Raw genomic sequence first — 56,218 nt, 5'->3', positions numbered from 1 at the left:
CCTGAAGTCGGACAGCCAGGTCTACATCCTCAACAAGGCCACGACGTACTACCTCGCGGGTCTCGCGGTGGCCGTCGGCTTCCGGATGAACCTCTTCAACATCGGCGTCGACGGGCAGTACCGCCTCGCCGCCTTCTTCGCCGCGGCGCTCGGCGGCGCGCTGACCCTGCCCGGCGCGCTCCAGATCCCGCTGATCATCCTCACCGCGATGATCGTCGGCGCCATGTGGGCCGGCATCGCCGGTCTGCTCAAGGTCACCCGGGGCGTCAGCGAGGTCGTCTCGACCATCATGCTGAACTCCATCGCGACCGCGGTCATCGGCTACCTGCTCCAGCAGAACCGCCTCGGCCACCTCGACGAGGCCGGCACCAAGATCTCCACCAAGCCGCTCCCGGAGTCCTCGCACTTCTTCGAGTTCCCGACGACGCCGACGCCCGTCTGGGGCTTCATCGTCGTCGCCGTCGCGGCCGGCATCGCGTACTGGTTCACGCTCTCCCGTACCCGCTTCGGCTTCGACCTGCGCACCGTCGGCCAGTCCGGCTCCGCCGCCGAGGCCAGCGGCGTCAACGTCCGCCGCATGGTCATCACCTCGATGCTCATCTCGGGCGCCGTCGCCGGTCTCATCGGCATGCCGACGCTGCTCAACGACAGCCACGAGTTCAGCGGCGACTTCCCCATCGGCATCGGCTTCACCGGCATCGCCATCGCCCTCCTCGGCCGCAACCACCCCGTCGGCATCGCGCTCGGCGCACTGCTCTGGGGCTTCCTGGAGCGCGGTACCGGAAAGCTGGAGTTCGAGGGGTACGACAAGGAGATCGTCGGCGTGATCCAGGGCGTCATCGTCCTGTGCGTCGTCATCGCGTACGAAGTCGTCCGCCGCTACGGACTCAAGCGCCAGCAGAGCAAGGTCGGCGCGGAACTCGCCGCACAGGCCGCCCGTAACTCCGACCAGCAGGAGGTGTCGGCGTGACCGCCACGGCGACTTCCACCCCGCCCCCGGCGGCCCCCAAGGTCTCCGGCGGCAAGAGCGGGCGTTCCCGCTTCTCCTTCCCCGTCATCCTGCTGATCGTCGCGGGCGTCCTGCTCGCGCTGTCCGCCGTGCGCGCCATCACCGGCGCCCAGGACGTCACCTCGGCGGGCCAGATCAGCGCCGCGCTCGCCATGGCCGTGCCGATCGGCCTCGCCGGTCTCGGCGGTCTGTGGTCCGAACGTGCCGGCGTGGTCAACATCGGCCTCGAAGGCATGATGATCCTCGGCACCTTCTTCGGTGCCTGGGCCGGCTGGCAGACCAGCCCCTGGCTGGGCGTCCTCGCCGGTGTCGTCGGCGGCATGCTCGGCGGCCTGCTGCACGCGGTCGCGACCATCACCTTCGGCGTCGACCACATCATCTCCGGCATCGCGATCAACATCCTGGCGCTCGGCTTCACCACCTACTTCGCCAAGCTGTGGTTCAACAGCGGCGAGGCGGCGGCCAAGGGCGGCTCTCCGAAGCAGTCCCCGCCGGCCGACGAGATCACCTCGGTGACGATCCCCGGCCTCTCCGACGGACTGCACTCCATCGAGAAGCACCACTGGTTCTTCGTCTCCGACCTGGCCGGCATCCTCGGCGGCCTCGTCACCAACCTCTCGCTGCTGACGATCCTGGCCGTCGTCCTGTTCATCGGGACCTTCTTCGTCCTGTGGAAGACCGCGTTCGGGCTGCGCCTGCGCTCCTGCGGCGAGAACCCGGTCGCCGCCGAATCGCTGGGCGTCAACGTCTACACGTACAAGTACATCGCGGTGATCGTCTCCGGTGGGCTCGCCGGGCTCGGCGGCGCCTTCCTCTCCCTGGTCACCTCGCACATCTACAACGAGGGCCAGACCGGCGGACGCGGTTACATCGGTCTCGCCGCGATGATCTTCGGCAACTGGCGCCCGGGCGGACTCGCCATGGGTGCGGGCCTGTTCGGCTTCGCCGACGCGCTCCAGCTGCGCAACGGCGGCGAGTCCGTGCACGCGCTGCTCCTGCTGCTGTTCGTCGTGCTCGTCGGCCTCGCCGTGTGGAAGCTGTACCGCAAGAGCTACGTGCAGGGCGTCGTCAGCGCGGTCATCGCGGCCGGCGTCCTGGTCTGGTACCTCGGTACGGACAGCGTGCCCACCGAGTTCGTCAGCGCCACGCCGTACATCGTCACGCTGCTCGTCCTCTCGCTCTCCGCGCAGCGGCTGCGGATGCCGAAGGCGGACGGCATGCGCTACCGCAAGGGCCAGGGCAAGTGACGCCCCCGCCCTTCACCGAGGCCGACTGGGAGGCCCTGCGGGCCGCGGCCCGGGACGCCATGTCCCGGGCGTACGCCCCGTACTCCGGCTACCCGGTCGGCGTCGCCGCCCGCGTGGACGACGGCCGTACGATCACCGGCTGCAACGTCGAGAACGCCTCGTACGGGATCGGGCTGTGCGCCGAGTGCGGTCTGGTCTCCCAGCTGCACGCCACGGGCGGCGGCCGGCTGACCCACTTCACCTGTGTGGACGGGGCCGGCGAGAGCCTGGTCCCGTGCGGCCGGTGCCGGCAGCTGCTGTACGAGTTCGGCGGCCCGGAGCTGATCCTGGAGACCCCGGACGGCTTCCGCACCCTGGACGAGATGCTGCCCCAGGCGTTCGGCCCGTCGCACCTCGGCTGACCGTTCCCCGCCTGGTGGGGCCGCACAACGGGCCCACCCGGCGCCTCTTTTCCCCTCTATGCGCGTAGAGTCAACAGGGCTCACGCGCACCGTACGTACCGGCCGGAAGGACGCCAGACCATGGACGCCATCTCCGTCATCCGCACCAAGCGGGACCGAGGCGAGCTGACCCCCGAGCAGATCGACTGGGTCATCGACGCGTACACCCGCGGCGAGGTCGCCGACGAGCAGATGTCCGCGCTGGCCATGGCGATCCTGCTGAACGGCATGAACCGTACGGAGATCGCCCGCTGGACCGCCGCGATGATCGCCTCCGGCGAGCGGATGAACTTCGACAGCCTCTCCCGCCCCACCACGGACAAGCACTCCACCGGTGGCGTCGGCGACAAGATCACCCTGCCGCTCGCCCCGCTGGTCGCCGCCTGCGGCGCGGCCGTCCCCCAGCTCAGCGGCCGGGGCCTCGGCCACACCGGCGGCACCCTCGACAAGCTGGAGTCCGTCCCCGGCTGGCGCGCCCACCTCTCCAACGCCGAGATGCTGGACGTCCTCGACACCACCGGCGCGGTCATCTGCGCGGCGGGCGACGGCCTCGCCCCCGCCGACAAGAAGCTGTACGCGCTGCGCGACGTCACCGGCACGGTCGAGGCGATCCCGCTCATCGCCAGCTCGATCATGTCCAAGAAGATCGCCGAGGGCACGGGCGCCCTGGTCCTCGACGTCAAGGTCGGCTCCGGCGCCTTCATGAAGACCCTGGACGACGCCCGCGAGCTGGCCTCCACGATGGTCGCCCTCGGCACCGACAGCGGTGTCCGCACGGTCGCCCTCCTCACCGACATGTCCACCCCGCTGGGCCTCACCGCCGGCAACGCCCTGGAGGTCCGCGAGTCCGTCGAGGTCCTGGCCGGCGGCGGCCCGAAGGACGTCGTCGACCTCACGCTGGCCCTCGCCCGCGAGATGCTGGACGCGGCGGGCCTCAAGGACGCCGACCCGGAGAAGGCCCTCCGGGACGGCTCCGCGATGGACGTCTGGCGCCGCATGATCTCCGCCCAGGGCGGCGACCCCGACGCCGCGCTCCCGGTCGCCCGCGAGCAGCACGTCATCAAGGCGTCGTCCTCCGGCATCCTGACCCGCCTGGACGCCTACGACATCGGCGTCGCCGCCTGGCGCCTCGGCGCGGGCCGCGCCCGCAAGGAGGACCCGGTCCAGGCCGGCGCGGGCATCGAGCTGCACGCCAAGCCCGGCGACGAGATCACCGACGGCCAGCCGCTGCTGACGCTGCACACGGACACCCCGGAGAAGTTCGACTACGCCCTCAAGGCGCTCCCGGACGCGTACGACATCGAGCCCGCGGGCACGGCGTACACGGCGACCCCGGTGGTGCGGGAACGTATCGCCTGACCTGGGCCTTCCTCGGGTCTGTCTGACATTCCCGCCTGCCGCGCGACGACGCGAATGGTCGGACAGGCCCTCGTACGGGTGAACGGGACCGGTGGACTGCCACCGGTCCCGTTCGGCATGCCGGCCCCGGTGCGCACCGGGAAGAGAGGGCGGCCCACGCGGTGAGTTCCGGCGCGGTCCCGGGTCTGTCAGTGTATGGAAGCCCCGCCCCCGGCCGCGCTCGTCGTCTCCGGACACATCACGCGCGACGCCGTCCCACGCCTGTGCGCCGACCTGGAAGCCCTCCTGGCCGCGACGCCGGACGCCACCACGGTGCACTGCGACCTGAGCGGCGTTGTCCGCCCGGACCTGACGACGGTGGAGGCGATCGCCCGCCTCTCCCTGGCAGCCCGCAGAACGGGCCGCCGCACCCTGCGCCTGCACGGCACCCCGCCGGAACTGCGGGCACTGCTGGACCTGGTGGGGCTGGGGGATTCGGTGGGGGACTTCAGCGACCCTCCACCGCGTAGTCGCAGACCACCGAGGTGATGTGGTGCTGGGTGCCCTTGCGGGCGGACGGTGTGCCCGACGGCGACGGCATCGGCGACTCCCTCGCCGACCGCATAGCCTCCGCGCAGTCGAACCCGGGCTGCGGCCCCGGATCGGCCGCCGACGACGGCGGGGGTACCGGTGCCGGGCCCGACGTGGCCGCCGGTTCGCCGAGCCACTGCGAGGCCCCCCACCCCGCGCCCGCGAGCACCACCCACCCCACGGCAAGCCCCCACCCCACGCGCCGCCTCACACCGCATCCGCCTCCAGCCGGTCCGGCAGGCCGAACAGCGGGAACCACCGAGGCGTGTCCAGGAAGCAGTGCAGGCCCGTGATCGTGCCGTCCTCGATCTCGATGACCTGGACCGCCCAGGGCACGAAGCCCGGGCCCTCCGGGTCCGGCTTGTAGTGGGCGAAGGCGGGGCTGCCGTTGGCCGAGGTCGCGAGCAGGCGGGAGCCGGCGCAGCCCGCGCCCAGGGACGTCATGAACCCGGTGATGTCCTCGTGGCCCCGGAGCCACAGGTCGAACGGCGGCATCGTCATCACCGCGTCCTCGTGGAGGAGGGCGGTCAGCGCCTTCATGTCGTAGCCCTCGAACGCCGCCACGTACCGTTCGAGCAGGGCCGTCTGCCTCTCGTCCAGCGGGTCCGCCGCTTCGGCGGCCACGGACTCGTGGTCGGTCAGGGTCGCCCGGGCCCGCTGAAGGGCACTGTTGACCGAGGCGACCGAGGTGCCGAGCAGCTCCGCGACCTCAGCCGCCTTCCACGCCAGCACCTCGCGCAGGATGAGCACCGCGCGCTGCTTCGGCGGCAGGTGCTGGAGCGCCGCGACGAACGCGAGGCGCACCGACTCGCGCGCCACCGCCGCCTCCGCCGGATCGTCGGTCGTCGGGATGATCCGGCCGTCCGGCATCGGCTCCAGCCAGGTGTTCTCCGGCAGCGGGTTGAGCGCGGCCTGGGCGAGCGGCGTCGGCCCCGTCAGATCCACCGGCCGGGCCCGCCGCTTGCCCGCGTTCAGCATGTCCAGGCAGACGTTGGTCGCGATGCGGTACAGCCAGGACCGCAGCGAGGACCGGCCCTCGAACTTGTCGTAGCTGCGCCAGGCCCGTACCAGCGTGTCCTGGACCGCGTCCTCCGCCTCGAACGCCGAGCCGAGCATCCGGTAGCAGTACCCGGTCAGCTCGACCCGGTGCCCTTCCAGACGGCTGTCGATGTCGCCCGACGCGCCGGTCCCGGCGCCGGGACCCGCTGCCGCCGCTGTCAGTTCACTCATCGCCGATCCACCCTGTCGTGCCGTGACACCGCTCACTTCATCCGGTGCTCAGGAAGCTACAGCGGGGCACTGACAACGGGGGCCGAGCGGCAGCCGTCAGGTCCCCGGCTTGCGGCCGTACACGTAGACGTCGTCGCCGTTCTTCAACAGGTTCCAGTATGACTTCGCGTCCGCGGTGCGCATGTTGACGCAGCCGTGCGACCCCGGGGGATTCCACATCTTCACGCCCACCGCGTGGAAGGCCTGGCCGCCGTCGAAGAACTGCGAGTACGGCATGGCCACGTGGTAGATCGACGACACGTGGTTCTTGTGGCGCCAGTAGATCTTCTTGGCACCCGTCCGCGTCTCGTACTTGTCCCGGCCCGTCCGCACCGGCACCGGCCCGAACTTCAGCTTCTTGCCGTCCTGGATCCAGCTGATCTGCCGCGTCAGGTCGACGCAGGCGATGCGCCCCTTGTTGGTCGGGCACTTCCCGGCCTTGTTCGGGTTCTTGCCGGCCGCCTTCTGCGCGGTGAGCGTCTGCATCGTGCGCCAGGTGACCGGTCCCGCGTAGCCGATGGCCGGAGTGACGCCGTACGTGCTCTGGAACGACCGGATCTTCTTGCAGTCGGCCGCCGACTGCTTGCCGTCCACCTTCAGGTGCAGGTACTTCTCGACCTGCTTCTGGTTCGGACCCGTGGACGTCGTGCAGGACGCCGCCTGCGCGGTGCCGCCCGTACCGAGGACGAACGCCGGTACCGCGGTCAGCCCCGCGACGGACAGGACGAGCCCCCTCCGCACCCGTACGCCCGTGATGCCCCGTATGTTCCGCATGTTCTTCCTGACTCCCATGTACGCCAACTCCCCTTCGCGCGCACTGCGGTGATTCCGCCTGCTAGACGCGCGAAGGGGAGCGGCTGGTTGTGCGCCGAATGTCTCAGTTCTGTACGGGCGCCACGGCGGCGGGCCGCAGCCGTTCGGCGCGGGCGGCCCGCGTCCCGTACAGCGTGACGGACACGACTCCGAGGACCGCGAGCAGCCCCAGCGCGACCGTGCCCGCCCAGCCGCCGGCGTGGAAGGCCACCGCGCCGAGCGTGCCGCCCGCGCTGGAGCCGAGGTAGTACGCCGACTGGTAGAGCGCCGACGCCTGGGCGCGGCCCGTCGTCGCCGTGCGGCTCACCGAGGAGGAGGCGACCGCGTGCCCGGCGAAGAAGCCGGCCGTGATCAGCACCAGGCCGAGGAGCACGGCGGCCAGCCGGTCGCCCAGGGAGAGCAGCAGACCCGCGGCCGTGGTGGAGACGGCGAGGTACAGCGCGCCCCGCCGCCCCAGCCGGGCGACCAGCCGTCCGGCGGCGGCGGAGGAGACCGTACCGACCAGGTACACCAGGAAGACCGAGCCCACGATGCCCTGCGGCAGGCTGAACGGGGCCTCCACGAGCCGGTATCCGATGACCGTGTACACGGCGCCGAACACCGTCATGAACAGCGCGCCGATCGCGTACAGCCGCCGCAGCAGCGGATTGGCGAGGTGTGCGCCGACGGTCCGCGCGAGGGCCTTCGGGTTCAGCGTGCCCGGGGTGAAGTGCCGGGCGCGCGGCATCATGAAGTGGAAGACGACCGCGCAGGCCACGGCCAGCAGCCCGACCGAGCCGAGCGCCGCCCGCCAGCCCCACAGCTGCGCGATCCAGCCGGTGAGGATGCGGCCGCTCATCCCGCCGATGCTGTTCCCGGCCACGAACAGCCCGATCGCGGCGACGAGCGCCTTGGGCCGCACCTCCTCCGCCAGATACGCCATCGCGGAGGCGGGCAGCCCGGCGAGCGCGGCGCCCTGCACGGCGCGCAGCGCGATCAGCGTGCCCAGCGAGGGCGCGAACGGAACGAACAGCCCGACCGTCACCGCGATCACCAGCGAGGCGGTCATCATCTGCCGCCGCCCGAACCGCTCGGACAGCGCGCTCAGCGGCAGCACGCACAGCGCCAGCGCGCCGGTCGCGGCGGACACCGTCCAGCTCGCCTGCCCCGCCGTCGCGCCGAAGGACGCGGAGACGGCGGGCAGCAGCGCCTGCGTGGAGTAGAGGAGCGCGAAGGTCGCGACACCGGCGGCGAAGAGGGCGAAGCTCATCCGGCGGTAGCCGGGGCGCCCGGGTTCGAGCCGGTCGGCGGTGTCGGCGACGGGGGACGACTGGGTCGAGGCGGCCACGGTGAGGGTGGACGCCCCGGTACTGGCAGGAGGCATGCCAGGAACGTATGCCGCAGGAGATTCATGCGTCCAATGCACAAACAGCGAATAATCAATCCCATGGTGCATCAACGCAGCTCACAGCCCCGGCTGTCACCGAGCAGTTACGAAGAAGACATCCGCGCGGTTCTCGCACCGCGCCTCGCGTACTTCGAGGCGGTCGCCCGCCACGAGCACGTCACACGCGCCGCCCAGGAACTGGGCGTCCCGCAGTCCACCCTCTCCCGCGCGATGGTGCGCCTGGAGGACGACCTGGGCGTCGCCCTGTTCGCGCGCAAGGGCCGCACGGTCTCCCTGACCCCGGCCGGCCGCACCTTCCTCGGCTCGGCCGAGCGCGCCCTCGCGGAGGTGGAGAGGGCCGCCGACTCGGTGCGCGCCGACGCCGACCCCACCGCCGGCAAGGTGGCCTTCGGCTTCCTCCACACGATGGGCTCCGAAACCGTCCCCGCCCTCATCCGCGCCTTCCGGGCCGACCACCCCCGGGTCCGGTTCCAACTCGTCCAGAACTACGGCGAGGCCATGATCGAACGCCTCCGCGCCGGCGGACTCGACCTCTGCCTCACCTCCCCGGTCCCGGACGCCCCCGACCTGGTCACCCGCCGCCTGGACGAACAACGCCTCCGCCTGGTCGTCCCCGAGGACCACCCCCTCGCCACCCGCCGCCGCATCCGCCTCGCCGAAGCCGCCGACGAAACCTTCGTCACCCTCGAACCCGGCTACGGCCTCCGCCGCATCACGGACGACCTCTGCGCGGAGGCGGGCTTCGCCCCCCGCGTCGCCTTCGAGGGCGAGGAGGCCGAGACACTCCGGGGCCTGGTCGCGGCGGGCCTGGGCGTGGCCCTCCTCCCACCCCCCGCGGTGGCCCGCCCGGGCGTGGTGGAGCTGTCGGTGACGGCCCCGAGGGCGGTCCGCGAGATCGGGGTGGCCTGGCTGGACGGCCACCCGGACACGGCCCCGGTGGCGGCGTTCAAACGGTTCCTGCTGGGGCGGCGGGGGAGTTTGCTGCCGGGGTGAGGGGACGCCGCGTGCGCCGTTCCTCGGGAGGTGGGGGGCGATCCCTGCGCGGTGGCGGGGAACAGGGCGACCCTCGCGGCCCGGTGCCGGGCCGGCAGGGAACATCGCCGCGCGTGCGGGGAGCAGACGCCAACGACATGGTCGCCGAGCGATCCCTGGGGACCATCCCCGCGCGTACGGGGAGCAGCCGTAGAGCTGATCCCCGGGCGTCACCACCTCGGGACCATCCCCGCGCGTGCGGGGAGCAGTCCCCGACGTGGGCGCGTAGGGCGTCTGCACGGGGACCATCCCCGCGCGTACGGGGAGCAGATTGACGGCCGCCGGTTCGGTGAGCTGTCGGAGGGACCATCCCCGCGCGTACGGGGAGCAGGACAGCAGTTCGTCGGGCGGCGGCTTCGGCGAGGGACCATCCCCGCGCGTACGGGGAGCAGTCATCGGTCTCCGCGTGCTGGACCGGTTCGCCGGGACCATCCCCGCGCGTACGGGGAGCAGCCGCTCATGGCGTACTCGTCGGCCACGCACCTGGGACCATCCCCGCGCGTACGGGGAGCAGGGAGCCGGGGGCGATGCCGAGGAGCTGAGCGTGGGACCATCCCTGCGCGTACGGGGAGCAGAGGCCCGCAGACGGCCGTACAGAGCTTCGCGCGGGACCATCCCCGCGCGTACGGGGAGCAGGAGCGCGCAGCGAGAACGGCCGGACGGCGGATGGGACCATCCCCGCGCGTACGGGGAGCAGTGGGGGGTGCCGGGGACCGGGCGGTCGGCCGGGGGACCATCCCCGCGCGTACGGGGAGCAGTTGCACCTGATCCTCGGCATGCGGGCGGAGGAGGGACCATCCCCGCGCGTACGGGGAGCAGCTCTCGGGCTTGCGTCCCCGTCCAGCGAAATAGGGGACCATCCCCGCGCGTACGGGGAGCAGTACTGACTCAGGCAAGTGCCCGAATCCGGCAAGGGACCATCCCCGCGCGTACGGGGAGCAGTTGCCTTCGTTCTCGACGGACAGCCAGTCGCGGGGACCATCCCCGCGCGTACGGGGAGCAGCGACGTCGCCGACCGTCTCACCCACCCCGCGAGGGACCATCCCCGCGCGTACGGGGAGCAGGTGCAGATCCTCGGGACCGGGCAGCTGCTGGAGGGACCATCCCCGCGCGTACGGGGAGCAGGTGAGCTGGCCGTTCTGGCCGCCGCCTGTCCAGGGACCATCCCCGCGCGTACGGGGAGCAGCGGGATGCCTTGCCCGCTATGGACCTTGACGCGGGACCATCCCCGCGCGTACGGGGAGCAGCCGAAGTTCCACTCGACGTAGATGATCGCCGCGGGACCATCCCCGCGCGTACGGGGAGCAGTACAGCCCGCCGTCGGACCCCAGCTCAATTGCGGGACCATCCCCGCGCGTACGGGGAGCAGACTCCGTGACCTGCGACGTTACTCGGCGAGGATGGCGTTTCTGACCACTTTCGCGGAATCCGGCATAACCACCCTAAATTGCCCATTGGTTAACCAAGTTGTTCAAGTCGAGAGGGGATCTTAGGCGTTGTCCGCCGCTGACATGGGCTCTTCGTGTCAACTGCCCCTTAATCTCTGCACTTTTCATCGTATGAACATCTCGACTGGACCTCCTCCTGTATCCATGACCCATGACCGCCGCAAGCCACTCCACCCCCCACCCCGGCCTCCGCGCCAGGCTCACCGCCCCCGCCCGCACCGTGTGGGCCAAGCACGACCGGGGCACCGACGGGTGGTTGCCCTTGTGGCGGCACATGGAGGACAGCGCAGCGGTCGCCGGGTTGCTCTGGGACACGTGGTTGCCGGCCAACGTTCGGGCGCTCGTCAGCTCGGAGCTCCCGGAAGGGCTGGGCGACGGGCGGCGGCTCGCCGTCTGGCTCGCAGGGGTTCACGACATCGGGAAGGCCACGCCCGCCTTCGCCTGCCAGGTCGATCCGCTCGCCGACCGCATGCGGGACGCCGGGTTGCAGATGCGCTCCGCCAAGGCCCTCGGCCCGGACCGGAGGATCGCCCCGCACGGGCTGGCCGGCCAGGCGCTGCTGGGGGAGTGGTTGCGGGAGCGGCACGGCTGGGCCAGGAAGCAGGTCGGGCAACTGGCCGTCGTCGTCGGCGGGCACCACGGCGTGCCCCCGGAGCCCGGGCAGATCACCGCGCTGCAGAGGCACGGGCACCTCTTACGCAGCCCGGGCCCAAGTCGCGCCGCCTGGCAGCGCGTACAGGACGAACTGCTCGACGCGTGTGCCGACGAGTACCGCGTACGGGACCGGCTGGCCGCCTGGCGGGACGTGCGGTTGCCCCAGACCGCACAGGTGCTGCTCACCTCCCTCGTGATCGTCGCCGACTGGATCGCCAGCAACGCCGACCTCTTTCCGTACTTCCCGCAGGACGCCGCCCGTAGTGGCGAGGAGCGCGTGGCCGCCGCCTGGCGCGGACTGGATCTGCCCGCCCCCTGGTCCCCGCCGGACCCCACCGAGGACGCCCAGCAGCTCATCGGCTCCCGCTTCGGACTGCCGGAGGGAGCGAAGGCCCGCCCCGTGCAGGAAGCCGCCATCGAGCTGGCCCGCTCCATGGGCGGGCCGGGGCTGATGGTGATCGAGGCGCCCATGGGTGAGGGCAAGACCGAAGCCGCGCTCGCCGTCACCGAGATCTTCGCCGCCCGCTCCGGGGCCGGCGGAGTCTTCTTCGCCCTTCCCACCATGGCCACCGGCAACGCCATGTTCCCCCGCCTCCTGGAGTGGCTGGAACGGCTCCCGTCCACCCGGGACGCCGAACACACCGTGCTCCTCGCGCACTCCAAAGCCGCGTTGAACGAGCGCTTCGCCGACCTCATGCGCGACAGCCGCCAGCAGATCGTCGCCGTCGATCTCGACGCCGAGGAGACGCGGCACGCCGCACCCGCAGGGCTCGTCGCGCACACCTGGCTGCGCGGCCGCAAGAAGGCCATGCTGGCGTCGTTCGTCGCCGGAACCATCGACCAGCTCCTCTTCGCCGGTCTCAAGAGCCGTCACCTGGCGATGCGTCACCTCGCCGTGGCCGGCAAGGTCGTCGTCATCGACGAGGCGCACGCGTACGACACGTACATGAGTGTCTACCTGGACCGGGTAGTGGCCTGGCTCGGTGCGTACGGGGTGCCCGTGGTGATCCTGTCCGCGACCCTTCCCGCCCGCAGACGGCGCGAACTCGTCGAGGCGTACGCGGGAACGGACGGTACGCCGGAGGCGTTCGCGGACGTGGCCGAGGCCACGGCCTACCCGTTGCTGACCGCCGTGACACCCGGGGGTTCGCCGGTCATGCGCGGCCCCGGTGCCTCCGGCCGTGGCACGGACGTCGTACTGGAACCGTTCGACGACGGAATGGACGCCCTCGTCGGGCGTCTCGCCCACGAACTGGACGGAGGTGGCTGCGCCCTCGTCGTGCGCAACACCGTCACCCGTGTCCTGGAGACCGCGAAGGCGCTCCGGGCCACGTTCGGCGACGAGAACGTGACGGTGGCGCACTCGCGCTTCATCGATGTCGACCGGGCCGCCAAGGACGCCGGTCTCCTCAAGCGCTTCGGGCCACCCGGCGCCGCGCAGGGCCGTCCGGCCGGTCCGCACATCGTCGTGGCCAGCCAGGTCGCGGAGCAGTCCCTCGACGTGGACTTCGACCTGCTGGTCACCGATCTCTGCCCGGTCGACCTCCTGCTCCAGCGCATGGGCCGCCTGCACCGGCACCGACGGGGCGAGGGCCAGCGGGACCGCCCCGAGCGGCTCCGACGCGCACGCTGCCTGGTCACCGGCGCTGACTGGCAGGCCGAGGTGCCCGTGCCCGTGCGAGGGTCGGTCGCCGTGTACGGGGCGTACGCACTGCTGCGATCGGCGGCGGTGCTCCTGCCGCACTTCGAGCAGGGTGCAGGACGTCCCGTACGGCTGCCCGACGACATCTGCCCGCTCGTCCAGGGCGCGTACGCGGACGACGCCGGGGTGCCCACCGGCTGGGCGGACGCGATGGCCGACGCCCTTTGGCATCGCGAGCGGCACCTTGCCGATCAGGCCGAGCGTGCGGCCGTGTTCCGGCTGGGGAAGGTGGGTGCGCCGGGCCGACCGCTGTTCGGATGGGTCGCCGCCGGGGTGGGTGACACCGACGACAGCCCGGCCGGGCGCGCCCAGGTCCGTGACACCAGGGACGGCCTGGAGGTCCTGGTGGTGCAGCGGCGGGCCGACGGGTCGCTGACCACCGTTCCCTGGCTCGGACCGGACCGGAACGGTAAACCCCTCGGGAGCCTGGAACTCCCGCTGGACCAGGTGCCGACCCGGCAGGCGGCGCGTGCGGCGGCGAGTTGCGGGCTGAGGCTGCCGACGCAGTTCTCGTACGCCGACGTCATGGAGCGGGCCATCGCCGAACTGGAGGAACTGTACGTACCCGCTTGGCAGGTGAAGGACAGCCACTGGCTCTCCGGCCAGCTGATTCTCGCGCTCGACGAGGATTGTCAGACCCACCTGGCAGGCTTTTCTCTGAGCTACAGCGAGAGCGACGGCCTTGAGGTGACCCGTGACTGACACAGCTGAAAACGCGGCCCGCGCGCTGTCGTTCGACCTCACATCGGAGCCGTGGATTCCGGTTCTGCGCCTGGGCGGCGAACACGTCGAGATGTCGCTGCGGGAGGTGTTCAGCGAGGCCCACGAGTTGCGCCGGATCGTCGGGGACCTGCCCACCCAGGAGTTCGCCCTGTTACGGCTCCTGCTCGCCGTCGCGCACGACGCGTTCGACGGACCCCGGGATACCGACCACTGGGCGGAGTTGTGGGCCGATGACGACTGCTTCGCGACGGTCGGGGACTACCTCGATGAGCATCGCGAACGCTTCGACCTCTTCCACGCCCGTACGCCGTTCTTCCAGGTGGCCGGGCTGCACACGGCGAAGGGCGAGGTCTCGCCCCTGAACCGCATCGTGGCCGACGTGCCCAACGGGGCGCCGTTCTTCAGCTCCCGGATGCCGGGCGTCGACCGGCTGACGTACGCCGAGGCCGCCCGTTGGATCGCGCACGCGCACGCTTACGACACGTCCGGCATCAAGAGCGGTGTCGTGGGCGACGACCGGGCCAAGAAGGGCAAGGTCTACCCGCTCGGGGTCGGCTGGGCAGGCAACCTGGGAGGTGTCTTCGCCGAAGGGGAAACGCTGCGGGAGACGCTTCTGCTCAACATGGTGGCGCCCGCGGTCACGGTCGGCCTCAGCGACTGGGACGCCGGGGAAGACCTCCCCGCCTGGCGGCGCCCCGCTTGCGGCCCGGGCGCCGAGCCCGTACGCCGTCCCACCGGCGTCCGCGACCTCTACACCTGGCAGACCCGGCGCATCCTGCTGCATGCGGACGGCGACGGGGTCCACGGTGTGGTTCTGGGATACGGAGACCCGCTCACCGCCCGCAACAAGCACGGCTGCGAGCCGATGACCGCCTGGCGGCGCAGCAGGACGCAGGAGAAGAAGCACGGCGAGGCGACCGCCTACATGCCACGCGAGCACGACCCGACTCGCTCGGCATGGCGGGGGCTCGGATCCTTGATCGCCAACAGGGGCGCCCCCGCGCAGGGCGCGGAAGCCGCCGACTACCTCCCGCCCAGACTCTTCGAGTGGATCGCGCAACTGGTGACGGACGGCGAGCTGGACGAGGGCTACCTGGTCAGGGCGCGGATCGTCGGCGCCCAGTACGGGACGCAGCAGTCAGTGATCGACGAGGTCGTCGACGACCACGTGCCCCTGGCGGTCGTCCTGCTCCACGAGCGCAAGAGCGAGTACGCGGAGCAGGCGATCAGCGCTGTAACCGACGCCGAGAACGCCGTCATGGCACTCGGGGACCTCGCGACGAACCTCGCCCGCGCCGCCGGTACCGAAAGCGACGGCCCCCGGGCCACAGCCCGTGACACGGGATTCCACGTGCTGGGCACCCACTTCCGGACCTGGTTGGCAGACCTGGACGGCTGCACGGACCCGTACGCGGCACGGGCCGACTGGCAGAGACAGGTGCACGAGATCGTGTCCCGGCTGGGTGACGGCCTCATCGACCGAGCCAGCGATGCCGCCTGGCAGGGCGTGCTCATCACGGTCAAGTCGCGCACGGAATGGCTGAACGCCGGTCTCGCCCGCAAGTGGTTCCGCCACCGGCTCGGCACCTGCACGGGTCGCGCCCAGCATTCCGACCGACCGACGACAGACACCGGCGGCGAACCGGAGGCCGTCGCGCCCGCCGCCGCGCTTGCCACCGAGGGGCACCTATGACGACGATCACCACCCCCGCTCAGCTCACGCCCCGCAAGCGGGTCGAACAGCTTGCCGGTGAACGCATCGCCACGTACCAACGGGGATACCTGAAGGACGTTCCGAGCGCCGTCGCGGCCCTTGCCAGGCTGCGCAGAGGCGCCGGCCAGACGCCGGAGCACGTGCCCGACCTGTGGAATCTCATCGACACCTCGTCCCTGCATGTTCCCGGTGAGGGCGCGCGAGAACTGAGCGAACCCGAACTCGAACGTGCGGAGAACGCCCTCCATATCGCCCTCACGCTGTGGGCGCTGCACCAGCAGTCCCGCAGGGAAGCGGGAATGCACGAACACGGGAGCCGCGGAAAGCCTCGCGGGGTCGGTGCCGCGGTACGCCGCATGATGAAGCCGGGCGAAATCGACGACCCGCTGCGCAAGCGGCTGGTCCGGGCCGGAACGGCGCCCGACGTGAACATCCTTGCCCAACGGCTGAGAGACATCGTTCTGCTCCTGCGCCGCGAACGGTTCTCCCTCGACTATGAGCTGCTCGCCGGGCAGCTCTACACCTGGCAGTGGCCCAACGGCCCCGACCAGGTGCGCAGGGAATGGGGGCGGTCCTTTCACGCCTGGCAGGGGGAAAAGGCGGACGACGGCCAGAATCCCGGCGGCGATGCGCAGGCGGAAGACTGACGCGTCCACGAGCCCCGTACTCCTTCGAATGACCGGCATCCCGCCGGCCGGCCCGACAGCCTTCACCCATCAGCTCGTACGACAAGGACGTCTCGTGAACCTCTTCTACCTCGATGTGCACGCCCTCCAGACCGTTCCACCGAGCAATCTGAACCGTGACGACACCGGCTCCCCGAAGTCCTCGGTGTACGGCGGCGTGCCCCGCGCCCGCGTGTCCAGCCAAGCGTGGAAGAAGGCCACCCGCGACTACTTCAAGGCGAAGAAGCTTCTCGACCCGAGCGAACTGGGCGTCCGGACCAAAAAGGTGGTCGAGATCCTGGCCGACCGCATTCACGAGCAGGACGGGACCATCCCCGAGCCCGAGGCCCTGGAGCTGGCGGCCGCGGTCATCACAGCCACGGGGCTCAAGATCGAAGTGCCCAAGCGCAAAGGCTCAGGGAAGAAGTCGACGGCAGAGGACGCCGGTGACGAGGAGACGCGGGAAGCGGCGGCACAGGCCAAGTACCTGGTCTTCCTCAGTGCCCGTCAGCTCGACGGGCTGGCCCGGTTCGCCGTCGAAGGCGCTGCCGACATCGCGGAGTTCCTGAAGGACAAGGACAACAAGGCCCGGGTGAAGCAGATCGCGGACACCCGGCACTCGGTCGACATCGCGCTGTTCGGACGCATGGTCGCGGATTCCACCGACTTCAACGTGGACGCGGCGGTGCAGGTCGCCCACGCCATCAGCGTCCACCGCGTGGACAACGAGTCCGACTACTACACAGCGGTGGACGACCACAACAAGGACACCGAGCCGGGCGCCGGAATGATCGGCACCGTCGACTTCAACTCCGCGACGCTCTATCGCTACGCGGCCCTCGGCATCCACCAGCTGGCGGCCAATCTGGGGGAGGGGCTGCAGGAGGACGAATCCAGGGTCACCCCGGTACGCCGGGCCGCCGAGGCGTTCGTGCAGGGCTTCGTCGAATCCCTGCCCACCGGAAAGATCAACACGTTCGGTCATCACACGCTGCCCGACGCCGTCGTCGTCAAGCTCCGCACCACCCGTCCCATCAGCTTCGTCGCGGCGTTCGAGGAGCCGGTACGAGGAGACCTCGGCGGCCACATGTCCGAGGCGTGCGCACGCCTTGCGGAGTACATCCCGGACGTCGAGCGGGCGTACGGCGACGAAGGGTCGACCCTCACGTGGGTGCTCCGCGTCGGCCCGAACACCCGGAAGCTCGCGGACATCGGCACGGAGTCCTCCAACCTCGGCGAACTCGTCGCCTCGGTGGGGCAGGCCGTCGCCGAGCGCCTGGAGAAGCCGGAATGAGCGTGTTGACCATGAGACTGGCGGGCCCTTTGCAGTCCTGGGGTTCGTCCGCCCGCTTCGCTCGCCGCACCACGGAATCGGCGCCCACGAAGAGCGGAGTGATCGGTCTGCTCGCGGCGGCGGCAGGCATTGAGCGGGGCGACGACGCGGCGCTGGCCGCCCTCAGCAACCTGAGATTCGGTGTTCGGATCGACCAACCGGGAAGCCGTGTAAGGGACTTCCAGACGGCACATCACGGCGTCACCGGCACCTCCATGCCGCTGTCCGAACGCTTCTATCTGGCCGATGCGGTGTTCGTGGCGGCAGTGGCAGGCGAGACCGGTCTGCTCACCCATCTGCACGCGTCCTTGCGGGCTCCGGTGTATCCGTCGTTCCTCGGCCGCCGCTCCTGCCCGCCCGCGCAGCCGGTGGAGTTGGGTGTACGCGACGGGGACTCGCTTCACCAGGCGCTGGCGGACGAGCCGTGGCAGGCGGCCGCCTGGTACCGCCGTCAGTACCGGAGCAGGGCCACGGTGCCGCTGACCGTTCTCCGAGAGGCCGACGAGCAGGAGACAGACGCCGACTACCAGCGCGATCAACCACTCAGCTTCGCCGCCGAGCAACGACGGCACGCTCTGCGCACGGTGGTCAGCAGGACGGTGACCGTCGCCAACCCGGACGCCGTGCCCCGACAGGTCGTACGGCCCCGGCACGAGCCGTTCGACGCCCTGGAGGAGAGCGCCTGATGTTCCTGACCCGCTTCCGCATGAACACCGCGCGCACGGGCGCACGCCGTCTGCTGTCCTCCCCGCAGGTGATGCACGCTGCCGTCATGGCGTCGTTCCCGGGACTCCTGCCCACGGAGGCGGCTGACGCTGCCGACGGCCCTCGGGTGCTGTGGCGCCTCGACCAGAATGCGCGGGCCGAGGTACTGCTGTATGTCGTCAGCCCCGACCAGCCCGATCTGACCCATCTGGTGGAGCAGGCGGGTTGGCCCGCGGTTGCCGATGCCCAGTCCCCGGGCTGGCAGACGCGGCCGTACGCTCCCTTCCTCGACCGACTGGCCCAGGGGCAGCGGTGGGCGTTCCGGTTGACCGCGAATCCGGTCCACGACATACGGCGGAAGCTGGACGAGCCCCGTAAGCGCACCGCGCACCTCACCCCCGTGCACCAGATGGGGTGGCTTCTCGACCGCCAGGAGCGCTGCGGTTTCCATGTCGTCGAAAAGCCGCAGAGCGAACGGCTGCTGCCGGCCGGGACCACGTACCGTGGTCACGGTCACCACGGCGACCGGTACCGGTTGACGGTAGGCGACCGTCGCGGCCTCGCCTTCGACAAGGGACGAGGCGAGGGGAAGCGGGCCGGACGCGTCAGCATCGTGACGGTGACGTTCGACGGTCACCTGGAAGTGACGGACCCGGTCGCCTTCCGGCGGACACTCACACGCGGGCTCGGCAAGGCGAAGGCGTACGGCTGCGGCCTGCTGACGCTGGCACCGCTCACCGGAACGGAATGATCCGATGGCCACCGTCTCCCAGCGCGCCGCTCTCACCCCTCGCCACCTCACCCGTACCGGCGAACGGTTGTCCTTCATCTACCTGGAGCGCTGCGTGGTGCACCGGGACGCCAACGCGATCACCGCTGAGGACGCGGAGGGCACGACACACATCCCTTCCGCGACGATCGGCACCCTGCTCCTGGGGCCGGGCACCCGGATCACCCACCAGGCGATGAGCGTCCTGGGCGAGACCGGTGCTGCCGTCGCTTGGGTCGGTGAGCAGGGCGTGCGGTATTACGCGGGCGGGCGTGCGCTGACCCGCTCGTCCGCCCTTGCCGAGGCACAGGCGGTCCAGTGGGCCAATCCCCGCAGCCGTCTGTCCGTGGCCCGTGCGATGTACCGGCTGCGTTTCCCGGACGAGAACCCCGACGGACTCACCCGCAAGGGGCTCCTCGGCCGGGAGGGCCGCCGGGTCAAGGACTGCTACCGGGCCGAAGCGGCCCGTACGGGCATCCGCTGGAGGGGCCGTCAGTACGTCCCCGGCGACTTCACCGCCGGTGACGCAGTCAACCAGGCGATCACCGCTGCGGCCCAGTGCATGTACGGAGTGGCCCACGCCGTCGTGTCGTCCCTCGGGTGCAGCCCCGCCCTGGGCTTCGTCCACTCCGGCCACGAGCTCTCCTTCGTCCTCGACATGGCCGACCTGTACAAGACGGAACTCGGCATCCCGCTCGCCTTCGACGTGGCTGCGGAGAGCGAGGAGGACGTGGCATCCCGGACCCGGCGGGCCCTCCGCGACCGCATCAACGAGACCTCGCTGCTGGATCGGTGCGTGGACGACATCAAGAACCTGCTGGGCGCGGCCGCCCCCAGCGTCGAACGGGACGTGGTCACGCTGCAGAGCGACGGCGGCGAGGAGGTCGCCGCCGGTCGGAACTACGGAGGGACGGAGCCCCGCGAGGTGGAGGAGATGCTCTGGTGACGGTGATCGTCCTCACCAACTGCCCGGTCGGTCTCCGTGGCTTCCTCACCCGCTGGCTCCTGGAGATCTCGGCGGGCGTCTTCATCGGCAACCCGTCGGCAAGGATCCGCGACGCGCTCTGGGCGGAGGTCCAGGAATACGCGAACCAGGGCCGCGCCCTGCTGGCTCACACCACCGACAACGAACAGGGCTTCACCTTCCGCACCCACGACCACAAGTGGCACCCGACCGACCACGAGGGCCTTACCCTGATCCACCGCCCGAACGAGGCAGCGCCCAAGCCCCCGGTGCCCGCCGAGGGTCCGAAGCAAGGATGGAGCAAGGCGGCGAAGCGGCGCCGGTTCGGCCGGAGGTGAGCGGTTGAGCCGCGGCGACTGCTCTGGCTGCCATGCCGTTTCAGTGAAAGTGGTGCGGAACGGCTCCGCGACGCGGTAAACCGGTAGGTTGCGGAGCTGCTCCCGGCGCGGGCGGGGATGGCCCCGTGGTGCACCTGCTCGCGGCTCTGATGGAGAACTGCTCCCCGCGCGTGCCGGGATGGCCCAGACTCGCGCTTCAGATGAAGGCCGCGAAGGCGCTGCTCCCCGCACATGGGGAGCAGGCCCTCGGTGGGCGTGGGCGCCGCCTGCCCCGTAAGGGCCCCTCACCCCACCCCCAACGACTCCCCGAACCCCACCGCCAGCGGCATCCGCAATCCCAGCGGTGGCGGCGCCGCCAGCGCGTCCGTCACCGGGCGGGCGTACGCGTGGCCGAACAGGGTGCCGCGTACGAAGTCGGCGGCCAGGGCGGCGACCTCCGAGCGGTGCTGGCGCAGTCCGTGGCCGTCCGAGTGGACCTCGAAGCGGCAGGTGTCGCGGTTGGCCTTCTTGGCGCGCTCGGCGAGGCGGAAGGAGAGCTCCGGGGCGCAGCGGGTGTCGTTGGTGCCGTGGACCAGCAGGACCGGGCGGCCGACCAGGTGTTTGACCGGTTCGGGGGCGGCGGACGGGTCGCCGGGGAGCCAGGGGGCCATGGCCAGGACCGCGCCGACCGCCGGGTGGCCGCCCGCGCGGAGGGCCGCCCGGGCGCCCATGCCGTGGCCGGCCAGGCAGAGGGGGACGTCGCCGTAGCGGCGTACGGCCTCGTCCACCGCCCACTCCGCGTCCGCCGCGAGGTGGGCGTCGTCCTCGTTCCAGCCGCGGCAGCGGTAGCGCACCACATGGGCGGTGAGGCCGTCGGCACGGCCCGCGTGGGCCAGGGCGCGGGCCAGCGGGAGCAGGCGGGCGTGGGAGAGGGAGGAGGGGCGGCGGTGCGAGTGGGGCTCGCCGTCCGGGAGCAGCAGGACCACGCCGCCGACCGTTGATGCTCCGGCCGCCGCTCCGACGGCCCGTCCCAGCCGTGCCGCCGGCCGGGGGAGTGCGCGCTGTGCCATGGCGTACACAGTGTCAGACGGGCGGGGGTACGCCACCCCCGTTCGCGGGGTCTGTTACGCAGCGGGGCGCGCGGAGGCTCGACCGTACCGTTATGCAACGACAAGCCCGCTCTACGCGCGTAGGCGCTACAGTGCCTGGATGATGAGCCCGACCCTCCATGTGCCCGGCCCGGACCAGATCCGGCGTGCCCCCAAGGTCCTTCTGCACGACCACCTCGACGGCGGTCTGCGCCCCGGAACGATCGTCGAACTCGCGGCGGCGATCGGCTACGACGCGCTTCCCGAGACCGAGCCCGACAAGCTCGGCATCTGGTTCCGGGAGGCCGCGGATTCCGGTTCGCTGGAGCGGTATCTGGAGACGTTCGCCCACACCTGTGCGGTCATGCAGACCCGTGACGCGCTGGTCCGGGTCGCCGCCGAGTGCGCCGAGGACCTGGCGGCCGACGGTGTCGTCTACGCCGAGGTGCGGTACGCCCCGGAGCAGCACCTGGAGGCCGGGCTGACCCTCGAAGAGGTGGTCGAGGCCGTCAACGAAGGTTTCCGCGAGGGCGAGCGGCGGGCCCGGCAGGACGGCAACCGCATCCGCGTCGGCGCCCTGCTCACCGCCATGCGGCACGCCGCGCGCTCCCTGGAGATCGCGGAGCTGGCCAACCGCTACCGGGACCAGGGCGTCGTCGGCTTCGACATCGCGGGCGCCGAGGCCGGGTTCCCGCCCACCCGGCACCTGGACGCGTTCGAGTACCTCAAGCGCGAGAACAACCACTTCACGATCCACGCGGGCGAGGCGTTCGGACTGCCGTCGATCTGGCAGGCCATCCAGTGGTGCGGCGCCGACCGGCTCGGGCACGGGGTCCGCATCATCGATGACATCGAGGTCGCCGACGACGGCTCCGTGAAGCTGGGCCGGCTCGCCTCCTACGTGCGGGACAAGCGCATCCCGCTGGAGATGTGCCCGACGTCGAACCTCCAGACCGGGGCCGCGTCCTCGTACGCCGAGCACCCCGTCGGACTGCTCCGCAAGCTGCATTTCAGGGCCACCATCAATACTGACAACCGTCTCATGAGCGGTACGAGCATGAGTCAGGAATTCGAGAAACTGACCGAGGCTTTCGGATACACGCTCGACGACATGCAGTGGTTCACCGTCAATGGAATGAAGTCGGCGTTCATTCCTTTCGATGAACGTCTGGCGATGATCAATGACGTCATCAAGCCCGGATACGCCGAGCTCAAGTCCGAATGGCTTTTCGAGCAGACAGCTGCGACCAGCGTGTCTTCCTCGCCGGCCGGCTGACGGAGGCGTACGGGGAGCGGCCGGGGAAAGGTTTTCCCGGCCGTTTTCCGTGGTGGCGGATGTTTGCGGATCGGGGCTGCGGATGACTACGTTGCATAGCCGCTCACATCCCCTTCCCCAAGGATGAATGTCATATGAAGCAGTCTGCCGCCAGGACGCTCGGTGTCGCCGCTCTCGGTGCCGCTTTCGCCGCTGCCGCCGCCGGAACCGCGTCCGCCTCCGCGCTGCCGCTGGAGACCGCGACCAGCATCCTGCCCGTCGCCGGCGCCGTGGCCGACGCCACGTCGACGCTGCCGGTCCAGGACACCGCCGACCAGCTCCTCGGCACCAGCCAGACCAAGGTCCTCGGCGACGCCACCACCCCCGTCAAGGGCCTCCTCGGCGGCATGCCGGCCGGCGGTCTGACCACCAGCGGCCTGTCCGCCAACGGTCTGCCGCTCGGCCGCTGAGCCGAAGCCGGAACACGCCTGTGGGCGGACACCCCGAGCGGGTGCCCGCCCGCAGGCATGTGTACGGGGACGGCTACCAGGCCGCCGAGGACGACGGCCCCTCCTGCGGCAGCAGCAGCCACAGCGCCAGGTAGAGCAGGAACTGCGGGCCCGGCAGCAGGCATGAGACCAGGAAGATGATGCGCATGGTCCTCGCCGACGTGCCGAAACGCCGCGCCAGCGCTGCGCACACTCCGCCGATCATGCGTCCGTCACGGGGGCGGGCAAGTGCGGCCATGGTGGGCTCCTTCGCGAACCGTTGCGGGGAGCAGTCCGTTGTGCTCCCGATACCTCCATCGTCGCGCGACGAACCGGACGAAGCGTCGCTCTACGGGGCCATCCCGACCCCGGAAATCGTCGGGGTCGAACCCTGAGGAGCCTCGTGCCCGCTCCGCGACACCACCCGCGGCTCCGGTCCGCCGCGCCGGCGCAGGCGCGCCCGGCACGCGGGGACCACCAGGGCGTGGGCGAGGGCGACGCCCGCCGTGTTCAGGAACAGCGAGTCCACGTCCACCACCTGACCGGGCACCCCGGTCTGCCCCAGCTCGATGGCCAGCGAGATCAGCGAACCGGCCGCGACCGTACGGGCCAGCGAGAGCCACGGGGACACGTACAGCCGGCCCCCGGCCATCGGGAGCAGCACGCCCAGCGGCGCCAGCAGCAGAAGCCCGCCGCCGATCCGGCGGAAGGCGGCGGCGGGGCCGAGCGACAGATCGGCCCTGATGCCGGCGAACGGCGAGAGGTTCGGGGCGTTCATCCACGGCACGTCCAGCGGACGCAGGGTGAGCCACCCGACGAGCAGCAGATGCGCGAGGAGCAGCGACACCCCGACCGCGCGGAAGCGGATGACGGTCTGGCCGTCCGTACCTTGACGCACGAAGCCCTAGACGCGGGCGGCGGCAGGATCGGTTCCGCAGGACCGGGGGAGACCTGCCTCACGACGGGCCCCCGAGGCCCCTACGGCACCCCCACCGTGCTCGGCACCGCCTTCGGGCTGGCCTTCGTCTCCGCCGTGCAGAGGTAGCCGCGGGCCGGGTAGCCGCCCGGGCCGCCCAGCGTCACCGTGTCGCCCGGGGCCAGGGACTCGCTGTCCGCGAAGGTGCAGACGACCTGGGCCAGGGCCTCGGCCGACAGGTCCTCCGGCTGCTCGTTGAGCCGCAGCGCGTCCTTCGCGTCGCCCGGGCGGGGGCCGGAGACGCGGAGCGTGCCGGGCACGTCGGTGGAGAAACCCGCCTGCCGCTCGTCCGCCGGGGGCTGCCTGCGCAACTCGTCCAGCAGCTCCGTGGCGACCGCCAGCCGGTCCGACCCGGCCCCTTGCACCTGCACCGCCCGGTCCACCGTCACCAGCTGCGAGGCGCAGACCAGGTACACCTGCACGGGGATGCCCCGCCGGGCCTGGGCCGCGGCGTCCTCGGCGGGCATCGCGCACGGCACCCGGGACGGGGCGGCGCCCGCGTCCACCGGCACCGACGTCGTACGGATGCCGCAGCCCGCCGCCAGCACGGCACAGAGTGCGGCACCTGCCAGGGCGGCGGCGGTTCGGTGTCCCCGGCGTTCGCTGCGCCTCACGTCGCGTCGTCCTCCTGGTGGTCCGGTATCGGTGCGTCGTGATCCCCGGCGGTACGGCTCTCCGCTCCGGGGTCGCGCGGCAGGCGCAGCACGAAGACCGCGCCGTCGCCGTCGGGGGAGTTGCGGGCGGTGATGTCGCCGTTGTGGATGTGCGCGTTCTCCATGGCGATGGAGAGCCCGAGTCCGCTGCCGTCCGAACGCGGCCGGGAAGCGCTGGCCTTGTAGAACCGGTCGAAGACGTGCGGCAGGACGTCCTCGGGGATGCCGGGGCCGTGGTCCCGGACCTCGATCACCAGCTCCTCGCCCTCGATCCGCACCGCGACACGTACCGGCGAACCGCCGTGCTTGAGCGCGTTGCCGATCAGGTTCGCCAGGATCACGTCGAGCCGGCGCGGGTCGAGGCGCACCATCGTGCCGCGCTCGGCGTCCAGTTCGACCGCGTCCAGCCAGGCGCGGGCGTCGATGCAGGCGGTCACCTGGTCGGCGACGTCCACGTCGTCCAGGACCAGGCGGGCGGTGCCCGCGTCGAAGCGGGTCACCTCCATCAGGTTCTCCACGAGGTTGTTCAGCCGGCGGGTCTCGCTGACCACCAGGTTCACCGCGGGGGCGATCATCGGGTCGAGGCTGTCGACCTCGTCCTCCAGCACCTCCGTGACCGCGGTGAGCGCCGTCAGCGGCGTACGCAGCTCGTGCGACATGTCGGCGACGAAGCGGCGGCTGGCCTCCTCGCGGGCGCTCATGTCCGCGACCTTCTTCTCCAGCGAGCCGGCGGTCCGGTTGAACGTGCGCGACAGATCGGCCAGTTCATCGGTGCCGGACACCACGAGCCGGGTGTCGAGCTTGCCCTCGCCGAGCTTGCGGGCCGCGTCCCCGAGCCGCTGCACCGGCCGCAGTACGGTCGTCGCCGCCGCCTGCGCGAGCAGCGCCGAGCCGACCAGGGCGAGCGCCGTGGCGATCCCCAGCGACCAGGCGAGCGAGCTGAGGTCCTGCCGCTCCTGGTCGAGCGACTTCAGCATGTAGCCGGTCGGCCCGCCGCCGATGATCTTCGTACCGGCGACGAGATACGGCGTGCCGCGTATCGAGGTGCGCTGCCAGAACAGGTGGTACTCGTACCTGTTGCCCGCCTTGACCGGCTGTTTGCGGTCCACCTGCTCCTGCAACGACAGCGGTACGTTGTCGCGGGTGAAGGTGTCCAGGTCGCTGTTGCCGACGATGGGCTTGCCCGGGTCGCGCTCGTCGATCAGGAGCACGCTGTAGCCGGGGCTGCTGCTCGCCATCTGCACGGCGGCCGTCTGCAGGTCCTCCTTGGTGGGGCGCAGCGGCAGCGAGGCCGCCCGGGACTGCATCTCCTGGCGGAAGTCCCCGAGCGCCGCGTCCTGCGTACGCGTCAGCACCGCCTCGCGGTTGAGCCAGTACGCGATGCCGGAAGCCGATACGGCGGCGGTCAGCGCGACGAGGCCGAAGACGATGACGAGCCGCAGTCGCAGGCTGGTCCAGCGGAGCCCGGCGCGCAGGCCCCGCCGCACAGCCGTGCTCACTGTGGCGAGTCCAGCCGGTAACCCACGCCCCGCACCGTACGGATCAGGGTCGGCGACGACGGTACGTCCTCCACCTTGGCGCGCAGCCGCTGCACACAGGCGTCCACCAGGCGGGAGTCGCCCAGGTAGTCGTGCTCCCAGACCAGGCGCAGGAGCTGCTGGCGGGACAGGGCCTGGCCGGGCCGGCGGCTCAGTTCGAGCAGGAGGCGAAGCTCGGTCGGCGTGAGCTGGAGGTCCTCGCCGTTCTTGGTGACGGTCATGGCGGAGCGGTCGATCACCACGTTCCCGAACGTCGCGGAGTCGGTCGACTCCCGTTCGCCGCGGCGCAGCACCGCACGGATGCGGGCGTCGAGCACCCGGCCCTGCACAGGCTTGACCACGTAGTCGTCGGCGCCGGACTCCAGCCCCACCACGACGTCGATGTCGTCGCTGCGGGCGGTCAGCAGGATGATCGGCAGCTGATCGGTGCGGCGGATGCGCCGGCACACCTCGAAGCCGTCGATCCCGGGCAGCATCACATCCAGCACGACCAGGTCGGGGCGCTGCTCGCGCAGCAGGTTGAGGCCGTCCTCTCCCGTCGCCGCGGTGGCCACACGGTGGCCCTGGCGTGACAGCGAGAGTTCGAGGGCCGTGCGGATGGCGTCGTCGTCCTCGATCAGCAACAGGAAAGGCACTTGGTCATTCTGACCCATGGGGCGCCCCAGTTCGACAGTTGGTCCCCCCTGATGCGTGCCCCATACGTCCCTCATGCATCCGGAAGCACGGATTCGTGCCGCCGCCGGGCCCTGTGACAGCCCTGTGACAGTCGGCGGACAGCGCCATGAAACTGCCCCGGCAAGCTCGTTGACACAAGGAACGGACGGACTCCACCGATGGGGGGCGCGAGATGAACGCAACTCACAGCATCAACGCAAGCGCAGTCGTCACGCGTCTCCACGATGTCGGGCGGAACACCGAGAAGTCCGGCGCCGCAGTGAACGGACGGGGGTGCGTTCGAGGCGCCGGGCGTCAGCACACGTCATTCATGACGGTGGTTGACGCGGGTAACGGGGGAAGCGCGTACGGGGAGGGCTCGGGGGAGCGGAAGGCACCGGAGCGGTCCGGGGACGCCGAAGCGGCGTTCACGGCCTACGTCCGGGAGCGCCGCGCCTCCCTGTACGCCACCGCCTACCACCTGACCGGTGACCGGTTCGAGGCCGAGGACCTGCTCCAGAGCGCCCTCTTCTCGACGTACCGGGCCTGGGACCGCATCAGCGACAAGGCCGCTGTCGGCGGTTATCTGCGCCGCACGATGACCAATCTGCACATCAGCGCCTGGCGCAGGCGCAAGCTGAACGAATACCCGACCGAGGAGCTGCCGGAGACGGCGGGCGACACGGACGCGATGCGCGGTACGGAGCTGCGCGCCGTGCTCTGGCAGGCGCTGGCGCGCCTCCCCGAGCTGCAGCGCACGATGCTCGTCCTGCGGTACTACGAGGGCCGTACGGACCCCGAGATCGCGTCCATCCTCGACATCAGTGTCGGCACGGTGAAGTCGAGCATCTGGCGGTCGCTCCGCCGGCTGCGCGAGGACGAGGACCTGAGCTTCGGCCGTGACGAGGAGGAGTCCTTCGGCGAGCTGGTGGCCTGAAGGCGGGGGGAACGGGGGAGCTGCCGCGTTGGGGGGCGCGGTGGCGTTGTTACGGGGGAGACAGCGGGGGGCCCGAGGGATACGGGGGTATCTCGGGGGACAACGGGGATACGGGGAAGCTGCGGGGTCGGACGGGCCGGGGGGTCCTGTCCGGCCCCGCGGCGCGTTGCACGTCAAGCCGCTCCGGCGGTTGAGGAGCGGGGCCGCGGGGGCGGGGCCCCCGGGACCGGCTTACCGGGTCGCCGGCAGACGGCACCGCCCCGCAGCGGCCGCCGCCAGGCGGCCCAGCGCTTCCTGCTTCGCGCACGCGTGCGCGCCCAGCGCGACGTGGCGGGCCACGATGCGGCGCTCCGTACGCATCAGACGCCACCCGCGCCGGAGCAGGAACGGCACCGACTTCCGGCCCTCGCGCAGGTCCCGCAGGAGGCGGCGGCGGAACGTCGTGGAGGGGCGGCCGCGCAGGCAGAGGGCGTCGGCCAGCAGGCCCAGGGACTGGCAGCGGTGGATGATGTCGGCCGCGAAGATGCCCTCGGCCACGAAGAGCGGGGTGCGCCCGATGTGCAGGACCTCGTGACCGGTGCGGGAGCTGGTGGAGATGTCGTACACCGGGACGTCGGTGCGGCCGGTCCGGCAGAGCTCCGTGATCGCGGTGACCGCGGCGTCGGCGTCCCAGGAGTCCGGGGAGTCCCAGTCGATGTCCGTACTGCCCTCGACCAGCGGCAGGGTGGGGTCGTCGGCCTCCTTGTAGAAGTCGTCGAGCCGCAGGACCGGAAGGCCGGTGCGGGCGGCGAGGGACGACTTGCCGGAGCCGGAGGGGCCCGTCAACAGGACGACGCGGGTCGAAAGCGCTTGGGAACTCACAGGACACGAGTGTGAGGCATTGACCCGAACAAGGGACCCCCCGGAGGTCCTGTTGGTATCGCGCATCACACCTCAACTACTCTTTGCATTCGGCCGATTACGCGGCCGATGGTCCGATCGTCCCGATCAGGTGGGAAATCCATGGCACGTCACGCACTGTCCAAGTCCCGGCGCCGCACCCTGCTGCGCGCAGGTCTGACCGTCACCGCGGTCGGCGCCGCGCTCGGCGCGGGGGGTGCGGCGGCGCAGGCCGCCCCGCTGCCCGTCGTCCAGGAGACCGGGGCCGACGTCGGCCTCGCGGAGGCCACCGAGGCGGCCGGCGGAGCGGTCACCGGGGCGCTCGGGCAGTCGCTGGAGCACAGCGTCGCGCCCGTCACCCACCTGCGGCTCGACCCGCTGGCCGGCACCGGCACGGACCCGCTGGACAACGCGGTGGGAACCCAGGTCGCCGACTTCAAGCCGCTCTCCACCGCGCTGGTCACCGACCCGCTGACGAGCGGCGGCGCCATCAAGGACCTGCCCGTCGTGGGCCCGGTCGTTGAGGGGCTGCGCGGCTGAGTCCCCGCCGGCGGCGGGACGGCCCGTTCCCCGGAGGTGTCTCCGGGGAACGGGCCGTCGCCGTGCGCGGTCAGTACGAGGAGCCGGAGGCGCCCAGCGCACCCGTCGGGTGCCAGACCGTCTTGGTCTCCAGGAACGCCGTCAGGCGGTGCGTGCCCGGGTCGGCCGTCCAGTCGCCGCCGTCCACAGCCTGTGGACGAGCAGCGCCTTGCGCTTCCCTCTCGGGGCGGTGGCGGGAGACGCGCTTCAGGTTGTCGGCCGCCGCGATCTCCAGCTCCTTCGCGAGCGCCGCGTCCGCCCCCGTGAGGTCGATGCCGTTCACGTCCTGGTGGGCGGCGAGCGGCGCGGCGATCTCCGCGGTCTTCCCCGACAGGATGTTGACCACACCGCCCGGCAGGTCCGAGGTGGCCAGCACCTCGCCCAGCGACAGGGCGGGCAGCGGGGACTTCGCGGAGGCCACCACGACCACGGTGTTGCCGGCGGCGATCACCGGGGCGATCACCGAGACCAGGCCGAGGAACGAGGACTCCTGCGGCGCCAGGACCGTGACCACACCGGTCGGTTCGGGCGTCGACAGGTTGAAGAACGGGCCCGCGACCGGGTTCGCCCCGCCCACGATCTGGGCGATCTTGTCCGTCCAGCCCGCGTACCAGACCCAGCGGTCCACCGCCGCGTCCACGACCGCCGCCGCCTTGGACTTGGACAGGCCCTCCGCCTCGGCCACCTCGCGGACGAACTGCTCGCGGCGGCCCTCCAGCATCTCCGCGACGCGGTAGAGGATCTGGCCGCGGTTGTACGCGGTCGCGCCGGACCAGCCGCCGAACGCCTTGCGGGCGGCCACGACCGCGTCGCGGGCGTCCTTGCGCGAGGACTGGGGCGCGTTCGCCAGCCACTTGCCCTTCGAGTCCGTCACCTCGTACACCCGGCCGCTCTCGGAGCGGGGGAACTTGCCCCCGACGTACAGCTTGTAGGTCTTGAAGACGCTCAGACGGTTATCGGACATCGAGGTACGCCTCCAGGCCGTGACGGCCGCCTTCGCGGCCGTAGCCCGACTCCTTGTAACCGCCGAACGGCGAGGTCGGGTCGAACTTGTTGAACGTGTTGGCCCAGACGACGCCCGCCCGGAGCTTGTTGGCCACCGCGAGGATGCGCGAGCCCTTCTCCGTCCAGATGCCGGCCGACAGGCCGTACTGGCTGTTGTTCGCCTTGGCGACGGCCTCGTCCGGCGTACGGAACGACAGCACGGACAGCACCGGGCCGAAGATCTCGTCGCGGGCGACGGTGTGCGCCTGGGTGACGTTGGTGAACAGCGTCGGGGCGAACCAGTAACCGGCCGACGGGAGTTCGCACGGGGCGCTCCAGCGCTCCGCGCCCTCCGCCTCGCCGGTCTCCGTGAGCGCGGTGATCCGGGCCAGCTGCTCGGCGGAGTTGATCGCACCGATGTCCGTGTTCTTGTCCAGCGGGTCGCCGAGGCGCAGCGTGGACAGACGGCGCTTCAGGGCGTCGAGCAGCTCGTCCTGGACCGATTCCTGGACCAGGAGACGGGAGCCCGCGCAGCAGACCTGGCCCTGGTTGAAGAAGATGCCGGTGACGATGCCCTCGACGGCCTGGTCGATCGGGGCGTCGTCGAAGACGATGTTGGCGCCCTTGCCGCCCAGCTCCAGCGTGACCTTCTTGTCCGTGCCCGCGACCTGGCGGGCGATGGCCTTGCCGACGGCGGTGGAACCGGTGAAGGCGACCTTGTTCACGTCCCCGTGCTCCACGAGCGCCTGGCCCGCGTCGCCGTACCCCGTGAGGATGTTGACGACACCCCTGGGCAGGCCCGCCTGGCGGCAGATGTCCGCGAAGAACAGCGCGGACAGCGGCGTCGTCTCGGCGGGCTTCAGGACCACCGTGTTGCCCGTGGCGAGCGCCGGGGCGATCTTCCACGCGAGCATCAGCAGCGGGAAGTTCCACGGGATGACCTGGCCTGCCACGCCCAGCGGACGGGGGTTCGGGCCGTAGCCCGCGTGGTCCAGCTTGTCGGCCCAGCCCGCGTAGTAGAAGAAGTGCGCGGCGACCAGCGGGAGGTCGGCGTCGCGGGTCTCCCTGATGGGCTTGCCGTTGTCCAGCGTCTCCAGGACGGCCAGCTCGCGGGAGCGCTCCTGGATGATCCGGGCGATCCGGAACAGGTACTTGGCGCGTTCGGAGCCGGGCAGCGCCGACCACTTCTCGAACGCGCGGCGGGCCGCCTTCACGGCCCGGTCCACGTCGTCGGCGCCGGCCCGCGCGACCTCGGACAGCACCTCCTCGGAGGACGGACTGACCGTCTTGAAGACCTTGCCGTCGGCCGCGTCGGTGAACTCACCGTCGATGAACAGGCCGTACGAGGGGGCGATGTCGACGACGGAACGGGACTCCGGCGCCGGTGCGTACTCGAATGCGGATGCCATGGGTATCAGTCCACCGTCACGTAATCGGGGCCGGAGTAACGGCCGGTGCTGAGCTTCTGGCGCTGCATCAGCAGGTCGTTCAGCAGGCTGGAGGCGCCGAAGCGGAACCAGTGGTTGTCCAGCCAGTCCTCGCCCGCCGTCTCGTTGACCAGCACGAGGAACTTGACCGCGTCCTTCGAGGTGCGGATGCCGCCGGCCGGCTTCACGCCGACCTGCACGCCGGTCTGCGCGCGGAAGTCGCGCACCGCCTCCAGCATCAGCAGGGTGTTCGCGGGGGTGGCGTTCACCGCCACCTTGCCGGTCGAGGTCTTGATGAAGTCCGCGCCGGCCAGCATCCCGAGCCAGGAGGCCCGCCGGATGTTGTCGTACGTGGACAGCTCACCGGTCTCGAAGATCACCTTGAGCCGGGCGGACCCGCACTCCGCCTTCACGGCGACGATCTCCTCGTACACCTTCAGATAGCGGCCGGCCAGGAACGCGCCCCGGTCGATCACCATGTCGATCTCGTCGGCCCCGGCCGCCACCGCGTCCCGGACGTCCGCGAGCTTCACGTCGAGCGCGGCGCGCCCGGCGGGGAAGGCCGTCGCCACGGACGCCACCTTCACGCCGGAGCCGGCCAGGGCGGCGGCCGCGGTGGCCGCCATGTCGGGGTAGACGCAGACCGCGGCGGTGCGCGGCGTGGTCCGGTCGGTGGGGTCGGGGTGGACGGCCTTGGCGGCGAGGGCCCGGACCTTGCCGGGGGTGTCCGCGCCTTCGAGCGTCGTCAGGTCGATCATCGAGATGGCGAGGTCGATGGCGTACGCCTTGGCCGTCGTCTTGATCGACCTGGTTCCGAGGGCTGCGGCGCGCGCTTCGAGGCCGACCGGGTCGACGCCGGGCAGCCCGTGCAGGAAGCGGCGCAGCGCACTGTCGGACGCCGTCGCGTCGGCGAATGCGGGGAGGGTGGTGGGCATGGTCACCACATGAGCATATCTACGCGCGTAGCGACCTGTACAGGGACCCCGGTCATCGAGGGGTGCCGCACCCGGCCGCCACCGCGGGCGAAGCCGCCACCGCGCCCCCGCGCCGCGTCAGGCACAATCGGGCTCATGACGAGCCCCACGCCTGCCGACGAGCCCACCTACGCCGACCGGACCTTCCGGTCGCCCGCCGGGCTGGCCGGCGGCGTCCTGCTCCTCGTGCTGGTCTGCGGGATCGGCGGCGACGCCGCGCTCCGGGGCGACGGGCGGGTGCCGTGGATGGCGCTGGCCGCGATGCTGACCGCCGTGCCCCTGATCGTCGCCTTCACGCTGCGCCCGGTGGTCGTCGCGAACGAGAGGCGCATCCGCATCCGCAACCCGTTCCGCACGATCACGCTGCCGTGGAGCGACGTCGCCGACGTACGGGCCGGGTATTCGAGCGAGCTCTTCACGCAGGACGGTACGAAGTTCCAGCTCTGGGCCGTCCCCGTGTCGCTGCGGCAGCGCAAGAAGGCCGCCCGCCAGCAGTCCCGGCAGGCGGTGGACGACCCGTACCGGCGTACGTCCACGATCGCCGACGTCCGTGACATCCGGGCCCGCACCGCGGCCGCCGACCAGAGCGTCGCGGACCTGCGCGAGCTGTCCGAGCGCGCCGGCGACAAGCCCGCGCCCGACGCGCCCGCCGCCTCGGTGCGCTGGGCGTACGAGGTCATCGCCCCGGCCGTGGTCGGCGCGGTGCTGCTCGTGATCCTCGGCGCGACCGGCTGACCTCGCGGCCGCTCACAGCCAGCCCTGGCGCTGCGCCTGCAACGCCAGCTGGAAGCGGTTCGCGGCGCCCAGCCTGGCCATCAGGACCTGCAACCGGCGGAACAGCGTGCGGCGGCTGACGCCCAGCTCACGCGCGATGACCTCGTCACTCGTCCCGCCCGCCAGCAGCCACAGCAACCGCCGGTCCGCCGGCGGCAGCCCGCCCGGGCGCGTGGCCCGGCCGCTGAACGGCAGCGCGCTCTGCCAGTACTGCTCGAACAGCGCGATGAGCGCCGACAGCAGACCGCACGGCTGCACGACCAGCATGGTGTTGTGCACGTCGGCCTCCCGGATCGACAGGGACACCAGCGCCGACGCGTCATCGATGATCACCAGCTTCACCGGCACCGCCGGCGCCACCCGGGCCTGCTCCCCGGCCCGGACGCACGGCTCGATGACGTCCTTCAGATGCCCGGGGTGCTCCAGGGACTCCCGCGAGTACACGACGCGCTGCGTCACCCCGCGCGCGAGCGTGGCCAGGGCGTCCTCGGTCGCCCCGGGCAGCGGCACGTACGGCGGCGACTCCAGCTGCCGGATCTGCTCCCGCGCGCTCGCCCACGCCCGGCGGATCCTCGGCCCGACCGCGTCGCCGGTCACGGACTCGACGAGGTGGTCGTTGTACGCGGCGAGCCGCTGCCGCCGGAACGACTCGAACGCGCCCCCGACCGCGATCCGGGACTCCTCGACCTCGCTCGCCCGCTGCCTGACCAGGATCTCCAGACCGGCGGCGGGCGGGACCGGGGCGACCACGTCCGCGCTGGTCCCCACGCCGCTGACCAGCCCCGCGTCCGCCAGCTCCCCGTAGGCCGCCGACAGTGCGGGGGCGTCCAGACCGGCCGCCCGGCCGATCGCGGACAGGGGCGCGGGCGCCAGTTCGAGCAGCGCCCGGTAGACCCGGGCCGCCGGCTCGCCGATCCCCAGGAGCCGGAGGGCCTCGGCCAGCTTCGCGTTCGTCATGCCCCGCATTCTCCGCCGGGGAGGAGGCCGGGGGATGGCCGATCAGTGCCACTGGCACGGCCGCGCACCCGCGCCGCCCCGCCGGCGATAACGTCCGGGAGACGCCGGTGGCCACCGGCGGCCCACCCCGTCGAGACAGGGAGCATGACGTGGCGAAAGGCCGGAAGAACGGGCTCTACCCGGAGATCTCCGAAGAACTCTCCGCGCTGATGCGGACCGGATGGGCCGACACCGAACGGCACGACCTCGTCCCCGACGAGCAGGCACCCCATGCCGCCGCCCGGCGCGCCAGGCTCTCCGCGCGCTTCCCCGGCGAACGCCTCGTCATCCCCTCCGGGAACCTCAAGACCCGGTCGAACGACGACGACTACCCCTTCCGCCCCTACTCCGGCTACGTCCACATGACCGGCGACCAGGCCCGTGACGGCGCCCTGGTCCTGGAGCCCCGGGCGGACGGCGGCCACGACGCCTACTGCTTCCAGCTGCCGCGCGACAGCCGGGACGACGACGGGTTCTGGACCGGGGCCACGGCCGAGCTGTGGACCGGGCGCCGCCGCACCCTCGCCGAGTCCGCGCGGGTCCTCGGCCTGCCCTGCCGCGACGTCCGCTCGGCGGCGGAGACGCTGGCCGCCGGTGCGGCTGCCCCCGGCGCCGGGAGCCAGGTGCCGACCCGGATCGTCCGGGGTGTCGATCCGGCCCTGGAGCGGGCGGTCGTCACCGACGAGGAGCGGGACGCCGAGCTGGCGGAGGCGCTGAGCGACCTCCGCCTCGTCAAGGACGCGTGGGAGCTCGGCGAGCTGCGCAAGGCCGTCGACTCCACCGTGCGCGGCTTCACCGACGCGATCGGCGACCTCTCGGGGGCCGTCGCGACCTCGGAGCGCTGGATCGAGGGCACGTTCTTCCGCCGCGCCCGCCTGGAGGGCAACGCCGTCGGCTACGGCTCCATCTGCGCCGCCGGCGACCACGCCACGATCATGCACTGGACGGACAACGACGGCCCCGTGCGCCCCGGCGACCTGCTCCTGTTCGACGCCGGCGTGGAGACCCGCACCCTCTACACCGCCGACGTCACGCGCACCCTTCCCGTCAGCGGCACGTTCACACCGCTCCAGCGGAAGGTGTACGACGCGGTGTACGAGGCGCAGGAGGCGGGAATGGCCGCGGTGAAGCCGGGTGCCCACTACCGCGACTTCCACGAGGCCGCGCAGCGCCACCTGGCGGCCCGGCTCGTGGAGTGGGGCTTCATCGAGGGCCCGGCCGAGCGGGCGTACGCACTCGGCCTCCAGCGCCGCTTCACCATGGCGGGCACCGGTCACATGCTCGGCCTGGACGTCCACGACTGCGCGCGGGCGCGCAACGAGGCGTACGTCGACGGGGTGCTGGAGCCGGGCATGGTGCTGACCGTCGAGCCCGGGCTGTACTTCCAGCCGGACGACCTGACCGTCCCGGAGGAGTGGCGCGGCATCGGCGTCCGCATCGAGGACGACCTCGTCGTCACGGAGTCCGGCCACGAGAACCTGTCGGCCGGGCTGCCGCGTTCGGCGGACGAGGTCGAGGCGTGGATGGCGCGGGTGGCGGGCTGACGGGACGGGCGGGGGGTGGCCGGGCCCCGGCCACCCCCTCCCTCAGATGCCCGCCGCTGCCGCCAGGTCGCGCTTGATGCCGGTCAGCAGCTCCGTGGCCCGGGCGCGGGCCGCCGGCAGCGCGTCCGTGGAGCCGACCGGTACGACGACCTCCAGGTAGCACTTCAGCTTCGGCTCGGTGCCGCTCGGGCGGACGATCACCCGGGCGCCGTCGAGCCGGTAGCGCAGCCCGTCGGTCGGCGGCAGCCGGTCCGTGCCCTGCGACAGATCCTCGGCCGAGGCGACGGAGAGCCCCGCCAGTACGGCCGGCGGCTGTTCGCGCAGGCGGCGCATCGCGTCGGCGATGACGGACAGGTCCTCGACCCGTGCCGACAGCTGGTCGGTCGCGTGCAGCCCGTGCTCCAGGGCGAGGTCGTCCAGCAGGTCCAGGAGCGTGCGGCCCTGCTCCTTGAGTACCGAGGCGAGCTCGGCGACCAGCAGCGCGGCCGTGATGCCGTCCTTGTCGCGGACGCCCTCCGGGTCCACGCAGTAGCCGAGCGCCTCCTCGTACCCGTAACGCAGCCCCTCGACCCGGGCGATCCACTTGAAGCCCGTCAGGGTCTCCTCGTAGCCCAGGCCCGCCTTCTCGGCGATCCGGCCCAGCAGCGAGGACGAGACGATCGACTCCGCGAACACGCCGGTCGCGCCCCGGCGCACCAGATGCGCGGCGAGCAGCGCGCCGACCTCGTCGCCCCGCAGCATCCGCCAGCCGCCGTCCGCCGCCGGGTCCGGCACGGCGACGGCGCAGCGGTCCGCGTCCGGGTCGTTGGCGATGACGAGGTCCGGGTTCACGCGGCGCGCGGTGGCGAACGCGAGGTCCATCGCGCCGGGCTCCTCCGGATTGGGGAAGGCCACGGTGGGGAACGCGGGGTCCGGCTCGGCCTGCTCCGCGACGAGCACCGGGGCCGGGAAGCCGGCCCGGTCGAACGCGGCGGTGAGCACGGAGGCGCCGACGCCGTGCATCGCGGTGTACACGGTACGGGCGGTGCGCGGCGAGCCCGCGTCGAGCACGGCGTCCGTACGGGTCAGGTACGCGTCCAAGACCTCGTCGCCCAGGGTCTCCCAGCCGGTCTCCGGGCGGGGCACGGTGTCCAGCGGACCGACCGCCGCGATGGCCGCGGCGATCTCGCCGTCCGCGGGCGGCACGATCTGCGAGCCGTCGCCGAGGTAGACCTTGTAGCCGTTGTCGCGGGGCGGGTTGTGGCTGGCGGTCACCTCGACACCGGCGACGGCGCCCAGATGCCGTATGGCGTACGCGAGGACGGGCGTCGGCAGCGGGCGGGGGAGTACGGCGGCGCGCAGTCCGGCACCGGTCATCACCGCGGCGGTGTCCCGCGCGAAGTCGGCGGACTTGTAGCGGGCGTCGTAGCCGACGACGACGAGACCGCCGGTCTGCCCCTGGTCCTTCAGGTACGCGGCGAGGCCGGCGGCGGCGCGGATGACCACGGAGCGGTTCATGCGCATCGGGCCCGCGCCGAGCTCGCCCCTGAGCCCGGCGGTGCCGAACTGGAGGGTGCCCGCGAAGCGGGTGGTGAGCTCGGGGATGTCCTCGGCGGTGATGAGCTTGGCGAGCTCCTCGCGGGTGTCGGGGTCGGGGTCCTCCGCCAGCCAGGCGCTGGCGCGGGCGAGGAGGTCCGGGGGTGTCGTCACGGGATGCCTTTCGTATGCGGTGCGCGGGTGGGCGGTTCGGTGCGGGCGCCTGCGGCGGGGCTGTTTTCCCTACCCACCCCCGAGCTCTCGCCTTCGTTCGAGCAGGGGAGACCCCACGCTTCCCGAAACCGGGGCGCCGCCCCGGACCCCGCGCCTCAGACGCCGGCGGGGCCGGAATCGCCTGGCGTGGCGAAAATCAAGCCCCTGCGGCGATCGGGCAGCGGGGGTACGGGGGCAGCGGACCCGAAACGGGGCCGGGTCTCAGATCCGGTCCAGCACGCGCGCCAGCAGGGACCCCATCCGCGTCGCGGAATCCCGCCCCGCCTGAAGGACCTCCTCGTGGTTGAGCGGCTCCCCGCTCAACCCCGCCGCCAGGTTCGTCACCAGGGAGATGCCGAGGACCTCGGCCCCCGCCTCGCGGGCCGCGATCGCCTCCAGGACCGTGGACATGCCGACCAGGTCGCCGCCCATCACGCGGACCATGTTGATCTCGGCCGGAGTCTCGTAGTGCGGGCCGGGGAACTGCACGTACACGCCCTCTTCGAGCGTCTCGTCCACCTGCTTGCACAGCGCGCGCAGGCGCGGCGAGTACAGGTCGGTGAGGTCCACGAAGTTCGCGCCGACGATCGGCGAGGCCGCCGTGAGGTTGATGTGGTCGCTGATCAGGACCGGCTGCCCGGGGCGCATGCCCTCCCGCAGGCCGCCGCAGCCGTTCGTCAGGACGACCGTGCGGCACCCCGCGGCGACCGCGGTGCGGACCCCGTGCGCGACGGGGCCGACGCCACGGCCCTCGTAGTAGTGCGTGCGGCCCAGGAACACCAGGGCGCGCTTGTCGCCGATCACGTGCGAGCGGATCGTGCCGCCGTGGCCCTCGACGGCGGGCGCCGGGAAGCCGGGCAGGGCGGTCACCGGGAACTCGGCCGCCGGAACGCCGAGCGCGGCAGCGGCCGGCGCCCAGCCGGAGCCCATCACGAGGGCGACGTCGTGAGTCTCGGCACCGGTCAGCTCGCGCAGGCGGGCGGCGGCGTCGGCGGCGGCGGCGTACGGGTCGCCCTGGATGTGGTCCGGAATAACTGATGCGTTCACGCGGATGAGCGTAACCGCTGAATCCCTACGCGCGTAGATGCCCCTGTACAGAGTCTTGCGGGATTCGTTCGTGTGTTCCGACAACCGGGGGTCGCGGGAACTGAGAAGGGGCAGGTCGCCCCGCCCCTCGCCGCCCCTCCCGTCAGCAGGGGCGCTTGCGCAGTTCCATCACGTAGTCGTGCGGCGCGCCCGCCGATTCGGCCGCGTCCGCGATCTCGCCCAGATAACGGGCGGACGGCAGGCCGCCCTCGTAACCGTTCAGCACATAGATCCAGGCCGGTTCCTCGCCGTCCAGGGTGTGCACCCGGATCCGCATGCGCCGGTAGATGTCGAGGCCGACGCCCTCCCAGCGGTCCATGGAGTCCTCGTCCATGGGAGCCAGGTCGTACAGGGTGACGAACACCTGCGAGCGGGGCGCCTCCACCACGGTGGCCAGCGCTCCCTCCCAGCCCATCTGCTCCCCGCCGAAGGTCAGCCGCCAGCCGTTCAGCCAGCCGGTGCCGCGCAGCGGTGAGTGCGGGGCGCGGCGCGTCATCAGCCGCGCGTCGAGGTTGCCGGCGTACGCGGCGTAGAGCGACATGGGATCGAGGGTACGGGAGGTGACGGCGGGTACGCCGGTTCCTGTGAGGAACGCCCCCCGAGGGGAGGCGCGAAGGGGACGGACGCGCCCACCGCGTCCGTGCGCCGTGCGCCCCGGCGCACGTATGGAGGGCCCCGGGGAGAAGCACCTTGGCGCGTGCGGGACAATGAAGTACGTACTGCATTCCCCCGGGGCGATCCCCCGGACCCCCGGCCGGGGCAGCAGACGGCCGTGGGACGAGAAACGCGAGGCGGACTTTTCGTGACCCGGATCGTGATCATCGGCGGCGGACCCGGCGGGTACGAGGCGGCACTGGTGGGCGCCCAGCTCGGCGCGGAGGTGACCGTCGTCGACTGTGACGGCCTCGGCGGCGCGTCCGTCCTCACCGACTGCGTGCCCTCGAAGACCCTGATCGCGACGGCTGAGGTGATGACCACCTTCGACTCCTCGTACGAGGAGCTGGGCATCATCGTCGCCGACGACACCCCGCACATGGAGCAGGCGGCGCGCGTCGTCGGCGTCGATCTGGGGAAGGTCAACCGCCGCGTCAAGCGCCTGGCACTCGCCCAGTCCCACGACATCACCGCCTCCGTCACCCGCGCCGGCGCCCGCGTCATGCGCGGACGCGGCCGTCTGGAGGGCCTCCAGGCCGCCGACGGCTCCCGCCAGGTCGTCGTCACGGCCGCCGACGGCACGGAGGAGACCCTCACCGCCGACGCCGTGCTGATAGCGACCGGTGGGCACCCCCGGGAGATCCCGGACGCCCAGCCCGACGGCGAGCGCATCCTGAACTGGACCCAGGTCTACGACCTCGACGAGCTGCCGCAGGAGCTCATCGTCGTCGGCTCCGGTGTGACCGGCGCCGAGTTCGCCGGCGCCTACCAGGCCCTCGGCTCGCGGGTCACCCTCGTCTCCTCCCGCGACCGGGTGCTGCCCGGCGAGGACCCCGACGCGGCGGCCGTCCTGGAGGACGTCTTCCGGCGGCGCGGCATGAACGTGATGGCCCGCTCCCGCGCCCAGTCCGCCAAACGCGTCGGCGACCGCGTCGAGGTGACCCTGGCCGACGGCCGGGTCATCTCCGGCACGCACTGCCTGATGGCCGTCGGCGCCATCCCGAACACCGCGGGCATGGGCCTGGAGGAGGCCGGCGTCCAGCTCAAGGACTCCGGGCACATCCGGACCGACAAGGTCTCCCGCACCAGCGCGCCCGGCGTCTACGCGGCCGGTGACGTCACCGGCATCTTCGCGCTCGCCTCCGTCGCCGCCATGCAGGGCCGCATCGCGATGTACCACTTCCTCGGCGACGCGGTGGCCCCGCTGAACCTCAAGACGGTGTCCTCGAACGTCTTCACCGACCCGGAGATCGCCACCGTCGGCTACAGCCAGGCGGACGTCGACGCGGGCAAGATCGAGGCGCTGGTCGTCAAGCTGCCGCTGCTGCGCAACCCGCGCGCGAAGATGCAGGGCATCCGGGACGGCTTCGTCAAGATCTTCTGCCGCCCCGGCACCGGCATCGTGGTCGGCGGCTGCGTCGTCGCCCCCCGGGCGAGCGAGCTGATCCACCCCATCTCGATCGCCGTCGACAACAATCTGACGGTCGAGCAGATCGCAAACGCCTTCACTGTGTACCCGTCCCTGTCGGGATCGATCGCGGAAGTGGCCCGCCAGTTGCACAGCCGTAAGCGCACGGGCGAGGCGTGACGGGGCCGGGGACCCCGGGTCACGGCCCGGCATTCCCCGGCAACTCCCGCCAAGTCGGGCGGCTCGGGCCGCCGTTCGATCAGGAGACGACAACATGGCGGTCTCCTATACCACTTGGTGACCGCCTGTATGTACAACTTCTGCAATTCGGCGCAAACTGCTGAAAAGTCTCGCGCGGTCACGTTACTGTCAGTTTCGTGTTCGCTGCAGAACGTCGTCAGTTGATCCTCGAAATGGTGCGCGCCAACGGGGCGGTATCGCTCCGTGAGCTCGCCCGCGTCGTCCAGACCTCCGAAGTGACCGTACGGCGGGACGTGCGGGCGCTGGAGGCAGAAGGACTCCTCGACCGCCGGCACGGCGGTGCGGTCTTGCCGGGCGGTTTTACGCGGGAGTCCGGCTTTCCGCAGAAATCCCATCTCGCCACCGCGGAGAAGACCGCCATCGCCGACCTGGCCGCCGGCCTCGTCGAAGAGGGCGAGGCCATCGTCGTCGGCGCCGGTACGACCACGCAGGAGCTGGCCCGCCGGCTCGCGCGCGTTCCCGGTCTGACCGTCGTCACCAATTCCCTGCTCGTCGCCCAGGCGCTGGCCCATGCCAACCGGGTCGAGGTGGTGATGACCGGGGGCACCCTGCGCGGCTCCAACTACGCCCTGGTGGGCAGCGGGGCCGAGCAGTCCCTCCAGGGGCTGCGGGTCTCCCGCGCGTTCCTGTCCGGGAGCGGGCTCACCGCCGAGCGCGGGCTCTCCACGTCCAACATGCTCTCCGCGAGCGTGGACCGGGCGCTGGTGCAGGCCGCGGCGGAGGTGGTGGTCCTCGCGGACCACACGAAGCTGGGCTCCGACACGATGTTCCAGACCGTGCCCACGGATCTCATCACCCATCTGGTGACGGACGAGCCCGCCGCGCACGACGACCGGTCGGCGGCGGAGTTGCAGGCGCTGGCGGACCAGGGCGTACGGATCGCTGTCGCGGGGGGTGGAGCGGCCTCGTCGGCCGCGGCCGATCCCGGGGCGGCGGGCGGGCGGCCCGCCAGGCGCGAGATGCCGTTGCCCGGGCAGCGGCGTACGCAGGGGCAGCCGTTGCGGGCGCTCGGGGAGTCGGCGGGGCCCGGTGACCGGGACCGGGCGCGGGTGGCGGACCTGCGGCGGCGGTAGCTCGGGGGCGCCGCCCCCGGACCCCGCTCCTCAATCGCCGGAGGGGCTTGGTGTGCTGCCGGTGGTCGCCTTCGGTGTGCCGTCGGAGGGGCCCGGATGCAGCCCTCTCAGCGTCAGTGCCAGGAGGCGGTTCGCCAGTCCCGGGTCGTCCGAGGACTGCTCCGCCGCCAGGGCGATCGCATTCGTCAGTTGCATCAGGTCGTCTATCGAGACGTCCGGGCGGACCGCGCCCGACGACTGGGCGCGGGTCAGAAGGTTCGAACCCGCCTCGCGCAGCGGGGTGTTGCACCGGGCCAGGGCCGAACTCTCGTCGCGGCACGTGGACATGAGGGCTTGGGCCAGGCCGCGGTACTCGCCCGCGTGGGTGACGATCGCGCCCAGCCACTCCACCAGCGCGGCGCACGGCCGGTCCGAGCCGGCCAGTTCGCGGGAGCGGGTGATCAGCGCCGTCACCGCCTCCTGGAACACCGCGCTCATCAGCGCGTGCCGGGTCGGGAAGTGGCGGTACAGCGTGCCGATGCCCACCCCCGCCCGCCGGGCGACGTCCTCCAGGGACGCGTCGGTGCCGTGTTCCGCGAAGGCGGTACGGGCCTCCGCCAGCAGCCGGCCGTAGTTGCGGCGCGCGTCGGCACGCATGGGCCGGGCCGGTGCCCCTGCCTGGCTCGTCGCCATGGTGCGGTCCCTCCTGTCTCCCCGGTCTCCAGGATGCCATCGTGCGGGCGGCCCCCGTCCCCCGAATGCGCCGGTGCCCCGGTCACGTCCGACGACATGACCGGGGCACCGGCGGGGAAGAGGCGGGTCAGTCCTTGATCTCGCAGATGACGGCGCCGGAGGAGACCGAGCCGCCGACCTCGGCGGCCAGGCCCTTGACCGTGCCGGAGCGGTGCGCGTTGAGCGGCTGCTCCATCTTCATGGCCTCCAGGACGACGATCAGGTCGCCCTCCTTGACCTCCTGGCCCTCCTCCACGGCGATCTTCACGATCGTGCCCTGCATCGGAGAGGCCAGGGTGTCACCGGAGACCGCCGAACCGGACTTCTTCGCCGCGCGGCGCTTGGGCTTGGCGCCCGCCGCGAGGCCGGTACGGGCCAGGCTCATGCCGAGCGAGGAGGGCAGCGAGACCTCCAGGCGCTTGCCGCCGACCTCCACGACCACCGTCTCGCGGCCGGACTCCTCGTCGGCCTCCGCGTCGGCGGGCGCGGCGAACGGCTTGATCTCGTTGACGAACTCCGTCTCGATCCAGCGGGTGTGGACGCGGAACGGGTCGGCGGTGAACGCCGGGTCCACCACGACCGCGCGGTGGAACGGGATGGCGGTCGCCATGCCCTCGACGTGGAACTCCGCCAGGGCGCGCGCCGCACGCTGGAGCGCCTGCTCACGCGTCGCGCCGGTCACGATGAGCTTGGCGAGCAGCGAGTCCCAGGCGGGGCCGATGACCGAGCCGGACTCCACGCCCGCGTCCAGGCGGACGCCCGGACCGCTCGGCGGGTCGAACCGGGTCACCGTGCCGGGCGCCGGCAGGAAGCCCCGGCCCGGGTCCTCGCCGTTGATCCGGAACTCGAACGAGTGACCGCGCGAGGCGGGGTCGTCGTAGCCCAGCTCCTCGCCGTCGGCGATCCGGAACATCTCGCGGACCAGGTCGATGCCGGAGACCTCCTCGGTCACCGGGTGCTCCACCTGGAGGCGCGTGTTGACCTCCAGGAAGGAGATCGTGCCGTCCATGCCGACCAGGAACTCGACCGTGCCGGCGCCGACGTAGCCGGCCTCCTTCAGGATCGCCTTGGACGCCGCGTACAGCTCGGCGTTCTGCGCGTCGGAGAGGAAGGGGGCCGGGGCCTCCTCCACGAGCTTCTGGTGGCGGCGCTGGAGCGAGCAGTCACGCGTCGAGACGACGACCACGTTGCCGTGGGTGTCGGCCAGGCACTGGGTCTCCACGTGGCGCGGCTTGTCGAGGTAGCGCTCCACGAAGCACTCCCCGCGCCCGAACGCGGCGACCGCCTCGCGGACGGCGGAGTCGTAAAGCTCCGGGATCTCCTCCAGCGTGCGGGCGACCTTCAGGCCGCGGCCGCCGCCGCCGAAGGCGGCCTTGATCGCGATCGGGAGACCGTGCTCCTCGGCGAACGCGACGACCTCCTCGGAGCCCGAGACCGGGTCCGGGGTGCCCGCGACGAGCGGGGCGCCGGCGCGCTGCGCGATGTGGCGGGCGGCGACCTTGTCACCGAGGTCCCGGATCGCGTGCGGCGGCGGGCCGATCCACGTCAGACCGGCGTCCAGCACGGCCTGGGCGAACTCGGCGTTCTCCGAGAGGAAGCCGTAACCCGGGTGGATCGCGTCCGCCCCGGAGTCCTTGGCCGCCTGGAGCACCTTGGCGATGTCCAGGTAGCTGGCCGCCGGGGTGTCACCGCCCAGAGCGAATGCCTCGTCGGCCGCACGGACGTGCAGAGCGTCACGGTCCGGATCGGCGTAGACGGCCACGCTGCCGATACCCGCGTCCCGGCAGGCCCGGGCAACACGGACAGCGATTTCGCCACGGTTGGCGATGAGCACCTTGCGCACGATGGCTCCCTCCTTGAAACAAGCTGAGTTTAGGGACTACCGACACGGTCCTACGACCCGTCCCCAATGGTGAGCTTGCCCACACGGAGTGTGATTCGAGGCGCGCTCAAGTCGCGAAATCCCTTGTGCCACCACGGTACGCCGGGTACTGAAACCGCACAGTAGCGACCGGGTGTGGCCCAGGTCTCTATCGGCACGGGCAGCGACTTACGGTGATTCTTTGTGGAGTTCCCACTAAGGGGTGGGTAATTCTTTGCCCGACCCACGAAAGCCCGGAGAGACGGGGGTACGTCCGGGTTGCGCACGGCTCTTGTCGTGGCCATTACCCGTTAGTAGGGTCCGCGCTATCGCACGTACTGCTGGTAACAGGGGGTGAGTGTCGTGGTGCGCAGACTGGTGGCCTTCCTGGCCGCGCTCGTGCTGGCCGTGGAAGCCGTGGGCATCGTGATCATCAACGTGGTCCTGGGCACGGTCGTGAAGAACCAGGACATGTCCCTCGCCGGTACGGACCCCGGGGCGATGTCCAAGGGCACCTGGGTGCTCGGCGGGGTCTCCGGGCTCTTCCTGCTCCTGTGCGCCGCGTTCCTCGTGCTGGCGGGCGCCCGCGACCGCGCTCCGGGGCGCGTCGCCCGGATCCTGCTGATCTGCTGCGCGGTCGTCCACGGCGTGCTCGGCGCGCTGACGGTCGGGCTCGTCGGCTGGGGGGCCTTCGCCTGGATGATGGTGGCGCTCGGCCTGATCGTGCTCGCCCTCGTGGCGTACGGTCCCGAGCCGGCCGGTCCCGAGCCGCTGCCCGAGCCCGAGCCCCGGCCCGAGCAGCCGGCCGCCCCCGCGCCGGCCTGACTGCCGCTCAGGCCCAGAGGTCGGTGACGGCGATCCCCAGCTCGCCCAGCAGGCGGCGCAGCAGCGGCAGCGAGAGCCCGATCACGTTGCCCGGGTCGCCCTCGATGGAGTCCACGAACGGCGCCGAGCGCCCGTCCAGAGTGAAGGCCCCCGCCACGTGCAGCGGTTCGCCGGAGGCCACGTAGGCGGCGATCTCGGCGTCCGTCGGCTCGCCGAAGCGCACCGTGGTGGACGCCGTCCGTGAGACCGTGCGGCCGGTCGTGGTGTCCGTCAGGCTGTGCCCGGTCCGCAGGATTCCGGCGCGGCCGCGCATCGACTTCCAGCGGGCGGTGGCCTCCTCGGCGTCGGCCGGCTTGCCGAGCGCCTGTCCGTCGAGCTCCAGCACCGAGTCGCAGCCGATGACCAGGGCGCCGGCGGCCTCGGGGAGCGCGGCGACGACGGCCGCCTTGGCCTGGGCGAGGACGAGGGCGAGTTCGGCGGGGGTGTCGGCGGTGAGGGCGTCCTCGTCGACGCCGCTGACGATGACCTCCGGGGCGAGGCCGGCTTGGCGCAGGAGGCCGAGGCGGGCGGGGGAGGCGGAGGCGAGGACGAGGCGGCGGGGTGCGGTCATGGGCGCCATCGTACGGACGCCGGCCGTCTCGGGGGCGCCGCCCCCGGGCCCCCGCTCCTCGATCGCCGGAAGGGCTCGACGTGCCTCAACGCGTGCCCAGGACGAACATCGCGACGACCATGGCGAGGGCCAGGACCAGGCCCGCTCGGCGCATCATCGTCTCCGCGTCGCGGAGTTCCTCGGGGGGCTCGTTCTCGGGGTCGGACCAGAGCATGGTCCGATCCTGCTGCGGGGGCCTCGGGCGGCGCCTGAGTACGCGTACTCAACCGCCGCCCCCAGGGGGTGTCACCAGCGGTTACGCGGGCCAGTACGTACGGGCCCAGGCGCGCGGACCCGGCAGATGGCGGCCGCTGCGGGCCAGACGGCTCGGGTGGGACCAGCCCGCTGGCGGTTCCGGGGTGCCGGACGACACGGCGGAGACCGCCGCCGCACGGGCCTGTACCACCGCGAGCGCCGCGGCCAGTTCCTCCGGGGTCGGGTTGCCCCGTACGACCTTGATCATGGCCAGGACCCTTTCTAGAGGGGGATGTTGCCGTGCTTCTTGGGCGGCAGCGCCTCACGCTTGGTACGGAGCTGGCGCAGGCCCTTCACGATGTGGGCGCGGGTGTCGGAGGGCATGATCACCGCGTCCACGTACCCGCGTTCGGCCGCCACGTACGGGTTGAGGAGGGTGTCCTCGTAGTCCGCGATCAGTTCGGCGCGGGTGGCCGCCCTCTCGTCGGCGTCCGTGACGGCGGCGATCGTACGGCGGTGCAGGATGTTCACCGCGCCCTGCGCGCCCATGACGGCGATCTGCGCGGTCGGCCAGGCGAGGTTGATGTCGGCGCCCAGGTGCTTGGAGCCCATGACGTCGTACGCGCCGCCGAACGCCTTGCGCGTGATCACCGTGATCAGCGGGACCGTCGCCTCCGCGTAGGCGTAGATCAGCTTGGCGCCGCGCCGGATGATGCCGCCGTACTCCTGGTCGACGCCCGGCAGGAAGCCCGGCACGTCCACGAAGGTCAGCACCGGCACGTTGAACGCGTCGCAGGTGCGGACGAAACGTGCCGCCTTCTCGCTCGCGTTGATGTCCAGGCAGCCGGCGAACTGCATCGGCTGGTTGGCGACGATGCCGACCGGGTAACCCTCGACGCGGCCGAAACCGGTGATGATGTTCGGCGCGAACAGGGCCTGGGTCTCCAGGAACTCGCCGTCGTCCAGCACGTGCTCGATCGCGGTGTGCATGTCGTACGGCTGGTTCGCCGAGTCCGGGATCAGCGTGTCCAGCTCGCGGTCCTCGTCGCTGACCGCGAGGTCGGCCTCCTCCGGGAAGGCCGGGGCCTCGGAGAGGTTGTTCGACGGCAGGTAGGACAGCAGCGACTTGACGTACTCGATGGCGTCCTTCTCGTCGCCCGCCATGTGGTGCGCGACGCCCGAGGTGGTGTTGTGCGTACGGGCTCCGCCCAGCTCCTCGAAGCCGACGTCCTCACCGGTGACCGTCTTGATGACGTCGGGGCCGGTGATGAACATGTGCGAGGTCTTGTCGACCATCACCGTGAAGTCGGTGATCGCGGGGGAGTACACCGCGCCGCCCGCGCACGGGCCGACGATCAGCGAGATCTGCGGGACCACACCCGAGGCGTGCACATTGCGCCGGAAGATCTCCGCGAAGAGCCCCAGCGCCGCGACGCCCTCCTGGATGCGGGCGCCGCCGCCGTCGTTGATGCCGATGACCGGGCAGCCGGTCTTCAGCGCGAAGTCCATCACCTTGACGATCTTCTCACCGTAGACCTCGCCCAGCGAGCCGCCGAAGATGGTGAAGTCCTGCGAGTACACGCAGACGGGACGGCCGTCGACCGTGCCGTAGCCGGTGACGACGCCGTCCCCGTACGGCCGGTTCTTCTCGATGCCGAAGTTGGTCGATCGGTGCCGGGCGAACTCGTCGAGCTCCACGAAGGAACCCTCGTCGAGCAGGAGGTCGACGCGCTCGCGCGCCGTCAGCTTGCCCTTCGCGTGCTGCTTCTCCACCGCGCGCGCCGACCCGGCGTGGGTCGCCTCTTCGATACGGCGCTGCAGGTCCGCGAGCTTGCCCGCGGTCGTGTGGACGTCGGTCTCTTCCGGCTCGGACATCGGGTGGCGGCTCCCTGCCTGGTCACGGGGACGACTTGGCTGCTGATCTGCTGACGAACAGCTACTGAGCCGTAGCGTATCGGCGCGGATACGGTTCGGCAGTGCGTCCTTTGACACACCTAGGGTGGCTTGCATGACACCTTCGGATGCGCCACAGAGCCGTTGGTCGGACCTCGACCGGCCGCCCCTCAACGTCCCCGCGCTGCGCCGCGGACTGCTGCGGCCCGGCTCGCTGTGGACCGCGCTCGACGTGGTCGGGTCGACCGGCTCCACCAACACGGATCTCGCCGCGCGCGCGGCGGACCTCACCGAGGGCACGGTCCTCGTCGCCGAGGAGCAGACCGCCGGGCGCGGGCGCCTGGAGCGCACCTGGACCGCCCCGGCCCGCTCCGGCCTTTTCTTCTCGTTCTACCTGACCCCGGAGAACGTGCCCGCCGAGCGCTGGGGCTGGCTGCCGTTGCTCACCGGCGTCGCGGCGGCGACCGGCCTCGCGCGCGCGGCGGGCGTCGACATGGCCCTGAAGTGGCCCAACGACCTGCTGGTCACGATGGGTGGCGAGGAGCGCAAGACCGGCGGCATCCTCGCCGAGCGGGCCGGCGACGGCGTCGTCATCGGCATCGGCCTCAACGTCTCGCTGCGCGCCGACGAGCTCCCCGCCCCCACCGCCGCGTCCCTCGCCCTGGCCGGTGCGGTCTCCACCGACCGCGAGACGCTGCTGCGGGGCATCCTGCGCTCGGTCGAGCACTGGTACGGGCTGTGGCGCGACGCGGACGGCGACCCCGCCGCGAGCGGGGTGCAGGAGGCGTACGCGGCCGGCTGCGCGACCCTCGGCAAGGCCGTACGGGCCCAGCTGCCCGGCGACCGCACGCTCACCGGCGAGGCCGTCGCCGTCGACGGGGACGGGCGGCTCGTCCTGTCCACCGGCGACGGACTGCGCGAACCGGTCTCCGCGGGCGACATCGTGCACCTCCGGGGCGTGGCGGGCGGCCTGACCTGAGCCCGGGGCGCCCCGGCCCCGTGCCCTGAGGACGTGAGGTAGGGCACACCTGCCGTATCGTTGAGGTGATCCACCGACGGACAGATCGGCAGGGCAGTGCGCAGGGAACGGGCAGGAGGCGGCTGGTGACCGTCGACGACACGACCTCCGGCGATGGAGAGCAGCAGTCGTCGGACTCCTCGGTGCACGCCACACCGCACCACGAAGTCGACCACACGGCCGAGCCGACCGACGACCCCCTCGCGATCCGGCTCGAACAGCTGATCCTGGGCGCCGACCGCCGCTACACGCCGTTCCAGGCAGCCCGCACGGCGGGCGTCTCCATGGACCTGGCCTCCCGCTTCTGGCGGGCCATGGGCTTCGCGGACATCGGACAGGCCAAGGCGCTCACCGAGGCCGACGTGCTGGCCCTGCGGAGGCTCTCCGGTCTCGTGGAGGCCGGGCTGCTCAGCGAGCCGATGGCGATCCAGGTCGCCCGGTCGACCGGGCAGACCACCGCCCGGCTGGCCGAATGGCAGATCGACTCCTTCCTGGAGGGCCTGACCGAGCCCCCCGAGCCGGGCATGACCCGCACCGAGGTCACGTACCCGCTGGTCGAACTGCTCCTCCCCGAGCTGGAGGAGTTCCTGGTGTACGTGTGGCGGCGCCAGCTCGCCGCCGCCACGGGCCGGGTCGTGCAGGCGGCCGACGACGACGAGATGGTCGACCGGCGCCTCGCCGTGGGCTTCGCGGACCTCGTCGGCTTCACCCGGCTCACCCGCCGCCTGGAGGAGGAGGAGCTCGGCGAGCTGGTCGAGTCCTTCGAGACCACCTGCGCCGACCTGGTCGCGGCGCACGGCGGCCGGCTGATCAAGACCCTCGGCGACGAGGTCCTGTTCGCCGCCGACGACGCGGGGACGGCCGCCGAGATCGCGCTGCGCCTCGTGGAGGCGATGGCCGTGGACGAGACCATGCCGGCGCTCCGGGTCGGCATCGCCTTCGGCACGGTCACCACCCGGATGGGCGATGTCTTCGGCACCACCGTGAACCTGGCCAGCCGGCTCACCTCGATAGCGCCCAAGGACGCGGTGCTGGTCGACGGGGCGTTCGCCGAGGAGCTGACGCGTACGGGCGACGCCCCGGTCTCCGAGGCGCGGGCGGCCGAGGAGGCCGCGGCGGCGGCCGAGCGGGCCGAGAAGGAGGGGCCGGACGCCGAGGTGGTCCCGGTGCCGAAGTACCGCTACGGCCTCCAGCCGATGTGGCAGCGCCCGGTGCGCGGCCTCGGCGTGGTCGAACCCTGGCTGCTGGCCCGGCGCGGCACGTCCTGAGCTGTTCCGCACACCCTTTCGGGGGAGAGCTCTAGGATCCCTTCGGTAACGCTCGTTAACCGACAGGGGTGCAGCATGACCGTCACGTCCGAGCAGCGGTTCGGGGAGTTCGTCGTCGTCCGGGCCCACGAGGGGCTCGATCACGTCGCCGAGCTGGTTCTCGACCGGCCGAAGGCGATGAACGCGGTGTCCACGGACATGGCCCGCTCGATCGCCGCCGCCTGTGACGCGCTCGCCGCCGACCGGGACGTACGCGTCACCGTCCTGACCTCCAGCCATGAGCGGGCGTTCTGCGTGGGCGCGGACCTCAAGGAGCGCAACTCCTTCAGCGACGCCGACCTGGTGCGCCAGCGGCCCACCGCGCGCGCCGCCTACACCGGTGTGCTGGAGCTGCCCATGCCGACGATCGCCGCCGTGCACGGCTTCGCCCTGGGCGGCGGCTTCGAGCTGGCCCTGTCCTGCGACCTGATCGTCGCCGACCCGACCGCCCTGGTGGGCCTGCCCGAGGTCTCCGTCGGCGTCATCCCGGGCGGCGGCGGCACCCAGCTGCTGCCCCGCCGGGTCGGGGCCGCGCGCGCCGCGGAGCTGATCTTCAGCGCCCGCCGGGTGTGCGGCCCCGAGGCCCGGGAGCTGGGCCTGGTGGACGAGCTGGTGGCGGAGGGCGAGGACCGGGCCGAGGCGCTGGCCCTGGCCGGCCGGATCGCCGCCAACTCGCCGGTCGGGCTGCGGGCGGCCAAGCGGGCGCTGCGGCTCGGGCACGGGCTCGACCTGCGGGCGGGCCTGGAGGTCGAGGACTCCGCGTGGCGGTCGGTGGCCTTCTCCGGGGACCGGGCGGAGGGCGTGGCCGCGTTCAACGAGAAGCGGAAGGCGAACTGGCCGGGAGAGTGACCCTGGGTATCCATCCCCGGGCGAAATGATCACGCTCCGGAGTCGCCGAGTGATCGCTGAGGCCATTTCGCCCTAAACTGGCGCAATGGGTGGTGACGACGCACGACTGCGCGCCGTGGTCTCGCTGGCGCAGACGATGGCCGCGGCGCAGACGCCCCGGGGGTGCTGGCGAGCGGCCGCCCTGGGGGCCTGCGAGGCGCTGGGCGGCGGCTTCGCCGCGCTCTCGGTCTGGGAGCGCGACCGGGGCCGGCTGAAGGTCCTGGTCAACGCCGGTGAGCGGGCCGAGGGTGAGGAGGAGTTCCCCGAGGAGGAGGTCTATCCGGTCCACCGGTTCCCGGAGATCACCGAGTTCCTGCACGAGCGGTGGGCCGGGGGCGGTGAGCCGGACGCCTGGGTGGAGACCGCCGAGGGGCCGGTGGACGGGGAGCCGGGCCGGGATCCGGCGGCCGGTGGGCACGGGTACGGGCCCGGCTACTGCCACCAGCGGGTCGCGGCGCTGCGCCGGCGCGGGCGGGGCTGCTGTGTGGTCGCGCCGATCGTGCTGCACGGGCGGGCCTGGGGTGAGCTGTACGTGGCACGGCCGGTGGGCGAGCCGGTCTTCGGGAGGGCGGACGCCGACTTCGCGACGGTGCTGGCCGCCGTGGTGGCCGCCGGGCTCGCCCAGACCGAGCGCCTGGAGGAGGTCCGCAAGCTGGCCTTCACGGACCCGCTGACCGGCCTCGCCAACCGCAGGGCCGTCGATGTGCGGCTCGACGAGGCCCTGGAGCGGCACCGGGCGGACGGCGCGGTGGTGAGCCTGGTCGTCTGCGACCTGAACGGGCTGAAGTGGGTCAACGACACCCACGGCCACGCGGTGGGCGACCGGCTGCTGGAACGTTTCGGCTCGGTCCTGTCCCGGTGCGGGGCCATACTGCCCGGCGCACTGGCGGCCCGGCTGGGCGGTGACGAGTTCTGTCTGCTGGCGGTGGGGCCCGGGGCGGACGAGGTGGTCACCGTGGCCACGGAGCTGTGCGAGCGGGCGGCCGGTCTTGAGTTCGGCAACGGGGTCGCCTGCGGGATCGCGTCCACCGGTGACGACATCGGTCCGGTGGTCTCGGCCCGGCGGCTGTTCCGGCTGGCTGACGCGGCGCAGTACCGGGCGAAGGCGGCCCGCTCGGACCGCCCGGTGGTGGCGGGGCGCGACGACGAGGTCATCCGGCTGGCGGACTCCCCGCCGAAGTCCCCGCACGACCGCCGTCACCTGCGCGGCAACCCGCCCGAGCACTGATCCCTGCGGCCGGCGTCCGCGTAAGGGGTCCACCCGCCGACCACTGGTGACATAGAGGGTTTCAATACGTACGCTGCTGAATATGGATATGCATACAGTCGTGGTGGGGACGTCCGGTACCACCGCTCAGGACGTCATCGCCGTGGCCCGCGGCAACGCACGCGTCGAGCTCTCCGCCGCCGCGGTGGCCGCGCTGGCCGCCGCCCGCGAGATCGTGGACGCGCTCGCCGCCAAGCCCGAGCCGGTCTACGGCGTCTCGACCGGCTTCGGCGCCCTGGCCAGCCGCCACATCAGCCCCGAGCTGCGCGCCCGGCTCCAGCGCAACATCGTCCGCTCGCACGCCGCCGGCATGGGCCCGCGCGTCGAGCGCGAGGTCGTCCGGGCGCTGATGTTCCTCCGGCTGAAGACGGTCGCCTCCGGCCGCACCGGCGTACGGCCCGAGGTCGCGCAGACCATGGCCGACGTGCTGAACGCCGGGATCACCCCCGTCGTCCACGAGTACGGTTCGCTCGGCTGCTCCGGCGACCTGGCGCCCCTGTCGCACTGCGCGCTGGCGCTGATGGGCGAGGGCGACGCGGAGGGCCCCGACGGCACCGTCCGCCCGGCCGGCGAACTGCTCGCCGCGCACGGCATCGCCCCCGTCGAGCTGCGCGAGAAGGAGGGCCTGGCCCTCCTCAACGGCACCGACGGCATGCTCGGCATGCTGATCATGGCCCTTGCCGACCTGCGGACGCTCTACACCTCGGCCGACATCACGGCCGCCCTCTCCCTGGAGGCCCTGCTCGGCACGGACAAGGTCCTCGCCCCCGAGCTGCACGCCATCCGCCCGCACCCCGGCCAGGGCGCCAGCGCGGACAACATGCTGCGGGTGCTGGCCGGGTCCGGTCTCACGGGGCGGCACGCCGAGGTCACAGGCGACGCGCCGCGCGTCCAGGACGCCTACTCGGTGCGGTGCGCGCCGCAGGTGAACGGGGCGGGCCGGGACACCCTCGCCTACGCCGCGACCGTCGCCGACCGCGAGCTGGCCGCCGCCGTGGACAACCCGGTCGTGCTTCCGGACGGGCGCGTGGAGTCCAACGGCAACTTCCACGGGGCGCCCGTCGCGTACGTCCTGGACTTCCTGGCCATCGCCGCCGCGGACCTGGGCTCGATCACCGAGCGCCGGACCGACCGGCTGCTCGACAAGAACCGCTCGCACGGGCTGCCGCCGTTCCTGGCCGACGACGCGGGTGTCGACTCCGGCCTGATGATCGCCCAGTACACCCAGGCCGCGCTGGTCAGCGAGATGAAGCGGCTCGCCGTCCCGGCCTCCGCCGACTCCATCCCGTCCTCCGCGATGCAGGAGGACCACGTCTCGATGGGCTGGTCGGCCGCCCGCAAGCTGCGCACCGCCGTGGACAACCTCGCCCGGATCGTCGCCGTCGAGCTGTACGCGGCGTCCCGCGCGGTCGAGCTGCGCGCCGGGCAGGGGCTGACCCCGGCCCCCGCCACGCGCGCCGTCATCGAGGCGCTGCGGGCCGCCGGTGTCGAGGGCCCGGGCCCCGACCGCTTCCTGTCGCCCGACCTGGCCGCCGCCGACGCCTTCGTGCGTGCGGGCGGGCTGGTCTCCGCCGTGGAGCCGGTCACCGGGCCGCTGGCCTGAGCCCGATCTCGGGAAGCGCGCCGGAGTCCCCGTGTTCGCCCGCTGTCGCCGCCGCGCCGGGCGCGCTCCCCGTATCGCCCGTGGCATTGGCCGACGGGACGAACCACAGGGCGCAGAGCAGCATTCCCGCGGCGGTGGCGGTCAGGAGTGGGCGGCGGGCAATGGCCACGGAATCGGTCTCCCTTGCGACGGCCGGACGTCCGGCTCGTGCCGATGCTAGGGCCGTCATCCGGATCACGCCAGGGCCCTGGGAAAGGCATGGCGGCGGGGCCGCCGGGGAACGGGTGCACGGCGAGGGAGGTTGCGGCCGTCCCGCACAATGGGAGGGAGGGCGACGACTGCGGCGGCCCGGAGCGGCGGGTCCGACCTGCGGGAACACCGTCCCCACCCGCTCACGGCGGACCGGAGCCGGTCCGTGTCGCGGACGCGGGAACCACCGCCCCCGGCACGGCGTCGAAGAGTGGTGTTCCCCACACATTCGGCGGACGTGGAACGGGGATCCCGTACAAGGGGTTCTCGAACATTGACGGGGTTGCGCCGTTGGGCGGCCTTGCTCGGGGTTTTTGGGGATTTCGGCAACGATGGAGAAGCGTGTGATGACGGACAGCAAGCGGCGCAAGGGCCTGATGGCCGCGTCCGCACTGCTCGGCGGCGTACTGGTGCTTTCCGCCTGCGACGACGGCGGTGACAAGGGCGGTCCCAGCCCCGAGGGCTCGAAGTCCCAGGCGGCCGACGTCGACAAGGCGGCGGCCGAGGAGACCTCCGAGGCGCAGATAACGATCGCGCCCAAGAACGGCGCGACCAACGCGAGCATCAACAACGCCGCCAAGGTCACCGTCGCCAAGGGCAAGCTGACCTCCGTCACCATGACCTCGGCCGACGGCAAGAGCGTCGCGGGCACCCTCTCCGCCGACGGCACGAGCTGGAAGCCGGACGCCCAGCTGGAGCGCTCGACCACCTACAAGGTCAGCGCGACGGCGAAGGACGCCAAGGGCCGTGAGGCCCACGAGAACTCCTCCTTCACCACCGTCTCGCCCGACAAGAGCTTCATCGGGAACTTCACCCCCGAGGACGGCTCCACCGTAGGCGTCGGCATGCCCGTCTCGATCAACTTCAACAAGCCGATCACCGACACCAAGGCCGTCCAGGACGGCATCAAGGTGACCTCCAGCAGCGGCCAGGAAGTCGTCGGCCACTGGTTCAACAACCAGCGCCTCGACCTGCGCCCCGAGAACTACTGGCAGGCCGGCTCGACCGTCACCCTGAAGCTGTCCCTGGACGGCGTCGAGGGCTCGGACGGCGTCTACGGCGTCCAGCAGAAGACGGTCACCTTCAAGGTCGGCCGCAACCAGGTCTCCACGGTCGACGCCAAGACCCACACGATGACCGTCACCCGCGACGGCAAGACGGTCAAGACCATCCCGATCTCCGCGGGCGGGCCCGACAACCCCACGTACAACGGCCAGATGGTGATCTCCGAGAAGTACAAGGAGACCCGGATGAACGGTGCCACCGTCGGCTTCACGGACGACGACGGCAAGGGCGAGTACGACATCAAGGACGTGCCGCACGCCATGCGGCTGTCCACGTCGGGCACCTTCATCCACGGCAACTACTGGGGCAAGGGCATCTTCGGCAAGGTCAACACCAGCCACGGCTGCGTCGGCCTGGAGGACGCCAAGGGCGCCGGGGACCCCAACACGCCCGCCGCCTGGTTCTACAACAACTCCATGGTCGGTGACGTCGTGATCGTCAAGAACTCCCCGGACAAGACGATCCAGCCCTCCAACGGCCTCAACGGCTGGAACCTCAGCTGGGCCGAGTGGACGGCGGGCACCACCGCCTGACGGCCCGCCGGGCCGAACCCCACCCCGTACGCCGAAGGCGGCGGCACCGGAATCCGGTGCCGCCTTCGGCGTACGCAC

The 56,218-nt window shown here is 71.8% G+C and carries 53 protein-coding genes and 1 CRISPR repeat array (1 of these 54 cut by a window edge); of the genes, 29 read left to right on the top strand and 24 right to left on the bottom strand.

The window, feature by feature from the left end:
* The 5 genes from ACN6LM_RS18405 to ACN6LM_RS18385 all read left to right on the top strand — a co-directional run.
* A protein-coding gene (locus ACN6LM_RS18405) for an ABC transporter permease (RefSeq protein ID WP_164403058.1) crosses the window boundary here: on the top strand, positions 1–970 show its 3' portion. Its footprint begins 146 nt before the window's first position; 970 of the gene's 1,116 nt are visible here — the last part of the coding sequence; its start codon lies off the left edge, out of view; it ends in the stop codon at positions 968–970.
* Positions 967–2,256, top strand: a complete 1,290-nt coding sequence (locus tag ACN6LM_RS18400) for an ABC transporter permease (protein ID WP_445066448.1) — start codon at positions 967–969, stop codon at positions 2,254–2,256. Before ACN6LM_RS18405 ends, ACN6LM_RS18400 begins: the two co-directional genes overlap by 4 nt.
* On the top strand, positions 2,253–2,657 hold the full coding sequence (locus ACN6LM_RS18395) for a cytidine deaminase (protein WP_073964308.1): 405 nt from the start codon (positions 2,253–2,255) through the stop codon (positions 2,655–2,657). Before ACN6LM_RS18400 ends, ACN6LM_RS18395 begins: the two co-directional genes overlap by 4 nt.
* A gap of 120 nt (positions 2,658–2,777) precedes the next feature.
* Positions 2,778–4,055: a thymidine phosphorylase gene (locus tag ACN6LM_RS18390; RefSeq protein WP_445066447.1), complete on the top strand. Its 1,278-nt coding sequence runs from the start codon at positions 2,778–2,780 to the stop codon at positions 4,053–4,055.
* A gap of 195 nt (positions 4,056–4,250) precedes the next feature.
* The gene (locus tag ACN6LM_RS18385) at positions 4,251–4,583 is read left to right on the top strand and encodes an STAS domain-containing protein (RefSeq protein ID WP_445066446.1); all 333 of its coding nucleotides are present in this window, start codon (positions 4,251–4,253) and stop codon (positions 4,581–4,583) included.
* Between the two features lie 249 nt (positions 4,584–4,832).
* On the opposite strand, the gene ACN6LM_RS18380 is transcribed toward ACN6LM_RS18385, so the two are convergent.
* The 3 genes from ACN6LM_RS18380 to ACN6LM_RS18370 form a co-directional block, all read right to left on the bottom strand.
* Complete coding sequence (locus ACN6LM_RS18380; protein ID WP_445066445.1) at positions 4,833–5,855, bottom strand: sigma-70 family RNA polymerase sigma factor; 1,023 nt, start codon at positions 5,853–5,855, stop codon at positions 4,833–4,835.
* A 96-nt stretch (positions 5,856–5,951) separates the two neighbouring features.
* Positions 5,952–6,668, bottom strand: a complete 717-nt coding sequence (locus ACN6LM_RS18375) for a L,D-transpeptidase (protein WP_445066444.1) — start codon at positions 6,666–6,668, stop codon at positions 5,952–5,954.
* Between the two features lie 103 nt (positions 6,669–6,771).
* On the bottom strand, positions 6,772–8,070 hold the full coding sequence (locus tag ACN6LM_RS18370; RefSeq protein WP_445066443.1) for an MFS transporter: 1,299 nt from the start codon (positions 8,068–8,070) through the stop codon (positions 6,772–6,774).
* A gap of 63 nt (positions 8,071–8,133) precedes the next feature.
* On the opposite strand from ACN6LM_RS18370, the gene ACN6LM_RS18365 reads away from it, so the two are divergent.
* The 9 genes from ACN6LM_RS18365 (at position 8,134) to cas2e (ending at position 20,141) form a co-directional block, all read left to right on the top strand.
* Positions 8,134–9,087, top strand: a complete 954-nt coding sequence (locus ACN6LM_RS18365; protein WP_445066442.1) for a LysR family transcriptional regulator — start codon at positions 8,134–8,136, stop codon at positions 9,085–9,087.
* Positions 9,088–9,184: 97 nt separating this feature from the next.
* Positions 9,185–10,495: direct repeats of the CRISPR family, unit length 29 nt; unit sequence GGGACCATCCCCGCGCGTACGGGGAGCAG.
* A 230-nt stretch (positions 10,496–10,725) separates the two neighbouring features.
* Complete coding sequence (gene cas3 / locus ACN6LM_RS18360) at positions 10,726–13,632, top strand: CRISPR-associated helicase Cas3' (protein ID WP_445066441.1); 2,907 nt, start codon at positions 10,726–10,728, stop codon at positions 13,630–13,632.
* The gene (gene casA, locus ACN6LM_RS18355) at positions 13,625–15,346 is read left to right on the top strand and encodes a type I-E CRISPR-associated protein Cse1/CasA (RefSeq protein WP_445066439.1); all 1,722 of its coding nucleotides are present in this window, start codon (positions 13,625–13,627) and stop codon (positions 15,344–15,346) included. The genes cas3 and casA overlap by 8 nt, the downstream gene beginning before the upstream one ends.
* A complete protein-coding gene (gene casB, locus ACN6LM_RS18350; protein ID WP_445066438.1) occupies positions 15,343–16,014 on the top strand; it encodes a type I-E CRISPR-associated protein Cse2/CasB in 672 nt (223 codons plus the stop codon). Before casA ends, casB begins: the two co-directional genes overlap by 4 nt.
* A 94-nt stretch (positions 16,015–16,108) precedes the next feature.
* The gene (gene cas7e, locus ACN6LM_RS18345; RefSeq protein WP_445066437.1) at positions 16,109–17,326 is read left to right on the top strand and encodes a type I-E CRISPR-associated protein Cas7/Cse4/CasC; all 1,218 of its coding nucleotides are present in this window, start codon (positions 16,109–16,111) and stop codon (positions 17,324–17,326) included.
* Positions 17,323–18,051: a type I-E CRISPR-associated protein Cas5/CasD gene (cas5e, locus tag ACN6LM_RS18340; protein WP_445066436.1), complete on the top strand. Its 729-nt coding sequence runs from the start codon at positions 17,323–17,325 to the stop codon at positions 18,049–18,051. The genes cas7e and cas5e overlap by 4 nt, the downstream gene beginning before the upstream one ends.
* Positions 18,051–18,821: a type I-E CRISPR-associated protein Cas6/Cse3/CasE gene (gene cas6e, locus ACN6LM_RS18335; RefSeq protein ID WP_445066435.1), complete on the top strand. Its 771-nt coding sequence runs from the start codon at positions 18,051–18,053 to the stop codon at positions 18,819–18,821. Before cas5e ends, cas6e begins: the two co-directional genes overlap by 1 nt.
* Before the next feature lie 4 nt (positions 18,822–18,825).
* On the top strand, positions 18,826–19,785 hold the full coding sequence (cas1e, locus tag ACN6LM_RS18330) for a type I-E CRISPR-associated endonuclease Cas1e (RefSeq protein WP_445066433.1): 960 nt from the start codon (positions 18,826–18,828) through the stop codon (positions 19,783–19,785).
* Complete coding sequence (cas2e, locus tag ACN6LM_RS18325; protein WP_445066432.1) at positions 19,782–20,141, top strand: type I-E CRISPR-associated endoribonuclease Cas2e; 360 nt, start codon at positions 19,782–19,784, stop codon at positions 20,139–20,141. Before cas1e ends, cas2e begins: the two co-directional genes overlap by 4 nt.
* A gap of 284 nt (positions 20,142–20,425) precedes the next feature.
* Here the strand turns inward: cas2e and ACN6LM_RS18320 are convergent, their stop codons facing one another.
* A complete protein-coding gene (locus tag ACN6LM_RS18320; RefSeq protein ID WP_445066455.1) occupies positions 20,426–21,106 on the bottom strand; it encodes an alpha/beta hydrolase in 681 nt (226 codons plus the stop codon).
* 223 nt (positions 21,107–21,329) lie between these two features.
* On the opposite strand from ACN6LM_RS18320, the gene ACN6LM_RS18315 reads away from it, so the two are divergent.
* A complete protein-coding gene (locus ACN6LM_RS18315) occupies positions 21,330–22,484 on the top strand; it encodes an adenosine deaminase (RefSeq protein WP_445066430.1) in 1,155 nt (384 codons plus the stop codon).
* A gap of 134 nt (positions 22,485–22,618) precedes the next feature.
* A complete protein-coding gene (locus ACN6LM_RS18310; RefSeq protein ID WP_445066429.1) occupies positions 22,619–22,933 on the top strand; it encodes a hypothetical protein in 315 nt (104 codons plus the stop codon).
* Between the two features lie 73 nt (positions 22,934–23,006).
* On the opposite strand, the gene ACN6LM_RS18305 is transcribed toward ACN6LM_RS18310, so the two are convergent.
* From ACN6LM_RS18305 to afsQ1, 5 genes are all read right to left on the bottom strand, one after another.
* Entirely contained in the window at positions 23,007–23,210 is a 204-nt protein-coding gene (locus ACN6LM_RS18305) for a PspC domain-containing protein (protein WP_445066428.1), read from the bottom strand.
* Positions 23,211–23,300: 90 nt separating this feature from the next.
* On the bottom strand, positions 23,301–23,849 hold the full coding sequence (locus tag ACN6LM_RS18300; RefSeq protein ID WP_445066427.1) for a VanZ family protein: 549 nt from the start codon (positions 23,847–23,849) through the stop codon (positions 23,301–23,303).
* Between the two features lie 80 nt (positions 23,850–23,929).
* Entirely contained in the window at positions 23,930–24,541 is a 612-nt protein-coding gene (locus ACN6LM_RS18295) for a hypothetical protein (RefSeq protein ID WP_445066425.1), read from the bottom strand.
* On the bottom strand, positions 24,538–26,079 hold the full coding sequence (locus tag ACN6LM_RS18290) for an ATP-binding protein (protein ID WP_445066424.1): 1,542 nt from the start codon (positions 26,077–26,079) through the stop codon (positions 24,538–24,540). Before ACN6LM_RS18290 ends, ACN6LM_RS18295 begins: the two co-directional genes overlap by 4 nt.
* Entirely contained in the window at positions 26,076–26,753 is a 678-nt protein-coding gene (afsQ1, locus tag ACN6LM_RS18285; RefSeq protein WP_026171255.1) for a two-component system response regulator AfsQ1, read from the bottom strand. Before afsQ1 ends, ACN6LM_RS18290 begins: the two co-directional genes overlap by 4 nt.
* A gap of 212 nt (positions 26,754–26,965) precedes the next feature.
* Between afsQ1 and ACN6LM_RS18280 the strand changes: the two genes are divergently transcribed.
* A complete protein-coding gene (locus ACN6LM_RS18280; RefSeq protein WP_445066423.1) occupies positions 26,966–27,709 on the top strand; it encodes a SigE family RNA polymerase sigma factor in 744 nt (247 codons plus the stop codon).
* Positions 27,710–27,940: 231 nt separating this feature from the next.
* Here ACN6LM_RS18280 and ACN6LM_RS18275 read toward each other — a convergent pair whose 3' ends face one another.
* Positions 27,941–28,534, bottom strand: a complete 594-nt coding sequence (locus ACN6LM_RS18275; RefSeq protein WP_445066453.1) for a uridine kinase family protein — start codon at positions 28,532–28,534, stop codon at positions 27,941–27,943.
* A 177-nt stretch (positions 28,535–28,711) separates the two neighbouring features.
* On the opposite strand from ACN6LM_RS18275, the gene ACN6LM_RS18270 reads away from it, so the two are divergent.
* Positions 28,712–29,128 (top strand): hypothetical protein, encoded by a 417-nt coding sequence (locus ACN6LM_RS18270; protein ID WP_073964293.1) that lies wholly within the window; start codon positions 28,712–28,714, stop codon positions 29,126–29,128.
* Positions 29,129–29,198: 70 nt separating this feature from the next.
* On the opposite strand, the gene ACN6LM_RS18265 is transcribed toward ACN6LM_RS18270, so the two are convergent.
* Genes ACN6LM_RS18265 through deoC form a run of 3 tightly spaced genes read right to left on the bottom strand, consistent with a single transcriptional unit; the run spans position 29,199 to position 32,513 of the window.
* On the bottom strand, positions 29,199–30,131 hold the full coding sequence (locus tag ACN6LM_RS18265; protein ID WP_445066422.1) for an aldehyde dehydrogenase family protein: 933 nt from the start codon (positions 30,129–30,131) through the stop codon (positions 29,199–29,201).
* Positions 30,121–31,560: an aldehyde dehydrogenase family protein gene (locus ACN6LM_RS18260; protein WP_445066420.1), complete on the bottom strand. Its 1,440-nt coding sequence runs from the start codon at positions 31,558–31,560 to the stop codon at positions 30,121–30,123. The genes ACN6LM_RS18265 and ACN6LM_RS18260 overlap by 11 nt, the downstream gene beginning before the upstream one ends.
* Before the next feature lie 5 nt (positions 31,561–31,565).
* Positions 31,566–32,513: a deoxyribose-phosphate aldolase gene (gene deoC / locus ACN6LM_RS18255; protein ID WP_445066451.1), complete on the bottom strand. Its 948-nt coding sequence runs from the start codon at positions 32,511–32,513 to the stop codon at positions 31,566–31,568.
* A gap of 135 nt (positions 32,514–32,648) precedes the next feature.
* Between deoC and ACN6LM_RS18250 the strand changes: the two genes are divergently transcribed.
* Positions 32,649–33,287 carry a PH domain-containing protein gene (locus ACN6LM_RS18250; protein WP_445066419.1) on the top strand — a complete coding sequence of 213 codons (639 nt, stop codon included), beginning with the start codon at positions 32,649–32,651 and terminating at the stop codon, positions 33,285–33,287.
* Between the two features lie 12 nt (positions 33,288–33,299).
* On the opposite strand, the gene ACN6LM_RS18245 is transcribed toward ACN6LM_RS18250, so the two are convergent.
* The gene (locus ACN6LM_RS18245; protein ID WP_445066417.1) at positions 33,300–34,283 is read right to left on the bottom strand and encodes a LuxR family transcriptional regulator; all 984 of its coding nucleotides are present in this window, start codon (positions 34,281–34,283) and stop codon (positions 33,300–33,302) included.
* Between the two features lie 149 nt (positions 34,284–34,432).
* Between ACN6LM_RS18245 and ACN6LM_RS18240 the strand changes: the two genes are divergently transcribed.
* On the top strand, positions 34,433–35,866 hold the full coding sequence (locus ACN6LM_RS18240) for an aminopeptidase P family protein (protein WP_445066416.1): 1,434 nt from the start codon (positions 34,433–34,435) through the stop codon (positions 35,864–35,866).
* A gap of 42 nt (positions 35,867–35,908) precedes the next feature.
* Here ACN6LM_RS18240 and ACN6LM_RS18235 read toward each other — a convergent pair whose 3' ends face one another.
* The 3 genes from ACN6LM_RS18235 to ACN6LM_RS18225 form a co-directional block, all read right to left on the bottom strand.
* The gene (locus ACN6LM_RS18235) at positions 35,909–37,555 is read right to left on the bottom strand and encodes a phospho-sugar mutase (RefSeq protein ID WP_445066415.1); all 1,647 of its coding nucleotides are present in this window, start codon (positions 37,553–37,555) and stop codon (positions 35,909–35,911) included.
* Between the two features lie 261 nt (positions 37,556–37,816).
* A complete protein-coding gene (locus tag ACN6LM_RS18230) occupies positions 37,817–38,641 on the bottom strand; it encodes a purine-nucleoside phosphorylase (protein WP_164403026.1) in 825 nt (274 codons plus the stop codon).
* A gap of 142 nt (positions 38,642–38,783) precedes the next feature.
* Positions 38,784–39,221, bottom strand: coding sequence for a gamma-glutamylcyclotransferase (locus tag ACN6LM_RS18225; protein ID WP_445066414.1), 438 nt, complete (start codon positions 39,219–39,221; stop codon positions 38,784–38,786).
* Between the two features lie 261 nt (positions 39,222–39,482).
* Between ACN6LM_RS18225 and ACN6LM_RS18220 the strand changes: the two genes are divergently transcribed.
* Together ACN6LM_RS18220 and ACN6LM_RS18215 are read left to right on the top strand one after the other, a co-directional pair.
* On the top strand, positions 39,483–40,922 hold the full coding sequence (locus tag ACN6LM_RS18220) for an NAD(P)H-quinone dehydrogenase (protein WP_445066412.1): 1,440 nt from the start codon (positions 39,483–39,485) through the stop codon (positions 40,920–40,922).
* Positions 40,923–41,119: 197 nt separating this feature from the next.
* On the top strand, positions 41,120–42,076 hold the full coding sequence (locus ACN6LM_RS18215) for a DeoR/GlpR family DNA-binding transcription regulator (RefSeq protein WP_445066410.1): 957 nt from the start codon (positions 41,120–41,122) through the stop codon (positions 42,074–42,076).
* A 30-nt stretch (positions 42,077–42,106) separates the two neighbouring features.
* Here the strand turns inward: ACN6LM_RS18215 and ACN6LM_RS18210 are convergent, their stop codons facing one another.
* Both ACN6LM_RS18210 and ACN6LM_RS18205 read right to left on the bottom strand, forming a co-directional pair.
* A complete protein-coding gene (locus ACN6LM_RS18210) occupies positions 42,107–42,748 on the bottom strand; it encodes a TetR/AcrR family transcriptional regulator (RefSeq protein WP_445066409.1) in 642 nt (213 codons plus the stop codon).
* Positions 42,749–42,875: 127 nt separating this feature from the next.
* Complete coding sequence (locus ACN6LM_RS18205; RefSeq protein WP_445066408.1) at positions 42,876–44,630, bottom strand: acetyl/propionyl/methylcrotonyl-CoA carboxylase subunit alpha; 1,755 nt, start codon at positions 44,628–44,630, stop codon at positions 42,876–42,878.
* Between the two features lie 372 nt (positions 44,631–45,002).
* Here ACN6LM_RS18205 and ACN6LM_RS18200 point away from each other — a divergent pair, with 372 nt between their 5' ends.
* The gene (locus ACN6LM_RS18200) at positions 45,003–45,473 is read left to right on the top strand and encodes a hypothetical protein (RefSeq protein ID WP_445066407.1); all 471 of its coding nucleotides are present in this window, start codon (positions 45,003–45,005) and stop codon (positions 45,471–45,473) included.
* A gap of 7 nt (positions 45,474–45,480) precedes the next feature.
* Here ACN6LM_RS18200 and ACN6LM_RS18195 read toward each other — a convergent pair whose 3' ends face one another.
* From ACN6LM_RS18195 to ACN6LM_RS18180, 4 genes are all read right to left on the bottom strand, one after another.
* On the bottom strand, positions 45,481–46,092 hold the full coding sequence (locus ACN6LM_RS18195; protein WP_445066405.1) for a Maf family protein: 612 nt from the start codon (positions 46,090–46,092) through the stop codon (positions 45,481–45,483).
* A 76-nt stretch (positions 46,093–46,168) separates the two neighbouring features.
* The gene (gene mmpB / locus ACN6LM_RS18190) at positions 46,169–46,297 is read right to left on the bottom strand and encodes a morphogenic membrane protein MmpB (protein WP_445066404.1); all 129 of its coding nucleotides are present in this window, start codon (positions 46,295–46,297) and stop codon (positions 46,169–46,171) included.
* An 81-nt stretch (positions 46,298–46,378) separates the two neighbouring features.
* Positions 46,379–46,585: an acyl-CoA carboxylase epsilon subunit gene (locus ACN6LM_RS18185; RefSeq protein ID WP_383227875.1), complete on the bottom strand. Its 207-nt coding sequence runs from the start codon at positions 46,583–46,585 to the stop codon at positions 46,379–46,381.
* Between the two features lie 14 nt (positions 46,586–46,599).
* Entirely contained in the window at positions 46,600–48,192 is a 1,593-nt protein-coding gene (locus ACN6LM_RS18180; protein WP_445066403.1) for an acyl-CoA carboxylase subunit beta, read from the bottom strand.
* Between the two features lie 133 nt (positions 48,193–48,325).
* On the opposite strand from ACN6LM_RS18180, the gene ACN6LM_RS18175 reads away from it, so the two are divergent.
* From ACN6LM_RS18175 to hutH, 5 genes are all read left to right on the top strand, one after another.
* Positions 48,326–49,189 carry a biotin--[acetyl-CoA-carboxylase] ligase gene (locus ACN6LM_RS18175; RefSeq protein ID WP_445066402.1) on the top strand — a complete coding sequence of 288 codons (864 nt, stop codon included), beginning with the start codon at positions 48,326–48,328 and terminating at the stop codon, positions 49,187–49,189.
* A 125-nt stretch (positions 49,190–49,314) separates the two neighbouring features.
* Entirely contained in the window at positions 49,315–50,496 is a 1,182-nt protein-coding gene (locus tag ACN6LM_RS18170) for an adenylate/guanylate cyclase domain-containing protein (RefSeq protein ID WP_445066401.1), read from the top strand.
* A gap of 75 nt (positions 50,497–50,571) precedes the next feature.
* The gene (locus ACN6LM_RS18165; RefSeq protein WP_445066400.1) at positions 50,572–51,384 is read left to right on the top strand and encodes an enoyl-CoA hydratase/isomerase family protein; all 813 of its coding nucleotides are present in this window, start codon (positions 50,572–50,574) and stop codon (positions 51,382–51,384) included.
* A gap of 85 nt (positions 51,385–51,469) precedes the next feature.
* A complete protein-coding gene (locus tag ACN6LM_RS18160; protein WP_445066399.1) occupies positions 51,470–52,651 on the top strand; it encodes a diguanylate cyclase domain-containing protein in 1,182 nt (393 codons plus the stop codon).
* 88 nt (positions 52,652–52,739) lie between these two features.
* On the top strand, positions 52,740–54,293 hold the full coding sequence (gene hutH, locus ACN6LM_RS18155) for a histidine ammonia-lyase (RefSeq protein ID WP_445066450.1): 1,554 nt from the start codon (positions 52,740–52,742) through the stop codon (positions 54,291–54,293).
* Here hutH and ACN6LM_RS18150 read toward each other — a convergent pair.
* Positions 54,274–54,462 (bottom strand): hypothetical protein, encoded by a 189-nt coding sequence (locus ACN6LM_RS18150; protein WP_445066398.1) that lies wholly within the window; start codon positions 54,460–54,462, stop codon positions 54,274–54,276. The two genes, hutH and ACN6LM_RS18150, sit on opposite strands and share 20 nt — an antisense overlap.
* Positions 54,463–54,889: 427 nt before the next feature.
* Between ACN6LM_RS18150 and ACN6LM_RS18145 the strand changes: the two genes are divergently transcribed.
* On the top strand, positions 54,890–56,140 hold the full coding sequence (locus tag ACN6LM_RS18145; protein ID WP_445066397.1) for a L,D-transpeptidase: 1,251 nt from the start codon (positions 54,890–54,892) through the stop codon (positions 56,138–56,140).
* The last annotated feature ends 78 nt before the right edge of the window (positions 56,141–56,218 follow it).

This window comes from Streptomyces sp. SAS_281, assembly GCF_052542855.1.
This window is presented reverse-complemented; position numbering and strand designations above follow the sequence as displayed.

Excerpts from the sequence above, each read along its gene's own strand:
- ACN6LM_RS18390 (WP_445066447.1), top strand. The coding sequence starts at position 2,778 with ATGGACGCCATCTCCGTCATCCGCACCAAGCGGGACCGAGGCGAGCTG.
- ACN6LM_RS18385 (WP_445066446.1), top strand. The coding sequence starts at position 4,251 with ATGGAAGCCCCGCCCCCGGCCGCGCTCGTCGTCTCCGGACACATCACG.
- ACN6LM_RS18380 (WP_445066445.1), bottom strand. The coding sequence starts at position 5,855 with ATGAGTGAACTGACAGCGGCGGCAGCGGGTCCCGGCGCCGGGACCGGC.
- ACN6LM_RS18375 (WP_445066444.1), bottom strand. The coding sequence starts at position 6,668 with ATGCGGAACATACGGGGCATCACGGGCGTACGGGTGCGGAGGGGGCTC.
- ACN6LM_RS18370 (WP_445066443.1), bottom strand. The coding sequence starts at position 8,070 with ATGCCTCCTGCCAGTACCGGGGCGTCCACCCTCACCGTGGCCGCCTCG.
- ACN6LM_RS18365 (WP_445066442.1), top strand. The coding sequence starts at position 8,134 with ATGGTGCATCAACGCAGCTCACAGCCCCGGCTGTCACCGAGCAGTTAC.
- cas3 (WP_445066441.1), top strand. The coding sequence starts at position 10,726 with ATGACCGCCGCAAGCCACTCCACCCCCCACCCCGGCCTCCGCGCCAGG.
- casB (WP_445066438.1), top strand. The coding sequence starts at position 15,343 with ATGACGACGATCACCACCCCCGCTCAGCTCACGCCCCGCAAGCGGGTC.
- cas5e (WP_445066436.1), top strand. The coding sequence starts at position 17,323 with ATGAGCGTGTTGACCATGAGACTGGCGGGCCCTTTGCAGTCCTGGGGT.
- cas6e (WP_445066435.1), top strand. The coding sequence starts at position 18,051 with ATGTTCCTGACCCGCTTCCGCATGAACACCGCGCGCACGGGCGCACGC.
- cas1e (WP_445066433.1), top strand. The coding sequence starts at position 18,826 with ATGGCCACCGTCTCCCAGCGCGCCGCTCTCACCCCTCGCCACCTCACC.
- ACN6LM_RS18315 (WP_445066430.1), top strand. The coding sequence starts at position 21,330 with ATGATGAGCCCGACCCTCCATGTGCCCGGCCCGGACCAGATCCGGCGT.
- ACN6LM_RS18310 (WP_445066429.1), top strand. The coding sequence starts at position 22,619 with ATGAAGCAGTCTGCCGCCAGGACGCTCGGTGTCGCCGCTCTCGGTGCC.
- ACN6LM_RS18305 (WP_445066428.1), bottom strand. The coding sequence starts at position 23,210 with ATGGCCGCACTTGCCCGCCCCCGTGACGGACGCATGATCGGCGGAGTG.
- ACN6LM_RS18280 (WP_445066423.1), top strand. The coding sequence starts at position 26,966 with ATGAACGCAACTCACAGCATCAACGCAAGCGCAGTCGTCACGCGTCTC.
- ACN6LM_RS18270 (WP_073964293.1), top strand. The coding sequence starts at position 28,712 with ATGGCACGTCACGCACTGTCCAAGTCCCGGCGCCGCACCCTGCTGCGC.
- ACN6LM_RS18265 (WP_445066422.1), bottom strand. The coding sequence starts at position 30,131 with ATGTCCGATAACCGTCTGAGCGTCTTCAAGACCTACAAGCTGTACGTC.
- ACN6LM_RS18260 (WP_445066420.1), bottom strand. The coding sequence starts at position 31,560 with ATGGCATCCGCATTCGAGTACGCACCGGCGCCGGAGTCCCGTTCCGTC.
- deoC (WP_445066451.1), bottom strand. The coding sequence starts at position 32,513 with ATGCCCACCACCCTCCCCGCATTCGCCGACGCGACGGCGTCCGACAGT.
- ACN6LM_RS18250 (WP_445066419.1), top strand. The coding sequence starts at position 32,649 with ATGACGAGCCCCACGCCTGCCGACGAGCCCACCTACGCCGACCGGACC.
- ACN6LM_RS18245 (WP_445066417.1), bottom strand. The coding sequence starts at position 34,283 with ATGACGAACGCGAAGCTGGCCGAGGCCCTCCGGCTCCTGGGGATCGGC.
- ACN6LM_RS18225 (WP_445066414.1), bottom strand. The coding sequence starts at position 39,221 with ATGTCGCTCTACGCCGCGTACGCCGGCAACCTCGACGCGCGGCTGATG.
- ACN6LM_RS18210 (WP_445066409.1), bottom strand. The coding sequence starts at position 42,748 with ATGGCGACGAGCCAGGCAGGGGCACCGGCCCGGCCCATGCGTGCCGAC.
- ACN6LM_RS18195 (WP_445066405.1), bottom strand. The coding sequence starts at position 46,092 with ATGGCGCCCATGACCGCACCCCGCCGCCTCGTCCTCGCCTCCGCCTCC.
- mmpB (WP_445066404.1), bottom strand. The coding sequence starts at position 46,297 with ATGCTCTGGTCCGACCCCGAGAACGAGCCCCCCGAGGAACTCCGCGAC.
- ACN6LM_RS18185 (WP_383227875.1), bottom strand. The coding sequence starts at position 46,585 with ATGATCAAGGTCGTACGGGGCAACCCGACCCCGGAGGAACTGGCCGCG.
- ACN6LM_RS18180 (WP_445066403.1), bottom strand. The coding sequence starts at position 48,192 with ATGTCCGAGCCGGAAGAGACCGACGTCCACACGACCGCGGGCAAGCTC.
- ACN6LM_RS18175 (WP_445066402.1), top strand. The coding sequence starts at position 48,326 with ATGACACCTTCGGATGCGCCACAGAGCCGTTGGTCGGACCTCGACCGG.
- ACN6LM_RS18165 (WP_445066400.1), top strand. The coding sequence starts at position 50,572 with ATGACCGTCACGTCCGAGCAGCGGTTCGGGGAGTTCGTCGTCGTCCGG.
- ACN6LM_RS18160 (WP_445066399.1), top strand. The coding sequence starts at position 51,470 with ATGGGTGGTGACGACGCACGACTGCGCGCCGTGGTCTCGCTGGCGCAG.
- hutH (WP_445066450.1), top strand. The coding sequence starts at position 52,740 with ATGCATACAGTCGTGGTGGGGACGTCCGGTACCACCGCTCAGGACGTC.
- ACN6LM_RS18145 (WP_445066397.1), top strand. The coding sequence starts at position 54,890 with ATGACGGACAGCAAGCGGCGCAAGGGCCTGATGGCCGCGTCCGCACTG.